Genomic DNA, 57467 nt, shown 5'->3' with positions numbered 1-57467 from the left:
GCGTTCGCCTCTCTCATCTCTCAGAAACATCGCAATGTTTCCGCAAGAATTAGCACCGTGCTTACGCCGGTTGCCGGGCTTCATCGGGCTAGTCCCTCCGCCTGCTCTTGATAAGAAAGTAGTTCTATTCAATTTATGGAATTGCTGCTTATAAGCATACTTTAATGGATTCGGGCAGGCGCGTCAACCCTGTGGACTGCATATACTATCTAAGGCTGATCTTTCGGCTTGATTTACGGTTTTTTCGCTTGAATGTAAAGCTGCTGCGGGAGTATACTAGACAAGGATTAAAACACTGTCCGAAGAAATCGGTGTTTTCTATCCAAAAATTCACATGATAAAGGAGTGCATACGGACATGGAAGGCGACCGACCGAGGCCTGAACAAAACCGAATATGGCGGCTGCCCAGCCACTGCGTATTGCGCCCTGTTTTTCTATAATTAACAGCGCTCTGTGCAAGCGGCAAAGGCGGCCTCCTGTCCATTTCAGAGAGGAGATGCACAGATGAAAATCCGTCTGGTCAACAATGGCATGTTTACACCTATTGAAGATATTGCTGATACGCTCATTCCATCGCCGGAGGGCTTTTATTGGATTGATGCCGATGTGGAGGATTTGGCTGTTTTGCAGCCCTTGTTCCACATGCATGACCTCGCGGTAGAGGATTGCCTCACCGAGGAGGAGCAGCGACCCAAGATCGAAATTTATGAAAGCCATTATTTTATCGTCATTAACAGCATTCGTTTTGATGATGAGGAAATATTCCTGCGTGCGCTGAACATTTTTCTTGGCCGCCATTATATTATTACGGTTACGAAGCAGAAAATTAATGAGCTGCGCTCCCTGAAGCCCATTTTGTGGGAGCAGGAAGTTAGCCGTCCCGATTATTTTTTATATAATCTCGTCGATATTGTCGTCGATAACTACTTCCTCGTCGCGGACCGAATTGATACGCGGATCGAAACACTCGAAGAAGATATATTAATGCATACGAAAAAATCGCATCTGAACGAAATTATCGGTTTGCGAGGTGAAATTTTGTGGCTCAAGAAGGTGCTTGGCCCGCAGAAAGACGTTATCGCTACGCTAAACAAACGCGATCTAAAGCTGATTGATGATCAGCTGCAAAAATATTTTAGCGATATTTATGAAAATGCCGTCAAAATCGCCGAGACATTTGATACGTTCCGCGAGCTGATGGGCAACTTGCGAGAAGCTTACCAGTCCAGTATATCGGCGCGAGCCAATGAAATTATGCGCGTGTTTACCGCAATGACGACGATATTCATGCCGCTGACCTTCATTACCGGCATTTACGGGATGAACTTCGACTTTATACCCGGCTTGCATATGCGCGGCGGTTCCTACATTTTGCTCGGCATTATGCTTGCGCTGGGCTTTGGGATGTTTTTTATTTTTCGCAAAAAGGATTGGTTGTGACGTTGGGCACAACCTCAAATGAGAATCATTAAGACCGTTTCGTAGAAGCCTGATGGAAAAGAATCATCGCTGCGTGAAAGGTTTGGATTCCAGCCGCTATTGCCTCTGAATTTTCTTGAATTATACCGCGCTGCGGTAAAAATTCAGAGGCAAAGGCGTACGCTGCGCTCCTCCATCTCAAACCTTTCACTCCGCTCGCCTTTTCCATCAGGCTTCTACTTTTTTACAGCTTAAAAGCCTTCATTTGCTTTTGTGCCGGTTATTTATGGAGTACATTCGCTTTTTTTACATAAGCTCATGGACATCCTCAATTACCTTCCGCTAGAATTTCTTTCTTTCCATCAGAATGTTCTTTCACTAAGTTTCCCATCTTGTCTTTGTAGACCACATAAGTTCCATTTGCCTTCGCCTCCAGCTTAGCACGCTCTCCCGTTAACTTAATGAGCTTCATTAAATCATTGTAGGCTTCCACACTTGAACCCCCTTTTCTTTCAGAATACTATTAATAATCGATATTGGCCTCTAAAACCCCTCGATGCTGGTGCCTGCATTAGAGATTGTAGCAAATGCAACTGCATCTGTTTCTGTAAAAGAGGTTACCCCTGTAAAAGACGATACTTCTGGGGAAAGCCAATAGAAAATGCCCCACACCAAAGCAAATAATAGCACAGGATTAAGCAAAAGGGTTCTTATCCCTTTTTTCTTAGAAGCTTTCCGCCATAACAGCCTGTCGATGCAGCCATATGCCAAAGCAGCGATTATGCCGTATAAGCCCAGTTCCATATAGGGGAAAACGAAACAAAGCGGAAGCCCAAATAACCCATGCAATAACACATAAAGCCAGCCACGCGATTTAAACCATTTTTTGTGCATCCATTCAAGGCCAAGCGATGCAGCAGTTCTAACTTTTATAGTCCCTTTGAAAATAAAGCGCAAAGCCCGGCTGCCTATTCCTTGTCATTGGAATGGCGCCGGGCTTCGTATGTTCATGCTTTAGCTGCCCCATCATCCCCAGCCAACGCCTCTTCTCGGCCCTTCGTCAAATTGACGAACATGAGCAGCACGATGCCGATGACGAATAACCCAATAAGCGAGAGGATGGCGATACGGGTAGAGCCTGTAACCGTCGCTACCACCGAGAACAGCAGCGGTCCTACAACGGAGGAAAACTTGCTGGACAGCGAGAGGAAGCCGAAAAATTCGCCCGACCTGGACGGCGGCACCATCCCCGAATAAATCGAGCGGGAAATCGCCTGGCTGCCTCCCTGAACGACGCCAACCATAATCGCGAGCAAATAAAAATGCAGCGATGTCGTCATAAAATAACCTAATATAACAATAACAACGTAGAACCATAACGACACATACAGCAGCTTTTTCGAGCCAAAACGCGCTGCCAGTCTGCCGAATACAATCGTACAAGGGAAACCGACGAACTGCGTAATTAATAGCGCCTTAATCATATCATCCGTATTAATGCCGATTCCCTGACCATATATGGTCGCCATCACGACAACCGTATTAATGCCATCGTTGAAAAATAAAAACGAAGCCATATATTTAAGCAGCTCCGGATATCGCTTAAGCGTTCGCATCGTGCCGCGCAATCGCGTGAAACCTTTGCCAAGGGCGGTGCCAAAGCCAACTTTGACATTTTTCACAGGCTCCTTCACCGAACGCAGCAGCGGCAGCGAGAATAGAAACCACCATATGCCTACCGTAATAAACACCATTTGAGTCGCAAAGGTTTTGGTAGGAAAACCGAACAGCTCGAAATTTTGAATCATCAAAATATTGACGAGCAGCAGCAATCCCCCGCCCATATAGCCATAAGCGTAGCCCTGCGCGCTCACGACATCCCTGCGCTCAATCGGCACGCCGTCCGCCAGCAGCGCATCATAGAAGGTGTTTCCTCCTGCAAAACCCATCGTTCCTATAATGAGCAAAATAGAGGCCAGCAGCCAGTCCCCTTCGCCAACAAACGCCATCGCGGCACAGGATGCGGCGCCCATAAGCATAAACATCGTCAGAAATTTGATTTTGGAGCCCATGTAATCGGCTACCGCGCCCAAAATTGGCGACAGCACCGCTACGAACAGCATCGAAATGCTTTGGGTATATCCCCAATAGGCTTCTGCCTTCGTCCCTGACAAATTAGACGCTGCTACACCCGAATAAAATATTGGCATGACGGTCGCCATCATCGTCGTCGCAAACGCCGAATTGGCCCAATCGTACATGAGCCAGCCTCTTATTGCTTTCCTGTCCAGTCATAACGCCTCCCCAAATAAGTACCTTCGTTCAACACACTTCGACAAGGTCACCTCATATCCTCTTTAAATAATACGTAAAGCTTTTCCTACTTTTTGCCGTTGTGCCGGATTTGCTTTATAATAGTAAGCAACGCTATCACGATGAAAGACGTCTACGCCTGCAAGCCTATTTCAATAAGCGTGTACTCGCTTCATTTAACCTGGAGGGGGATTGTAGTGAATATTAGCCAACTTGAAACACTCCTCACCATTTCCAAAACGATGAGCTTCCGCAAGGCGGGTGAGCTGCTTAATTTGACCCAGCCTGCAGTATCCGCACAAATCAAAACGCTTGAAGAGGAATTCAAGACGGTACTGATTGATCGCAATCAGCCTGTCACCCTCACCGACCATGGACAAGTTTTTCTGGAGCATGCCGAGAAAATTTTGCTTATTGTCGAAGAACTTAAGGCTAAGCTTTCAGACCTCAACACGACGCCTCAAGGCCATATTTTGCTCGGGACGACTTCTTCCATCGCGATTCAGATATTGCCGCGGGTGTTATCCTACTTTCAAGACCAGTTTCCGCTGATCAAAACGACGATCCATACGATGCCATCATCACAGGTGACCGCCAGCGTGGAAAATGGCACAATCGACATTGGTATTTCTTATTTATTTGAGAAAAATCCAAACCTGCACTCGTCCACTCTTTATTACGATACATTTGAGTTTGTTGTATCTCCGGAGCATCCGCTGAGCGATTTGAAGCATACTACCGTAGAGGCACTCAAGGATATTCCCATGATCATGCTTGCACCCGACACGCTGGGACGACGCTTCGTAGACAAGATTTTTCGCCAGTACAATATTCAGCCGAACATTATGATGGAGCTTTCCAGCAGCGAAGAAGTTAAGCGCATGGTTGAAATCAATCTTGGCGCCGCCGTCGTCTCCAAGCTGTCCATTGCCGAGGAGCTGCGGCGGGGCTCGCTCAAGATGATCAAAGTGAACGAGCTCGAAATCAGCCATCCGGTCGGCGTCGTCTACAAATCCGGCAGATATTTAAACACGGCGATGCAGCAGTTTCTAAGCGATCTCAAGGGCATGCCGGAGCATCAATTCATTAGCAGCGAATAAGCTGCCAGCGCATTTTCAACTCAAGGAGGAAACAGCTATGAAATTTGATCTGCACACCCATCACGAACGTTGCGGCCATGCCGACGGAACGATTGAAGACTACATTATTGCCGCTTTGGACGCAGGTTTGCAGGCCATCGGCATTTCTGATCATTCGCCTTATTTTGGTCATAAGGACGATCGCCCTTTTCCCGGCATCGCCATGGCTCAATCTGAATTTGATAACTACATAAAGGAAGTACTTGAGCTTAAAGCCAAATATGAGGGCCGCATTGAAGTGCTGCTCGGTATGGAATCAGACTTTTTCCCTGAACGTCTCCCCGCTTATCGTGATGCCTACGAAGGCGTACCGTTCGACTACATTATCGGCTCAGTACATCAGGTAAGTGGAGTGAGCATTTTTAATCGCAATCGCTGGGAAGGTTTGACCGAGAAGCAGCAATTCGAGGATAAGCGCCGTTATTATGACCTGATTAGCCAATCGGCGCGCAGCGGCATGTTTGATGTATTGGGGCATATCGATGCAATGAAAGGCTATTACCCTGCTTTCTCGGACATTAAAGCCGATGCCGAAATCGATGATACGCTCCGCATCATTGCGGAAAACGACGTTTCGATTGAAATTAATACTTCCGGCAGCACAAAATATGTAGGCGGCTGGTATCCATCCGATGAAATTTTGGAGCGTGCCCACCATTTTGGGGTTAATGTGACCTTCGGCTCCGATGCCCACGTTCCGAGCAGGGTTGGCGATGAATGGGATCTCGTTAGCAAACGCCTCAAGGAAATTGGCTTTAAAAAATGGGTCTTCTACCGCCAGCGCAAGCAGATCATCGTACCGCTTTAAGCCGTCTGCTTATTGAATCCCGTAAAATCATGCTGCTTTGCTGATCTTCAGCAGAGCGGCCTCTTTTTTTGTGTGGAGAGCGTAAGCAGCAAGCCACCCTCGAACATCTAGACAAAAAAAGTGGACCTGCACCGAGCGCAGGTCCGAATTCGATATATTAAAAGGGGGTCTTGTTTATTATAATAACCGAGTATTGTAATAGGGGTATAACAGAATCATTTCATTTGTGTAACAAATGCAACAATACCGTAAACAATCAGGGAGCTGAACCTCATGTGGCTAACCGTTGCCATCTCTAGCGCCATTTTATTCGGATTAGCCGGCTGGTGGATGAAAAGAAGCCAGATGAGCGGCGGCACGACCTCGGCGCTGCTGCTCGGGCTTTACGCCTCAGGCACATTCGGATTTGGCGTTCATGCCGCGTTTGAAGGATCGCTCGCTTCGTTAGCCGATTACCGGATCTGGGTTGCTGGAGCGATCATTGGAGCAGGCTCGGCCATCGGCAACGCGGTCTTTATGAAGGCGCTGGATTATGGCCCCGCCAGCCTGACCTCTCCACTGACAAATATGAACATCATGCTTGTCGTTGCATTAGGCACGCTTGTATATAAGGAACCGCTGCATCTCACGCAAGCTTGCGGCATTTTGCTGCTGCTGCTCTCCGTTGTGCTCATTTCTTATAAAAAACAGATACAAGCCGTCCCTGCCCAAAGACAATGGTTTTTATATGTTGGCGCCGCGGTCATCTTCTTTACATTCCGCAATGGCGGACTGAAGGTGACGGAAGGATGGGGATTTGCAAGCGCGCCGATTTTATTCGTGGGCTATTTGCTGTCCTTTCTATGGTTCGCCTTGCAAAGTAAAGAAAAAAACGGCAGCACCCGCAAATCTGCCTATCGGACGGGCTTGCTTTACGGGCTGCTCGCTGGCCTCTTCTCCTACGCCGGCCTTCAGCTTTATGCAACCGCGCTGGCGACAGGGCCCGCTAATCTAGCTGCGCCGATCTTCGCGACAAACAGCCTCGTGGTCGCGGCAGGCGCTATTCTGATTTACAAGGAAAAACTAAATGCCGCCCAGTGGGCGGCATTCGCATGCATGATGATCGGGCTTGTTGTCATCCGCTTATAGCGGCTGGCAGCAGGCTTTTTTTCTATACGGAACCACTTCTTCCCTTATTTAAGCAAGGCGTCGATGGACAACTCTCCTGCACCGGTCAAAGCAACACCGACAAATACAGCGATAAGCACCAGGTTATATTCATAGCCGTTCTGCGTCGACCATAGGCCGTTAGCGCCATGCACCTTGGCAATCGCTATGATCATTGGGATGATTAGCAGTACCGCGCCAAGCCATGTCCACAAGCCTGCAGCAAACAGCAAGCCGCCTACCGCTTCGCTTAGCCCTGCTGCCAGTGCCATCAGTACACCAGGTTTAACCCCAATCGAATCAAGCCAGCCCCCAGTTCCTTTCAAGCCGTATCCTCCAAACCAGCCAAACAGCTTCTGTGCTCCATGACCAACCATTAACAAACCCAATACTACCCGAATAATCAATAATCCTGTGTCCAACATTTTAACCTCACCCTTCGTCTTTTGTTTGGTTTCGCAGCTGCAACGCTTGCTCGCTGCGTTTCATGAACTAATCTTAATATATAAACTAACTTTTGTAAAGTATATATTTAAAATAAAGTTAAATGGCGATTTGGTGTTTATATGCACTTACTTTTCCAAAGTATATATGTTATAATTGGTTAAGAAGAAACGGGGTGATCAGGTTGGATTATTCAACAATGTGCCCAAAGTATGAAGCAGCGGCCGAAATTTTAGGCAAGAAATGGACCGGTCTCATCATTCGGGTGCTACTAGCTGGACCAAAGAGGTTTAAGGAAATCAAGGAGCAAATTCCGGAGATGAGCGACAAGATGCTTACCGACCGGATGAAGGAACTTGAGCAGCATTCTATTATTAAACGAACGGTATATCCAGAGATGCCTGTTCGCATTGAATACGAATTAAGTGACAAAGGCCATCATTTACAGCCTGTCATTGAATCGATTCAAAAGTGGGGCGAAGAGTGGCTGTAACAAGCCAGGTTAAGGTCTATTAGTAGGAAATGCATAAACGCAGCAAAAAAGAACCGTGCGAGCGGTTCTTTTTTGCTGCGTTTATGTCGTATTCGCGGCTGATCATTGACAAGCGCCATAATCTCTTTTATTATTGATACTGATTATCATTATTATAAAATAAAAAAAGCCTTCCACCACTCAGGTGGAAGACCGTATATTTAAAATCCAAGCCATTTTTTGAACAGATGTTTCGTCGTATCTTTGTTGATTGCCGCAATCGATGTCGTAAGCGGAATGCCTTTCGGACAAGAGCGAACACAGTTTTGCGAGTTGCCGCAGCCCTCGATGCCGCCATCCTCCATCAATGCTTCCAGACGCTCTTCCTTGTTCATTTCTCCCGTAGGGTGAACGTTGAACAAACGAACCTGAGAAATGGCCGCTGGGCCAACAAAGCTGTTGCGATCGTTGACGTTCGGGCAAGCTTCCAGACATACGCCGCACGTCATGCACTTGGACAGCTCGTAAGCCCATTGACGCTTCGATTCAGCAAGGCGCGGGCCAGGACCGAGATCATAAGTGCCATCGATCGGAATCCATGCCTTAACGCGTTTGAGAGCGTTGAACATGCGCTCGCGATTGATAACAAGATCACGAACGACCGGGAAAGTGCGCATCGGCTCCAGGCGTACCGGCTGCTCCAATTGATCGATCAGTGCGCTGCACGCTTGGCGCGGCTTGCCGTTAATGACCATGGAGCAGGCGCCGCAAACTTCTTCCAGACAGTTGGATTCCCAGCATACTGGAGCTGTATTGCCGCCATCCGCCATCGTCGGATTACGCTGAATTTCCATAAGGCCGCTGATGACGTTCATGTTCGGGCGATACGGAATTTCAAATTCCTCTTTGTAAGGAGCAGACTCCGGTCCATCCTGACGGGTAATGATGAACTTAACGGTTTTTGTAGCAGTAGTCGTATCACCCATCGTTATTCTCCTTTCTTCTTGTTCGCTGTATAGTCACGTTTACGCGGTGTAATGAGGGAAACATCGATGTCCTCGTACGAAATTTGCGGACCTTCCTTCGTCCAAGTCGCAATCGTTGACTTCATGAACTTCTCGTCATTGCGTTCTGTGAAATCAGGCTTGTAATGCGCGCCGCGGCTTTCATCACGGAGCAGGGCACCCAAGGTCATAGCCTCGGACAGCTCGAGCATGTTCCACAGCTGACGAGTGAAGGCAACGCTTGAGTTGTTCCATTTCATCGAGTCATTGATGTTGATATTGCTATAACGCTGCTTGAGTTCCTTGATTTTGTTGATCGTTGCTTCAAGCTTGTCATTGAAACGAACAACCGTCATATTGTTGGTCATCCATTCGCCAAGCTCCTTGTGCAGAACATAAGCATTTTCTGTACCGTTCATGCCGAGAATGCTCTCATATTTATCCGTTTGGCGTTTTTGCTCACGGTCGAAGACGGAGGAAGCCACGTCAGCGGAAGCTTTCTTCATGCCTTTAATGTACTCCACTGCTTTCGGCCCTGCGACCATACCGCCGTAAATCGCCGACAGCAACGAGTTCGCACCGAGACGGTTAGCACCATGGTATTGATACTCGCATTCGCCTGCTGCGAACAAACCAGGGATGTTCGTCATTTGGTTGTAATCCACCCACATGCCGCCCATCGAATAGTGAACCGCAGGGAAAATTTTCATCGGCAGCTTCCGTGGATCATCGCCCATGAACTTCTCATAAATTTCAATGATGCCGCCGAGCTTCACATCAAGCTCCTTCGGATCTTTATGGGAAAGATCAAGGTAAACCATGTTTTCGCCATTGATGCCGAGCTTCTGATCGACACAGACGCTGAATATTTCACGAGTCGCAATATCACGCGGCACAAGGTTGCCGTATGCTGGATATTTTTCCTCAAGGAAGTACCAAGGCTTGCCGTCTTTGTAAGTCCATACGCGTCCGCCTTCACCGCGAGCCGATTCGGACATCAAGCGCAGCTTGTCATCGCCCGGAATAGCGGTTGGGTGAATTTGAATAAATTCGCCGTTCGCATAATTAACGCCTTGCTGATACACCGCACTTGCTGCTGTACCTGTATTAATAACCGAGTTCGTCGTTTTGCCGAAAATAATGCCAGGACCGCCCGATGCCAATATAACCGCATCACCTACGAACGTTTTCACTTCCATCGAACGCAGATCCTGTGCGGATACCCCGCGGCAGATACCTTCGTCATCCAGAACGGCGCCAAGGAATTCCCAATGCTCGTATTTCGTTACGAGGCCGGCTGCTTCCCAGCGGCGAACTTGCTCGTCCAAAGCGTATAGCAATTGCTGTCCAGTTGTTGCGCCAGCGAATGCTGTACGGTGATACTGTGTACCCCCGAAACGACGGAAATCCAGCAAGCCTTCCGGCGTACGGCTGAACATAACGCCCATACGGTCCATTAAGTGGATAATGCCTGGTGCTGCTTCACACATCGCTTTAACAGGAGGCTGGTTAGCGAGGAAGTCTCCCCCGTATACCGTATCGTCAAAATGCTCCCAAGGCGAGTCGCCTTCACCTTTCGTATTTACCGCTCCGTTAATGCCGCCCTGCGCGCAGACGGAATGGGAACGTTTCACTGGCACGATCGAGAACAGATCAACGTGCATGCCAGCTTCTGCTGCTTTTATCGTAGCCATAAGACCGGCAAGGCCGCCGCCTACGACGATTATTTTATTGTTAGCCATCACGCTTCACTCCTTGTCTTCAAACTATCCGATAGTATTCCAAGCCAATGCGAGATCGGCTGCTTCCTTGAATTCGTCGCCGCGGAATGCAACAAGCGAAAGAATAAACAATGCCGCTACTACTACAAATACACCCATGCATACAATGGATGAAATCCGTTGTGCACGAGGCCCTACTGTAATGCCCCAGCTGATCAAAAATGCCCAAAGGCCATTGGCAAAGTGGAACGTAGCTGCCAGCACCCCAACAACATAAAATACAAAGTAAAGCGGGTTCGTGGCAATATTGTGCATCGTGGAGCCTAGCTCCTCATGTGTGATGTAGCCCAAGTACACCTGAAAACGGGTTTGGTATACGTGCCAGAACACGAAGATAAACGTGATAACGCCCGTTATACGCTGCGCCGTAAACGCCCAGTTGCGGCCGTACTTGAAGCGCCCCAGGTTGCTGTCCGATTGATAGGCTACATATAAGCCGTACACGCCATGGAAAAGCAGCGGGAGATAAATACCGAAAATTTCAAAAATCGGCAGCAATGGCAGGCTGTTAATGAGCTTTACGCCGCTGCTGAACCCCTCTGCCCCCCTCTCGAACGATTGATAGTTCGTAAGCGCGTGCACAACGATAAACATTCCGAGCGGAATGATACCAAGCAGCGAATGAAGCTTACGGGAAAAATACGAATTTCCTTTCATGCCTTTGTGTCTCCTTTCCAGACTGTGGTTACGCTTTCCTCAAAATGCTTGTCTACAAATCATTCTACATTTTACTCTTCGGTTCTTTCTCCGTCAACAAAAGTTGACACAGTTTAGTCACACTTCCCATCGTACTCCTTTTCAGCTTATAATGGAATTGCTTATTTTTTATAATTTGTTATAACAATTTAACATAAGCAGACTGGAGCTGGCTATTTTGATCGAAGAAATGCATATGTTTGCCGCCATCGTCGAGCAGTCCAGCATGAATAAGGCTGCGGCGCTGCTGAACTTGTCCCAGCCTGCCCTCTCCCGTAAAGTAGCCAAGCTTGAGCAGGATATTGGCTCGCAGTTGTTCCGGCGCATCGGCAAGCGGCTGGAGCTGACGCCTATCGGCCAGATGACCTATGAATACGCACTGGAGCTTCGCCAGTTGCACCGGCGGTACCTGCAGAAGGTTGCTGACTATGAGTCGGCAGGCCGGACCTCCATTACGATTGGAGCGAGCCTGACGACGCTGCAAACAACGCTGCCCGATTTTATTAAAGCGCTGAATGGAAGCCATCCTGAATTTGATATTAAGGCGGTCACGGGCAAAACCCATGAGATCGTTACTTATGTAAGGGAAGGAAAAGCGGATATCGGCATTGTCGCCTCGCGGATTGAAGACGCCCAGCTGCACTGCGTCCCGCTGTTCGAGGATCATCTGCTGCTCGTCCTGCCGAAAAGTATGGTTGTGACCGATAAAGGCATGCTCGGTATCCAAGACCTCAACGGCTTGCCGATTCTCCTCTTCTCCAAAGGAACCTGGTACCGCATGCTAACCGACGAGTTGTTTGCCAAATACAATCTCCAGCCGGATGTGCGTATGGAAATCGACTCCTTCGAGGCGATCGTCCGGCTTCAGCACACTTGCCGGGCAGCGACACTGCTGCCCCAATCGTATGTGCGTGAGCAGCTGCTGGCTGACAACGACCTCACCGTCATTCCGATCAGGGAGCTGGCGGAGACGAAGCGCACTACCTCGCTCATTCATGCCGATCCAGCCCAACTGCATCCAGCCGTACGTCTGTGGATTGAGGAGCTTGCCGCCCGCTCGAAGTCTTGAGCAGTCGAATAACAAGAAGACAGCAGCGCCGATGCGAATAGCCGCAAGCGCTGCTGTCTTTATTGTCACCTTGTTGCTGCCTCTTCAAACTGCTCAATCTGCTCATTCGTCCCGATAACGACCATGACATCACGCTCGTGCAGCACATCGGTTGCCGTTGGGGCAATAATAATGCCATTTGGCTTATTAATCGCTACAATGCTGCACCCGAAGCGAGCGCGCAGGTCGAGATCGCTGAGCGTCTTGCCATGCATTTTGCCCGTGACGACAAGCTCGGCAATCGTATAATCCTTGGATAGCTCGATATAATCGAGCAGATTCGGCGATACCAGCTGATGCGCGACTCGAATGCCCATATCCCGCTCTGGATAAATAACGCGATCCACGCCGATTTTTTCCAGCACCCGCCCGTGAAGCTCGTCCAGCGCTTTCGCCACTACTGTCTTAACGCCCAAATCCTTGAGCAAAATTGTTGTCAAAATGCTCGCCTGAATATCATCGCCAATCGCTACAACGCCAACGTCAAAATTTCGCACGCCAATCGAGCGCAGCGTCTCCTCGTCCGTACAGTCGGCCGATACCGTATAAGTGAGCACATCGCTCATCTCCTGCACGACTTCCTCATCCTTATCAACGCCTAGCACCTCGTAGCCTAGCTGAATCAACTCTCGGCCAAGGCTTGAGCCAAAGCGCCCAAGCCCCACGATGACGAACTGGTTCTTTTTCATATGAATCTGTGTTTCCCCTATCCAATTGTAATTTTGCCTTCGGGATACCGATAAAGCTCCTTGCTCGCTTTCGGATTAAGTGCGTAAGCAAGCGTCAGCGGGCCAAGCCGTCCAGCGAACATCGTAATGGAAATGATGATTTTCCCGAAATCGCTCAGCTCTGGCGTAATGCCCATCGACAAGCCTACCGTTCCAAAGGCGGATGTTGCTTCGAATAAAATTTTAATAAACTGCTGATCCTCCGTTGCGGATAATAGCATCGTTACGACTACGACCAGCGCCAGCGACAGCATCGTAATCGTAAGCGCTTTGAGCACCCGCTCCTTGCCGAGGCGAAAGCGGAACAGTACGATGTCCTCTTTCCCCCGAAACATCGCTACAACCGCCCCAATGAGCGTCATAAACGTCGTCGTCTTGATCCCGCCCCCAGTCGAGCCGGGAGATGCGCCAATAAACATTAATATAATGGTGAAAAATAAAGTCGCCTGCCGTAAATCGGCAATGTTCAGCGTATTAGCCCCCGCCGTCCTCGGCGAGACGGACTGGAAGAAGGACGAAAGGATTTTTCCGCCCCAGTCCAGCGAGCCAAGCGTCAACGCATTCGAAAACTCAAATAGGAAAATAACGATCGCTCCGACTGCGATGAGCGAGCCGGTCATAACCAGCACCACTTTGCTGTGCAGCGACAGCCCCTTGCGGCGGCGGAATTCCAGCAAATCCGAAATGACGATAAAACCAAGGCCGCCAGATATAATAAGCAGCATCGCCGTCAGGTTCACGATCGGATCATCCACATACAGCGTCAGGCTGCGGTAATCGCCAAAAATATCAAAGCCTGCATTGTTAAATAGCGATACAGCATGAAACACGCCGAAATACAGCGCCTTGCCAAACGGCATGTCGTAGGCGAAGCGCAGCGTGAACAGCAGCGTGCCGACGAGCTCAAATGATAAGGAATACACAATCACCTTGCGAATGAGCCGAATAATGCCTTCCATGCTGCCTTGGTTCATTGCTTCTTGCAAAATGAGCCGCTCCCGCAGTGATATGCGTTTTTTCAGCACAAGCGCGAACAGCGTGCCCATCGTCATAAAGCCGAGCCCGCCGATCTGAATCAGCAGCATAATAATAACCTGTCCGGCGACCGAGAAATAAGTACCGGAATCCACGACTACAAGCCCCGTCACGCTAGTTGCCGAGGTAGCTGTAAACAAAGCATCCAGAAAACGCAGTCCGCTGCCGTCGGCCGAGGCAAATGGCAGGGATAGCATCAGAGCTCCCAGCATAATAATAATCGCAAAGCCAACAACCAATATGCGCGGAGGGGACCATTTGAGTAAGGAAAAAAACGAAATGTTCATTGTATCCACCTTAAAATTGTCTATTATTCTGTTCACATGCTGCAACTGTAATTAGATTTTTCAATTACACATGACTTAACGATTATAAGCTTAAAGCGAGCTGCATATAAAACAGCTTTTTGCAATGAAAACAGCTGATTTCATTCAAAAACAGCCCTGCGAGGAAGTCAGCCGCCCGTTAGCTCGCCGGATATCGTTATTTCTCTGTTTTATGAACGCGGACAACGCCGACAAGCCGCCTAAAGGGTGACCAAGCTGTTAGATTGGCTATGATATGGTTTAATATGGTATGTTAAGAGTACTATGCTTTATTTTTTGATTAAACTGAAATTGAGGTGAGTTATGATTGAATTTATTGCTCCACGCGAGTGGAAGAAATTTGTATGGGCCGCTGTTATTGGCGCTGTCGTTTTTATACTTTTGCAAATCATACCGATGCTTAGCGGTCCAGATTCAGGCATATCGGAATCACAGGGCAACGTAATCGGCAATGAGGCAGCCCTGCAAAAAGCAACGGAATTTGCCGCCAAGCAGTTCGGCGTTAATGTTACGGACGCTCATACGATTTATCAGACCGATAGCGATGAAACCGGCTATTTGATAAAGGAAAAGCTGTACGAGGATTATGCGTCCAAATATATGCAGCAGTTTCCGCTCGACACCTATCAAACGCAAGTAACGCTTAACAATGGCAGCACCGCATTCGTCTATCTCCACATGCAAAGCGGCAGCGTTGTCGCTTGGAATCTCATTGGAGCAGGCTCGGACTTGCATTCCATTATAGACCAGAAGCAGCTTCTAGATGCGGCGTCCAGCTTTGCGACTACGCAAGGCTTTCAAGCCAAAGATTTGAACGATGCTACCGTTAACTCCCTTGGTCAGGTTGTCATTCATCCTACAGGGTATGCAGCAGGCAGTTCTCAGCTTGAGCTGCGTTTTGGCTTTAGTCAGAACGGCGAAAATACCATCATTTCGACTTATAAGCCAGCCTTTGTTCCGCCCTCAGACTATGTAGCCATTGTTGAGCAGCAAAAAAATACGGCCGACGTATTATCGTTGATTAGCCTCACCTACATGACTTTCATCACGCTGGTGCTTGCTATTATCTATGCGATATTATACCGCCGTCATACGACATTCAAACGCGGCATTGTCATTAGCCTTATTTTCACCGTTTTTTATATTATTAACAATCTTGGCATTATGGACGGCGTCATTGCCCAGCAAGGCGAACAAGTGATGAGCGATGCTGAGGTGTCCTTCATGGCATGGTTTACTGCGTTTCTGCTGATCCCGGTTGGCTCAGCCGTCTATTTCTCCTTCGTAGCCGGAGACGGCATGTGGCGCTCGTGGAAACGTCCGGTCTGGCCAGGCTTCCGGGAAAAAAATTACGGCGAGCATGTATGGCGCAGCATGGGACTCGGTTATTTGATTGCCCTTATTTTGCTAGGCGTACAATCGGTCATATTTCTGGTGCTCGAATCGGCAATCGGCAGTTGGAGCACAAGCGATGCGACCCAGTCTCCCTACAACATCAAATGGCTGTGGCTCATGCCGATGCTGGCTTGGTGCGCTGCGATTTCCGAGGAAGCCATTTACCGGTTTTTCGGCATTGCCTTGTTCCGCAGATGGTTCAAAAATATTTATGTAGCTGCCTTGATCCCGACCATATTATGGGCGCTTGGACATGTCGCCTATCCGATCTTCCCGTACTACACCAGGCTGATTGAGCTAATTATTATTGGGATGATCTTCAGCTACATTTTCCTGCGCTACAGCCTCATTACCGCCATATTCGTTCACGCGATATTTGATTCGCTGTTAATGGGCTTCTCGCTCATTTCTGTAGGTGGCGCTTTAAATATCGGGGCAGCGATTTTCTACGCTGTTCTGCCCGTTCCAATTGCCTATATCATTCGGGTATGGCATCGAAAAAAAGGAGGAAGGCCGCCGCAGCTTACGGCGACGCCTCCTCCCCAAGTGCCGCAATAATTTGTGCAGCAAGCTTATCTCCTATTGAAAGAGGCCGGAAATCTTCCACCGTGGCCTCTTTTATTTTTTTGATGGAGCCAAAATGCTTAAGCAGCAGCTTGCGCCGCTTCTCGCCAATGCCCGGAATGGCGTCGAGCTGTGAGACGACCATCGACTTGCCGCGCTGCTCGCGGTGGAACGTAATCGCGAAGCGGTGAACCTCGTCTTGTATGCGCTGCAGCAAATAAAATTCCTGGCTGTCGCGCGGCAGCGGAATAATTTCGGCGGGATCGCCGGTCATGAGCTGCGCCGTCCGGTGCTTGGCATCCTTGACGAGGCCGCATACCGGGATAAACAGGTTCAGCTCATTTTGCAGCACATCAATCGCTGCGGAAATTTGCCCCTTGCCGCCATCGACGACGATCAGATCCGGCGCAGCCAGCTGATCCTTCAGCACCCGCTCATAGCGTCTGCGAATGACCTCGCGCATCGTCTCATAATCATCAGGCCCAACGACCGTCTTGACCTTGTATTTGCGATATTCCTTGCGGTCCGGCTTGCCGTCCGTGAATACGACCATTGCCGATACCGGGTTCGTACCTTGAATGTTGGAGTTGTCAAACGCCTCGATCCGGCTCGCCTGCGGCAAACCGAGCCATTCGGCAAGCCCCGCAGCCGCCTTGACGCTGCGCTCCTCATCCCGCTCAATGAGCCGGAACTTGTCGGCAAGCGTAACCTTGGCATTCTCCGTCGCCATCGAGACGACCTCGCTCTTGCGTCCGCGCTGCGGCAGCAGCACCTTGACTTTCAGCCAGTGGTGCAGCGCAGCAGCGGCCTCCTCAGCAACGGACAGCTCTTTGTCCTTAGTTTGCTGAGCTTCTCCTTGCGCCTCTTCGTCAACCACTACTACTAAGCTCGCTGCATCAACCGTTTCCCCTGCTGCTTCAACCGCACTTAACGCTGCTTCCTGTTCAAGGTGGGCTGCTGCCGCACCCTGCTCCCCACCAGCTGTCTTGCCAGCTGTCTGTGCGCTCTCCGCTTGTTCTGGCGGCAATGGCAGCAAAATCTGCTTCGGCAGCGCAGGATTTTCACTGTAATATTGGGTTACGAAGGTCATAAAATCATCGTACTCTTCGCCATAATAAGGGAAGGTCGTACCATGGCGCTCGATAAGCTTGCCTTGGCGCATATAAAGGATTTGGACGCACATCCAGCCCTTCTCCACAGCATAGCCGAAAATATCGCGGTCTAAGGCGTCTGACATCGTAATTTTCTGCTTCTCCATCACCGCATCAATGGCAATAATCTGATCGCGGTATTCCTTCGCCCGCTCGAACTCCAGCTGCTCGGCGGAAGCCTCCATCTTGCGCTGCAAATCCGCCCGCACCACATCATGGCCGCCATTCAGGAAACGGGTAATTTCCTGTACCATCGCCTCATAGGTGCCGGGTTCAATCTCATATTCACAAGGTGCAATACATTGCCCCATGTGATAATACAAGCACACCTTGTCGGGCAGCGTCTTGCATTTGCGCAGCGGATACAGGCGATCCAGCAGCTTCTTCGTCTGCTGGGCTGCATAAGCATTCGGATAAGGGCCGAAGTATTTCCCCTTATCCTTGGCCATCCTGCGGGTTACCTCGAGTTTTGGATGCTGCTCATGCGTAATTTTTATATAAGGAAAGGATTTGTCATCCTTCAGCAAGACGTTATAGCGCGGATGATATTGCTTAATGAGATTGCACTCGAGAATGAGCGCCTCCATGTTGCTTTTCGTCAATATAAAATCAAAATCGCGGATTTCCGCAACGAGACGCTGCGTCTTGCCATTATGAGAGCCGTTGAAATACGAGCGGACGCGATTTTTTAAAATTTTGGCTTTGCCGACATAAATGATCGTGCCTTCGCCGTTTTTCATTAAATAGCAGCCAGGCTGGTCCGGAAGCAGTGCCAGCTTATGACGAATGAGCTCCGCCGCTTCAGCCGGGCTGACCGCCTGTTTCTCCTCATGCTGATTCATTTCCAAACCTCCCTTACGGACATCTGTTCCCATGCCTTATTGTAACATAGATTAGGGTCAGCAGCAGAGTCCTTCCGTTTACAATAGTTGCCGTGTTTTGCTTTACAATTATTCAGATAGTTGGGTATACTATTGATAGCTAAATCGTTTTCAAGGGAGGACGCTTGTTATGGAGAACGTTAGAGACCCGCGCGAGCATTACAATGAAGAACCGCGCCACGACTTGATGGATGTAGTGTTCGGCTTTGGCGGCATGCTTGGTCTGATGACTGTCATGTTTGCTGCAGCTGTAATCGTGAAATTTATCATATCGTAAACAAATAGCAAGCCCTGCAACCAAGGTGAAACGGCTGTCGCCGTCCTTTGGCGGTGCAGCACGTTTCATTCCGAGAAATATAGGTCATTTATAAGGGAGAAACTTATAAATGGCCTATATTTAAAAGAAAGAACCTTCGATTCCGCTTTAGGCGGATGATTCGAAGGTTCTTTTTCATGCATAATTACGCGGTTTGGTGTTTATTGCCGGTTTGCTGCTTGACGCTTTGGGATTCCTGCTGCTTACTGGAGGGCTGATCGTAGCGCGTCCGCTCTGTCCGGTCAATCTGGACGATTCTGCCATCATGCACCGTAATATTCACACTTCCATATTGCAGCCCGCCCACCTGATCCGCAATCCGCTTAAGCCACTGCTGATCGATTTCCAAAGGTTTTGCCATTGTCTTCTCCTCCTTTTTTTTAATACTAAAAATACAGCCGTTTCACCGTATCCCAATGTCAGACGATTTGGGCAGAAGCCCGTTTGTTCATTTGCCATTCCATCAGCGACTTGACGATAAGCGTTACGAACGCCAGCATGACGAGCAGCGATGCAACGGCGAATGAAGCTGAAAATTGGTATTCGTTATACAAAATCTCAATATGCAGTGGCAGCGTATTTGTCTGCCCGCGAATGTGGCCTGATACGACCGAGACAGCTCCAAACTCGCCCATTGCTCGGGCATTACATAAAATAATGCCGTACAGCAGGCCCCACTTAATGTTCGGATAGGTGACCCGCCAGAAAATTTGCCAGCCCTTCGCTCCGAGGCTTGCCGCCGCTTCCTCTTCTGCAACTCCCTGCGCCTGCATGAGCGGAATGAGCTCACGGGCAATGAAAGGCACCGTTACGAATACAGTTGCCAGCACAATGCCCGGCAGGGCGAATACGAGCTGAATGCCATGGGAATCGAGCCATGGGCCGAAAAAGCCCTGCGCGCCAAACATCAGAATATAGATAAGGCCGGATATGACCGGAGATACGGCAAACGGCAAATCAATGAGCGTAATTAAAAACTGCTTGCCGCGAAAACGAAACTTGCTGATCGCCCATGCGGCGGAAATACCGAACAGCGTATTCAGCGGCACGGCGATCACGGCTACGAGCAGAGTCAGCCTAAGTGCCGATAAAGCATCCGGATCGGTGATCGCAGCACGGTAAACGTCAAAGCCCTTCTTAAACGCTTCAACAAATACAGAAACGAGCGGCAGCAGAACGACCAGCGCAAGGAAAATGAGAGCGATCGTTATGAGCACAATACGCACCAGTGCCGGTTCCGTAATATGCTTAGGCCGCTTGGAGGCCTCGCTCGATAAATGCGTTGTAATTGCTCCAGCCATCCGGCTTAGCCTCCTTCTACGACGCGGCGGTTAATCCGCCACTGCATGAAATTAATGAACAGCAGCAGCAGGAACGAGACAACGAGCATAACGAGTGCGATCGCGGTAGCCCCTGCGTAATCAAACTGCTCCAGCTTCGTCATAATGAGAAGCGGGGCGATTTCGGTTTTCATCGGCATATTGCCGGAGATGAATACGACGGAGCCGTATTCGCCAATGCCGCGAGCAAACGCTAGAGCAAACCCCGTAAGCAGTGCCGGCATCAGCTCAGGCAAAATCACTTTCCAAAAGGTGCGCATCCGGTAGGCGCCAAGCATGACTGCGGCCTCTTCTATTTCTTTATTGAGGTCCTGCAGCACAGGCTGTACCGTACGAACGACGAAGGGAATACCGATAAAGATAAGGGCTATCGTAATGCCAAGCGGCGTATAGGCCACCTTGAGCCCGAGCGGCTGCAGCAGCTTGCCCATCCAGCCATTCGGCGCATAAATCGCCGTCAGTGCAATTCCCGCCACCGCTGTCGGCAGCGCGAATGGAAGGTCGACGAGACTGTCGATAAATTTTTTGCCTGGAAAACGGTAGCGTACCAGCACCCACGCAATGAGCAGGCCGAATACCATATTGACGGCTGCGGCGCTGAAAGCAGTGAAGAAGCTGATTCGGTAAGAAGCCAGAACCCTTGGATTCGTTACCGTGCCCCAAAATTCTGCAAAGCTGAGTCCTGTCGTCTTAATGAATACGCTGGCCAGCGGGATTAGAACGATCAGGCTCAAATACACAATTGCAAATCCCATTGATAGGCCGAAGCCGGGCAAAACGTTTCGCGCTTTGCCGCCTCGACTTCTGCCTTTGCTCCTACTGGAACCTTTCATGTGAAGTCAGCTCCATTCCACATTTTGCTGTGCCGAACGATCATTACGAGCCTGGCGTGTAAATTTTTTCGAATATGCCGCCCGCATTAAAATGCTTCTCCTGAGCCGCTTTCCAGCCGCCAAAATCTCCGTCGATCGTCAGCAGATCCAGCTTTTTGAACGTATCTGCATATTTCGCAGCAATCGTCTCATTAATAGGACGGTAGTAGTTTTTAGCTGCAATCTCTTGGCCTTCATCCGAGTACAAATACTCCAGATAAGCTTTAGCTACTTCCGTGCTTTTATTAGCCTCGGCATTTTTATCAACGACCGCTACAGGCGGCTCCGCCAAAATGCTGACCGATGGATAGACGATTTCGAATTGATCGGGTCCAAGCTCCTTAATGGACAAGAACGCTTCATTTTCCCAAGCCAGCAGCACATCGCCAATTCCTTTTTCTACAAAGGTCGTTGTCGCTCCACGCGCGCCTGTGTCGAGCACTGGCACATGCTTGAACAGCTGCGTGATGAACTCCTGCGCTTTCGCCTCGTCATTGTTGTTCTGCTTGAGCGCATAGCCCCATGCCGCCAAATAGTTCCAACGCGCTCCACCCGACGTTTGCGGGTTTGGCGTAATGACCTCTACGCCGTCTTTAATCAGATCATTCCAAACTTTAATTCCCTTCGGGTTGCCTTTGCGTACAAGGAACACGATTGTTGACGTATACGGCGAGCTGTTATGCTCGAATTTGGATTGCCAGTCTGCACTCAGCAGGCCCGGCTCTACCAATGAATCAATATCGTAGCCTAGCGCCAGTGTGACGACGTCTGCTTTCAGGCCGTCAATGACTGCGCGGGCTTGCTTGCCTGATCCGCCATGGGACTGGCTAATCGTCACGTCCTGGCCGGTTTTATTTTTCCAATACGTTGAAAAAGCCTTATTATACTCCTCGTACAGCTCACGAGTCGGGTCATACGATACATTTAGCAGCTTGACTGGTTCTGCTGGCTTCTCTCCTGCGGCACTCGCTTCTGTTGATGCAGCTGGCGACTCTCCTGCTCCTGCTCCAGTTCCCTGGTTGCCTCCGTTTGCTCCGCATGCGGACAAGATAAGCACCAATACGAGCAATAATGAAATCGACCATTTCCCCTTTAACATAAATCCTCACACCCCTGATTTTTTTCTTTTCGCTCCTGCAGTCCTGGATAAATGAGTAATGTTTTGCCGCCGGTGGTCCGGTAGATAAAATATTATTCCTACCCGCTTAGTTGGTTATGGATGGATTCTACCAGCGCGATTTTGTTTAGTCAATAGGGTTTTCGAAATTAGGTTTATTCCTTTATGTTAAAACCATTTTGGTAAAAAGCTCACTTTTTAGCTGCTGTTGCCGCATCTTCCCCACCGGAGAAAACGGTATGAAACCGGAGGCTTCCACGCAAAAAAGGACTGCCCTCCAACCAGCGCAGCCGTAAGGCTTTACTGATTTGGAACAGTCCTTTCTACTAGAGCTGCAAGCTGTATTCATGCAAGCTTTAAGCTTAATGGCTTAAACCCATTTTAATGAGAAGCTTGCAGCTGCTCCAACTCGCGTTTCGAGCAATAAACAAAATGCCCAGGCTTCACTTCACGAATTTCCGGAAGGTCCTCTGGTGTATATTGATGCACATTTGGATCATAAGGCGTCCGTTTGCGCACACGCTCCGTCTCCGGATCGGGAATCGGAATGGCCGACAGCAGCGACTTCGTATATGGATGCATCGGATTGTTGTACAGCTCATCCGCAGAAGCAAGCTCTACTAGCTTGCCGAAATACATCACGCCAATACGGTCGCTAATATACTTAACCATAGACAAATCATGGGCAATAAACAAATAAGTCAGGTTTTTCTCACGCTGCAGCTTCTTCATCAGGTTGATGATTTGTGCTTGAATCGATACGTCAAGCGCGGAAATCGCCTCATCGGCAATAATAAAGTCAGGATCGACCGCAAGCGCGCGGGCAATACCGATCCGCTGACGCTGTCCGCCGGACGCTTCATGCGGGTAACGGCTCGCATAGTCCTTGTGCAGGCCTACCGTCTCCAGCAGCTCATGCACTCTCGCCATACGCTCCTTACTATTTTTCGCAAGCCCATGCAGGTCAATGCCCTCGGCAATAATATCGCCAACCGTCATCCTCGGATTGAGCGAGGCATACGGGTCCTGGAAAATCATTTGCATTTTGCGGTTCAGACGCTTCAGTTCGCTCCTAGACTTGCGTCCATGAACATTCTCACCATTGAACAGCACTTGTCCGTCCGTCGCGTCATACAGCCGTAGAATCGTTCTGCCGGTCGTTGATTTGCCGCAGCCCGACTCGCCAACGAGTCCAAGCGTCTCGCCTTCATAAATATCGAAGCTGACATCGTCGACAGCTTTCACCATATTCGGACGGCCTTCATTGAAATATTGCTTTAGGTTTTTGATTTCTAGCAGCTTTTTCGCCATTTAAGCCTCTCCTTCCGCAAGCACCGGCTTATCGAAAGACGCTGCCAATTTACGAACTCTCCGTTTAACCTGCTCCGGTAGCTCCACCTTGGGCGCATCCGGATGCAGCAGCCACGTTTTGGCATAATGTGTTTCGGATACTTGGAACATCGGCGGCTCTTCCTCGAAATCAATCGCCAGCGCGTAGCGGTTGCGTGGTGCAAACGCATCGCCCTTAGGCGGATTCGTCAGGTCAGGAGGCGTGCCCGGAATGTCCAGCAGCTCGGCTTTGTCCGTCATATCAAGGCTCGGCATAGACGCAAGCAGTCCCCATGTGTAAGGATGGCGCGGATCGTAGAAAATTTCATCGACCGTTCCAACCTCGACAATTTGGCCCGCATACATAACGGCCACACGGTCAGCCACGTTTGCAACGACGCCCAAATCATGCGTGATGAAGATGACGGACATGCCGATTTTTTGCTGTAAATCTTTAATAAGCTCCAAAATTTGCGATTGGATCGTTACATCAAGCGCCGTCGTTGGCTCATCAGCAATGAGCAGTCTTGGATTGGCAGCAAGCGCAATCGCAATCATCGCCCGCTGGCGCATACCGCCGGAAAACTCATGGGCATATTGGTTAATCCGTTTCTCCGGCATCGGAATGCCGACGAGACGAAGCAATTCAATCGTACGTTCTTTTGCAACGGAGCCGGAAAGCTTTTGGTGCTTTTTCAGCACCTCCATAATTTGCGGTCCGATTTTCATCGTTGGATTAAGCGAGGTCATCGGATCTTGGAAAATCATACTAATATCCTTGCCCCGTACCTTCTCCATTTGCTTATCGGTTTTTTTCACCAAATCATCGCCATCAAACAAAATTTCGCCATTCGTAATTTTGCCTGGCGGCATCGGAATGAGCTTCATAATCGTTTGTGAAGCAACACTTTTACCAGAACCCGATTCCCCTACGATGGCAAGCGTCTCGCCTTTGTACAGGTCAAAGCTAATGCCTCTGACCGCCTGTACCTCGCCGCCGTGCGTACCGAAGGAAACGCACAAATCTTTTACTTCGAGCAGCTTTTCCATTTATGCTTCCCTCCTATTATTTGCGCATTTTCGGATCGAGAGCGTCACGCAATCCGTCGCCAATTACGTTAAATGAGAAAATCGTTACACAGATCATAATGGCCGGGAAGAACAAACGCCATGGATAATATTTAAGCGCAGGCAATCCGTCGGATGCCATTGTACCCCAGCTCGCGATTGGGGGAGTCAAACCGAGTCCCAAATAGCTTAGGAACGATTCCGTAAAAATCGCCGATGGAATCGTCAGCGTCATCGTAATCAGAATAGGACCCATCGCATTCGGAATCAAATGCTTTCTCATAATCCAAGGCATCGTTGCGCCCAGCGTACGAGCGGCTAATACATACTCGCGATTTTTCAGCGACAAAACTTGTCCCCGAACGATACGCGCCATATTAATCCAGCCCGTTATAGTCATAGCTACAATCATCGTTCCCAAGCTTTGCCCGAATACGACCATCAAAATAATCGCAAGCAGCAAGTAAGGGATACCGTAAAGAACGTCGGCAAAACGCATCATGCCTTCGTCCACACGTCCGCCCTTGTAAGCGGCAATTCCGCCCCAAAGGACGCCAATAAACAAGTCTATAAGTGCGGCTGCAAGACCGATAAACAGGGAAATTCGTGCACCTTCCCAAACACGGGCAAACATGTCGCGCCCAAGGTCATCCGTGCCAAACCAGTGCTCAGCGGATGGTGCCTGATTTTTGTTGCCAAGATCGTTGGAACGGTAATCAAATTCGGTCATAAGTGGGCCAAAAGCAGCCATAAAGACCAAAATAACAAGCAAAACAACCCCGACCATTGCCAGTTTGTTTTTAGCGAAGCGCCGAACGACATCCTGCCAGAAAGTAAGGCTTGCCTTCGCCACATTATCTGTTCCTTGCTGCTGCAAGCCTACCAGCTTAAAGCGATCTTTAGATATTGGTTCCATCGTCAAGCCCCTTTCTTCCCGCGCCCAAGTTTAATACGGGGATCAATTAATCCATATAAAATGTCAACCAAGAGTACGCTAAAGAGAAGGATAATACTATAGAACACCGTAACACCCATAATAACGGTGTAGTCACGGTTACCAATACTCACAACGAAGTGTGAGCCAAGTCCCGGTATGCCGAATATACGCTCAATAACGAAGCTTCCTGTAATAACGCCAGCCGACAGCGGGCCCATATAAGAAACGACAGGCAGCAGCGCATTGCGAAGCGTATGTTTAATCGTAATCATAAATTCGCTTAGACCCTTGGCCTTCGCAGTCTTAATATAATCATTGCTAAGTACTTCAAGCATGCTGGAGCGCGTCAGTCGAGCGATAAATGCAGTTGGTGTGGAAGCCAAGGCAATCGCCGGCAAAACCGTATGCATGAACGTTCCCCATCTCGCCACAGGAAAAATGCCAAATTTAATCGCAAGCACATATTGCAGCACGGTTGCCATAATGAAGGAAGGCACCGAAATTCCTGCCACCGCAATAATCATCGCGGTATAATCCTGCCAGCGATTATGTTTAAGTGCAGCAATAACACCAAGAATGACACCGACTGCAAGCGCTAGGAAGATCGCTTCCAGGCCAAGCACGAGCGAAACAGGAAAACCGGTATTGATCAAATCGTTAACGGTCTGGCTTTTATACTTGAATGAAGGACCAAAATCCCATTGCAGCACTTTCAGCAAATAATCGCCATATTGCGCATACCACGGCTGATCCAGACCATAGTGAGCCAGCAGATTGGCTTTAATTTCCGGCGGCAGCTGCTTCTCCGACGTAAACGGGTTACCCGGAGCAAGACGCATCAAGAAAAAGGTAGCTGTAATAATCAGCCACAACGACAAAAGGATATACAGCAAACGTCTGCCAATATATTTCACCATAATAGTCTGGCACCTCCTATTAGTTTCGAGCTTTATTTACATATAAGGGGAGTATCGCCCCGCATTTTCATAACAAAGGAACACCCCGAACCACTTGAAAATGTGATTCGGGATGTTCCGCCCACCATACCGCTGCTTCGGGTTATGGTCGACTATTCTTTTGTAAATCATTCCAGCATTAAGCCTCGATGTAGGCCCATTTGTAAGTCAAATCGCCCAGACCGCTAACTACAACACCTTTAAGTTTTTCGTTTTGAACCCAGTTCATCGTATAGAAATAAATTGGCATAACTGGCATGTCATCAATGAAGATAGCCTCAGCTTGTTTCAACATTTCCGTACGTTTTGCAGCATCAGCTTCAGATGCTGAATCGTTAAGCAGTTTTTTAAAGTCTGCATTTTCCCAGCCTGTATCGTTGTTGCCGCCATTAGCATCACGGTACAGCTCAAGGAAGTTAATTGGATCATTGAAATCTCCCAACCAGCCCATACGGCCTACTTGGTAGTCGCCAGCATGCAGTTTTTCAATATATACAGCCCACTCAGCGTTATCAAGCGTTACTTCTACGCCAAGGTTTTTGGACCACATGTCTTGAATCGCTTGTGCGATTTTTTGGTGCGCTTCATTCGTGTTGTAAGAAATTGTGACTGGAGGCAGTTCAGATACATCCTTCAAGCCCATTTCCTCAAGACCTTTTGCTAAAAACTCTTTAGCTTTTTCTTGATCATTATCGGCAAAGAAGCCTTTTTCGTTCTCAGCGAACATCGTTGGCGGAATAAGAGCCATCGCTGGCAGTTGCTCGCCTTGTGTAATGTTGTCGATCAATTCTTGACGGTTAATCGCGTAAGTGAAAGCTTTACGGATATTTTTGTTGTCGAAAGGAGCAACTTTCGTGTTGAACTTGTAGTTGTAGACACCTGCAATTGGTTGTGTATGCAAAGTACCTTGGTCTTTCAAAGCTTGCATGGCATCAACTGGCAATTGACCGTTAGGCTGTCCAGCCCAGTCCAGCTCGCCATTGTCAAACATCGAAAGCTCGGTATTGAAGTCATTGATCATCGAGAAGTTGATTTTAGTCAATTTCACGTTGTCTTTATCCCAATACGTGTCGCTTTTCTCAATAATAAGGTTGTCGCTGTGTTTCCATTCCGTCATGTGGAAAGGACCGTTCGTTGTGTATTGGTCGCCTGCATCGTTAGCCCAATCTTTGTTGGCTGCAGCAATTTTGCTGTTTACTGGCAGGTATGTGTAGAATGCTGTCAATTCAAGGAAGAAAGAAGTCGGGTTAGCAAGCGTAACTTCGAGCGTAGTGTCGTTGACCGCTTTAATGCCTACATCTTCAACTTTTCCTTTGCCGAGGTTAGCAGCCTCTGCTCCTTTAATATAATAAAGCTGGTAAGCGTAATCTGCTGCGTTAGCTGGGTCAAGAACCCATTTCCATGCATATTCAAAGTCTCCGGCAATTACTGGATCGCCATTGGACCATTTAGCGCCGTCGCGAATTGTGAATGTGTATACTGTTTGGTCAGGAGAAACTTCAACTTTCGAAGCTACTGCATTTTCAGGGTGACCGTCTTGTCCAATACGTGTCAAACCTTCGAACGTTTGGCGCAAAATCGTACCGGATGTGGAGTCGCTTGCTTTACCAGGGTTAAGTGTCGGTGGTTCAGATGCAATGTTTACGCTAATCTCTTGCTTGTCAGCCAATTTCACTTCCGAAGCGGTAGCTTCTGGGCTAGCCTCTCCCGGATTATTAGTGCCTGTGTTTTTGCCTGCGTTGCCACAAGCGCTGATGATCAAAGTCATGACAAGCAAAGTGCTGAGTAAAAACGAATACTTCTTTTTCATGCGTTTATTTCCTCCCAATTAATATTTCAATATGAATCCCTCTTATTCTTCCTTTGTTCCTTATACAGTGAACATACGTTCATGTTTGTGCAGAACCGAAATAAAAAAATATTATCCACTGAATGTAAGGATGAATATATATTTGGCATAAGGAATAATTATGAATAGTTTGAGATTCTCTATTTGATGCTAGAGATTATAGCATAAAATCAGACTTAATCAACTACCCTTTTCGGCAAAACTGAGCAATATCACATACTACGGCTGTTTTGCGTAAGGTATTATGTCCGAAAATACGGCGTTTGAGTTAAAATGACACAAAAAATTAATATAAAATTTTTTTGATGAAAACGCAAACATTTTTACTTTAAGTTACGCATAAATTAACAATTACTACCAAAAATGCGTTTACATATTTAGTCCGAAAAATCGCTTCATACACTTTTATTCATCTGTCATGAACCGTTGTATCCCAGTCTTTTGGATACAACTTCCGCTATTACGGCATCATTGTTAATTCGTTATAAAAGTAAAACATTTATAAATGTTTACAGATGCAAAAAAACCTGTTGAAAAGTTCTCAACAGGTTTAATAGAATATCCTAAGAGCTAAAACTTTAAACAAATTTTTTATTTTAATCCTCGTTTATTGTCGCCTGTGACCATGATCACATCGACATATGGCCGAATACGGTCCATCAATCGCTGCCCTTTATACACTTCATCGCCATCTTTGCTTGTGAAGCTAAAATGCCGCTCCAGCCCATCCAGCTCATAATTGGACGTATACAGCGTCGGCTTGCGATTCATCCGGTAATTCAATATGGAGCCAAGCACATGATCCCTCGCCCAAGGATTCAAGTTTTCCGCGCCGATATCATCAAAGATAAGCAGGTCGGTTTCCTTCATCATCTCCACCGTTTCCCGCAGCTTCGCCGGCTCGTGCATCATCGATTTCAAATCCTCGACAAAATCAGGCATATAGACGATGACGCCGGAATAATCAGCTTTCGCCAGCTCATGCAGCAGGTAGCACATGAGAAATGTCTTCCCTGTGCCAAACTTTCCGGCTAAATACAAGCCATTGGGCTGAAGGCCCTGTTCCTTCGTCCGGTCAATGTATTCAATGACGCGGTAAGCTGCTTCGGCACGGGTAGGGTCCTTGTCCAAAATTTCAAGCGCCGAATAGCCGCTCTTGAGCGCTCGGTCATCCACATAGAAGCTGCGAATCCGTTTCTTGATTCGCTCCTCGTTGCGGCGGGCAATCATTTTCTTGCATGCCACCTTGCGGTCATGCAGCTGTACGCGCTCCTGCACCGTATCGCATGAAAGCAGCGTATAATGGCCCTCAAAGTCATTCGGGCATTGATCGAGCCCCGGACAGTTTGTGCAATTCCGATATTCCGTTACATATTGGTAGACCCGGTTCAAATTAAGACGAACCGCCTGCTCATCCAGCTCGGGATGCTTCTCCCTCAGCCGATGCACAAGCGGATCGGCAAGCAGCTCTTCCAGCTTGCGGTCCGCCTGATCCGTTAATGACTTGCCCGCAGGCCATGCTTTCAGAAGCTCACCCAGCGATTCCATTCTTAATCACCCCGCAATCTTATTTTCCATCCAGCTTCCTTGCCAGCTGGCGCATTTCTTCAAGCTTCTCTGGCGAAACCTGACTTGCAGCTTCCGTATCCTGCACAATCGGGATGCTTGGCTTACGGGAAGCACCGCCTCTTGCTCCAGCGCGGGAGCCTCCGCGACCAGAAGTGCCCACAGAACGCGCATTTTCTTGCCGCTGCTCCTTGTCTGCTTCAACCTTCCCTTGTTCGCGCACATAGCCAACAGCCTTCTCAAACGTATCTACCTGCTTGACTAGCATATTGGATACGACCGCTTCAACGAATGTTTTCGTCATCCGATGGGCGTCGTTCATGCCTATAACATAATGAATGAGTACATTAATAACAGGAGCAGGCAGCCGGTAATTGAGATCAATGCGCTCGAAGGAGCGTTCAATCCAATCCGGTACAGCCCCAGGGAAAAAGCGCTGCAAGAAACGCGTATGCGGCTCATTGCGCATGAGCATATTGTACTGATGAATATCGCATCTGCCATCCAGCAAGCTGGGCACGCTCAAATAATATTCTTCCTGCACGCCAAACTCTTCAATGTTGTCTTCCATCACTTCTGCCTGAGACTGCTGCACGCGGGCAATCGTTCGCTGACGGTCCCCTTCGCGCTTTTTGTCCTGACGATACATTTGATTGGCACGCATTTGCAGCTCGTCAATGAGCAGCAGTCCATCAGGCGCAAAAACGCCATCCTCATCCAGCAGACGGCAAAGATCACTCGCATTCAAGCTGTATTTATAAGCGACGTAATTCAACTGCCCAAGCTGCTCGCCATCGCCGCGCAGCCGCTCAACATAGCTGCGGTTGGCGGAATTACGCGGAAACCGCAAAATAATTTCTCCATAAGGAATGCCTGCCGTCTCCTGTTTAAGCCTAGGCGCTGCTTGCCGAGAAGGCGCCACCTCACTTAGTGCCTGCTCCAGCTCCGGGTCCACGGATTGGGGATTGAGCTGAAACAGCTCATAAAACGGTACGGAAATGTTCTCCTTGCTCAACTGTACGCTGGCCAGCTCGTCAGGCTCCTGCGCTCCAAAAGATTCCCTTAACGCAATTAGCGCGTATTTTCCAACCTTGTCACGAAGCAGCATGACCAAATGCTGGGTTTGAAAAAACTCTCCCGGCGTGAGCGGCTTAGCCAGCTCATATTCATAAATCAGGTCGCTTTGCTCGGGCAGCGCCAGCCGCGACGTTTGCAGCAGGCCAACCGCCTCCAGGCGCGACGCCTGCTCGACAAGATGCTTGCGCCCGCGCTCATTCATCTCAAGGCCAAGGCCGAGAAACAGCTTACGCTGCGGCTCCAGCGATGAATAGCCGGAAGCGCCATCCGATATGCCATGGTACAGCTGCTGATACAGCGCAACCGCAAAAGCGCCAATCATAGGCTGATAGATGAGTGATAATATTTTATAATCCAAACTGCTTAATGAAAAATCACGAAAAATATAATAGCGGTGATGCTCCGTAAACTGCAATATGTTACCGATGCGCATGGCATCTACTCCATCCTGTCCATACTTTCTATCAGTTTAACACAAGGTGAAACGGCTGTCGCCATCCTTTGGCGGCGCGGCGCGTTTCATTCCGAGAAATATAGAGAAAGGATAGCGTTAGGATATCCTTTCCTATATTTCAAGCGTAAACGGCTGAAGCCGTCCTCTGGCGGAAAAGCTACCGTTTCGAGGGTGTAATATAAGCCAATTATAAGTGTGCAACTTATAAATTCTTATATTTTAAAACGGACCGCAAAGCCATGTTCTAAAATAGAAAAAATCCCCCAAGTGAGGGATTTGCTTATACGCTTAAAACATCTTATAGCCGCCCTTGCGCAGCGCCTGAATCGTCCATCCGCTTAAATACGCGCCAATTAATGCGCCAAATACAGGCACTAAATCAATGAAAGTAAAGCTCGTAAAGTTCTCGGAAGTAGAGAGCGTCTTATCCCATGTGCTCCAGACGTAGAACGGCACAAGAACAATAATAAACATATAAATGGGAAACCATGTTGTTTTCAATAGCATATTCAGAATAAATCCGATGCCGAACATCATGACCAAAAACAGCACCGTCGCAATAATCAGTTGAAGCATGTACGATTCCCCTCTCAGACTCTCGATAACATTTTAATGAAACCGCTTAAGGAAGTCAATTCCGATCTACCAATTGTCACAAGTCCGACATTTGCCCTTACGCCCTAAACTACGTTACAATGTTCACAGCAAAATATGCCAAAGATAGGGGTTATCGCTGATATGAGTGAAGTAGCTATTACACTAGAGGGCTGGTACTGCCTTCATGATTTCCGCAGCGTTAATTGGGCTGCCTGGAGACTGAGCACCACCGAAGAGCAAAACCGCATGCTGGATGAGCTGAATACGTTTCTGAAGCAATGGTCGGATATCGAGGAAAGCAAGCAAGGCAGCACAGCTGTCTACTCCATCGTTGGACAAAAAGCTGATTTTGTTTTCATGCACCTGCGCGAAACGCTGGAGGAGCTGAACGAAATTGAGACAGCTTTCAATAAAACAGCGTTCGCTTCCTTTACAACGCAGGCCTATTCCTATGTAAGCGTTGTGGAGCTGAGCAACTATGTGAACCAGCCGGGCACCGATCCGATGGAAAATCCGGAAATTCTTGCCCGCCTCAAGCCGATTTTGCCAAAAGCGCGCCACATCTGCTTCTATCCGATGAATAAGCGCCGCGACGGCAACGACAACTGGTACATGCTCGGCATGGACGAGCGCCGCACGATGATGCGCAGCCATGGCATGATCGGCCGCAAATATGCCGGCAAAGTGAAGCAAATTATTAGCGGCTCCGTCGGCTTCGACAATTGGGAGTGGGGCGTAACGCTGTTTGCAGAGGATGCGCTGCAATTCAAGAAGCTGATCTACGAAATGCGCTTTGATGAAGTTAGCGCCCGCTATGGCGACTTTGGCGACTTCTACGTCGGCAATTTGCTTGATGCAGCGAAATTCACCGCTCTGCTGAAAGTTTAGACCTTTTTTCTTTCTTTTGAAAATAATGCACAACCGCCCCGGCACGATGACGAATGTTCGTCACTGTGCCGGGGCGGTTCTTTTTTTATTAGCTTCGCCTAATCTTCTTCCTCGTCATCCTCTTCATCCTGGCCCAGGCGCTTCGCTTCCAAATACTCCTGCGTTGCGCGGTCGCGCTCGCGGCCTTTATCCTTCAACCGTTCAATCGCCGGCTGGATGAGCAGGTCTACTTCCTTTTGAACCGGATAAGCCAAATCATAGCGATTTTGCGACTCCAAATACGAGCCGACTTCCATTAGAGCGTTATAGCGATCCAGCTCATCCCGCGTCAGCAACCCCCGAACCTGCACGCTGCAATGACGCATTAGAAAAACTTCCCTTTGCGCAGGACGAGCGGAATGCCGCCGATAATGAACAGATAGCGCAGGTCGATCATTTTCTTCAGCCATGCCGCTACCCGGCCTTTATATTTTTTGCCAAATGCAAGACCGATCGCTTCACCTTTGCCAAGGGACGCTACCGTTCCTTTGTTGCTGAACGCGAACGCTTTAAGCGGCTGGTTGCGAATCGATGCAACCAAATTGTGGGCGCACACGACACCTTGCTGCATAGCAATTTGCGCGGTTGGCGGATATGGACGGCCTTCCGGATTAAACATGAGCGAGTTGTCGCCCAAAATGTAAATATTCTCATGGCCTGGCGCGCGCAGCTGGTCGTCGATTTTCACACGTCCGCGCATCGTTTCAAAGCCTGCATCCTCAATCAAGCGATTGCCGCGGATGCCGCCCGTCCAGATGACCGTTGCCGACTTGATCTCTTCGCCTTCACCAACAACGACACCTTCTGCCGTACACTCTTTAATCGCTGTGCCAATTCGGAACGTGACGTTCTTCTTCGTCAGCACGTCCATCGCATATTCCACAAGCTCAGGATCAAAGCCTGGCAGCGCCGTCGGAGCCGCTTCAATATTGTAGATTTTCACAAGCGCCGGGTCTACATCGAACTGCTTGCACAGCTCAGGAATGCGGTCTGAGAGCTCGCCGACGAACTCAATGCCGGTAAAGCCTGCTCCGCCTACAATAAATGTCAAATAATCGGTGCGATGCGGCTCGCGCTTAAAGCGGGCAAATTGATAGTCAATATGCTCGCGAATAAGGCGGACCGAGTTAATGCTGCGAATGTTCATCGCATGCTCGCCAAGGCCCGGAATACCGAACGTTTCCGGCTCTCCGCCAAGTCCCACAACCAAATAATCGTAAGACAGCGTACCGTCTTCCAAAATAACCTTTTTGTCCTGCGGGCGAATTTGTACAACCGTCGATTTTACAAAATCAATTTTAAATTCGTCAATCAGCTTCGAGATGCTGACACGGGCATTTTCAGGATTATCGGTTCCTGCCGCTGGCATATGCAAATGTGTGGTAATGTAATGATAGTCATGCTTGTTTACCAATGTAACATCTGCTTCGTTGTAGTTAAGCTCCTTCTGCAAACGCAACGCCGTCAGCACTCCGCCGTATCCCGCACCCAGAATAACAATCTTAGGTATGTTGCTCATCGTATGATCCCTTCCATTCCTATGCGTTTAATTATATTGTGAAAAATTACACAAACCTCTTTCTACATTTATGATCTACGAGGATTAAATGTGCAACTTAGTCTCCCTATATTTGGCCAATTTCCAGCTGTGCCAACCTTAACATACAACAGACATACTACAGAGTTTTAAACAAAAGTTCAATGGCATTTTATACGAAAAACTTTAGAAGGGCATACAAATTAGTTATTTCCTTCTTTGTGCCCATATGTTTATAATAATAAGGATAGATACAAATATGTGGAGGTGCCAACGTTGTCTCAAACTGAACTACCTGAAAACATTGTCGATATCGCAATTATTGGCGGCGGTCCTGCTGGCCTGTTCGCTGCTTTTTACGGCGGCATGCGCCAAGCATCCGTTAAGCTAATTGAAAGCATGCCCCAACTTGGTGGACAACTGGCTGCACTTTATCCAGAGAAATATATTTATGACGTTGCAGGCTTCCCGAAAGTAACGGCTCAAGAGCTTGTTGACCGCCTTGTAGAGCAGCTTAACCACTTCAAGCCGCAAATTTGCCTGGAGCAAAAGGTTAAGCAGGTCATCAAAAAGGATGAGCGCCTGTTCGAAATTACGACTGATACAGAAACCCACTACGCGAAGGCCGTTATTATTACAGCTGGCGTAGGCGCGTTTGAGCCGCGTCGTCTGGAGCTTCCAGAAGCTGCCGCTTACGAGAAGAAAAATCTGCATTATTTTGTCGGCGACCTGCAGCGCTTTAAAGACCAGAACGTTCTGATCAGCGGTGGCGGCGACTCCGCGGTTGACTGGTCGCTTATGCTGGAGCCGATTGCGAAGAGCGTCACGCTCATTCACCGCAGAGACAAGTTCCGTGCGCATGAGCACAGTGTAGAAAACCTGATGAATTCCAAGGTCAATGTGCTGACTCCGATGGAAATTACCGCGCTGCATGGCGAGGACCAAATCGAGAAAGTAACGCTTGCCCATGTGAAAACGAAAGAAACGACAGAGCTCGATGTCGACGCCGTTATTGTCAACTTTGGCTTTGTGTCCTCCCTCGGCCCAATTGCCGAATGGGGCATTGAAATTCAAGGCGGCTCCATCGTCGTGGATACGCGCATGGAAACGAATATTCCTGGACTGTTCGCAGCAGGCGATATTACGACTTACCCAGGCAAGCTCAAGCTGATTGCTGTCGGGTTTGGCGAAGCGCCAACAGCGATTAACAATGCGAAAGTATATGTAGATCCGGAAGCGAAGCTTTCTCCTGGCCACAGCAGCAATATGAAGCTGTAAGCCGGAAACGCTCGCAGCCTTCCATACAAGCAATAAGTAAATACACACAAATAAGGGTATTCTACCTTGAAGCGATGCATGGCGTTAAGCGGTGCAAGCCAAGGAGGATACCCTTATGTTTTGTCCAGTCTGCAACGGCATCAAGAGAGTGGAAGTAAATTGTGACAAGTGCAATGAAGCGATGAATGATTGCGGGCGTACGCTGGAATGGAGTGATCCTTATGCTCCATACGAGCCTGTATCCATCTCCGGTTCCGCTCGCAATCAGATAGGCGATGCAAATTGTTTACATACGGCACTGTGCCCAAGCTGCGCGCATACGATAGAAGTGTGCATAAGTGAATGGCAGGAATAACGTCTCAGGCTGTATTGCGCACATCCTCGTCTGTCAATTGCCTTCGCTTCATTTCAAAAAGCAGCATTTGAATAAATTCCTGATCTAGCTTAGACTGGACCGCCGCATAGTAGGTGTCCTTAAGAAAAGCGTCGGACATAAGCTCCATAATCGGCACTTCCTTTCTTGGCTTTTGCTAATGCTTCACCATATTATCACGGAGATAAACGATAGAACAACCGTTCTGGTTATACACAGCTGCTTGTGGACAGGGTGTGCATGGCGTGTGAATAAACGTCGAATATTGAGGATTCGCGCTGTGTACATTGTGGATACGGTTATGCACAGTCTGAATTTTTACCATTTCCATAAAAAACTTTAATTACAATCTCTTAATCTATCAATCTTATCGTTTAATGACATTAGTTATTTTTTCCTCTTATGGAAATTTAGTAGAGGGTCAAAAAAATAAACCCTTTCGGGTTTATTGCGGCCTCGTATTCACTTCGAAAATCCATATTTTCCCGCTCTTGTCGATGCCATAATCGAAGCCCAGCTGTCCAATGCCCGGAAACCGGCTTTCCAGCAGCTGCGTCGCCAGCACCGTCAATTCTCTCATCTTCGATTTTTTTGCCTGAACGGCTGCACCGGAAATCGAGCTCCTGATGCCTTCCGCCGCGCTAACCATCGTTCCGCCTCGACAGAGGTTCGTTACGAATAAGCCCTCTCTAGCAATTCTTCCTACCATGGCGCGATAAACCCAGCCCGTATCGGTCTTTACATATTTCACGCGGTAATCGATCGGCCTACTGCCGACGGTGGCTAGACGGATGCCTTTTTGTATAATATAAGCCCGTCCCTTGCGTTGTTGATCAAGCGCGCTCTTCAGAGCGTTAAAGCTGCTGAATTGCTTTTTCTGTGCATAGTAGGTGTAGGAATAGCTTGCGCTTCCATCCTGCGTCACCTTAATAACCCCGTGCCCGCCTGCTCCGCAAACCGGCTTGATTACAACCATTTGATGCGTTCGCAGCATGCTCCTCAAGTTTTCCCCAGTATACCGTCTGGTAGGGGGAATATGCGGGGCAATACCCGCGTGTGACAATAATACGGCCGTCTTCGCCCACTTGCTTGCCAACTGCCTGCCCTGATGCTCGCTCAAAAGCTACCAGCTCCTTTCCTGCTTCCTCCTCCATAGCATATGTCAGCAAGACGTCTGTCTCTTGGATGATTGACGCAGGTAAGTCGCCCCTCTTGTTAAGGCTGCGAAAGCCAGCCAGGCATTCATTTAGTTCGGCTTAATTGAAAAATAAACCGCATACGCCTCGTCCTTAACCTCGAACAGCGGGATAAACCGGAAACCGCGGTCGATGCCTGCCGACCGGTAATAGCCGCTATTCCACCAGCTGTGATTGCGTTCACGGTCAGGCATCAGCAGCGTTGCCGGATTTGCTGGATCACCAGCAAGCATACGCTCCTCCTCCGTCAAGCCTGCAAGCACGACAGGGCCGTCCAGAAAAGCAACTTTTCCATGGTCGCCTGGAAGCGGCTCAGCCTTCAGCGCCTTCGGCAGCTCCACCGAGATGGTATCTCCATCCTCCCACTGACGGATAAGCTCCGCAAAGGAGGAAGGTGCATATTCGGCTGCTTCAGCTTTTTCTCCGTTAATGGAAATGCTCGCTTGCCCGCTCAGCCACCATGGCATACGCAGCTTAAGCGCGAAGGTGATCGGCTGCTCCGTGCGAATAGTCAGCTTATACTGCATGCTATTCGGACGATGGACGGGCAGCGGCGGGGTATTTACCTTCGTGATGGCCCCCATCCCCGTGACTGACCAATTATTCAGCGGATAGTCCCCATATTGGCCGTCTTGCTCGAGCTGAAGGCGAATAGCACAGCCCTCCCATTCATGGACTAGCTCCGATGAAAGCCACTGGCATACTGCAATTCCCGTCTGGTCTGCAAGAAAAATTTGCGATTCGTAGCCGGCATTCGCCTGCACTAGCGTCCCGTGGCAGCACCAGAAATGCTGGGTCGGTGATCCCCATGCCTTGTGGCTGCCTGCTCCCATCCCAAGAAAATAGGAAACCATGCCGGTATCGCCATGCTGTTGCGCCAGGACGCCATTTATAAATCGCCGTTCCCAATAATCCGCATACACCGCTTCACCAGTCCAGCGCAGAAGCGTCTGTGCCAGCCGCATCATATTGTAATTGCAGCAATGCTCTTGACCGACGCCAAGCCTTGCTCCCATGTCTCCGGCAGGCATCCACAGCTCGCCATCATCACCCGCCCCAGTTGCTACATATCCTCTGTCCGTCACCGCATTTTTCCAGAAGGCTTCGACTACTTTGCGAAATCTTGTCTCGCCCGTCACCTCCCAAGCCCGCGCAGCACCCAATATTTCAGGAATTTGCGTGTTGGCATGCTTGTTCGTCAGCACATCCTGCCCTTCAAGCAGCGCATCGAAAAATCGCCGCCTGTCATATTTTTCAATGAGTGCCAGATGCTTGGGATCACTGGTAATGCCATAAAGATCAGCCCATGCTTCCAGCATGCCTCCCGTCTCCATATCAAGCAGCTCGTCCATTTCCTGCTGGGAAAAGCCTGCCGTCCACAAATAGAACCATGACGCCATACCATTCATAATGGTCAATGCCTTCTGATTGCCTGTCAACACATACATCTCATGCAAGCCCATAAGCAGCTTGTGTACGGTATAATGCGGCGCCCACACAAATCTTCCTTGTGCCATGCGATTCATGTACGTCTCGGGAAAAGCGGCCAGCCACTGTCCGCCACTTGCCTGCTGGCATCTTTCAAGCTCCGCTACAATAAAATCTGCCTTCGCTCTCACCTGCGCATCTCCCGTCTGCGAGCAGATCCGGGCAGCAGCGGACAGCCAGTGCCCCATCATATGGCCGCGCAGCTCGCAGGTTGGCGATTCCCAGCCCCAGTGCCAATGCTCGGGACCATCGCTGCTCGTCGTAGTCGCGCTCGTTGTGCCTCCATTCCCGCTGTAGCTCCACAGCCCGGCTTCCAAATAAAAATTGCGGAGCAGATTGTCCTCCGTAAGGCTCATGACATATTTCTTATTCAGCTCAAAGCGGGCTTTAAGCGGCCCTGCGGATAGCTTTACTTTGCCAGCGGCAAATTCGCTCAGCGCATGTTTGGCAAATAGGTTCCTTATATTCATCCTTTGCACCCTTCCAGCACAATATTTGTTTTTCCTCCTTAGTCTAAAACGATATAATAAAAGGCGTACATGCACATGGATTAGCAAAACCTATCCTTTTTTTGTGTCTATTTAATAAATTGAACATATGGAGGTCTCTATGGATGCCCACCTTACCTTAACGGCTGACCGTTTTCCATTAGTACGGGACATTGGCTGGAACCAGACAGAGGAGCTTTATACACATCCCGATCGCACGCTGGATTATGATGTTTTTTTGTACGTGGCAAGCGGCAGCATGCAGGTGGTGGAGGAAGGAGTCCCCTTCATAATCCACGCCAAGCAATATTTATTTTTGAAAAAAGGGCTTCATCACTGGGGACGGCATGAAACAGCGGCGGGTACGCAGTGGTATTGGGTTCATTTCAACATGGCGGATAGTGGCAATACCCTCTATAAAGAAAAAGCCCCGCTGCAAGAGCTGGCCCTTTATTATCCCGATCATTATCTATATAGACTCATTCTGCCCAAACAGGGCGCTGCCTTTCCAGGCATGGAAAACCGTTTGAACGCGCTGATGAAGGGGCTCGAGGAGGGACGGTCCCATCAGATGACGAGGACTAGCCTCAGCGTGTACGAGCTGTTTCTGGATCTTCACCAAGCGTCTGTCGAGGAAAGAAAAAGCACATCGGCTGAGGAAATTTCAGAACAGATTATTGCGTTTCTCAGCTCGCATAGCTGCGAGCCTTTTTCAGCCAGCCATTTGGCAGCTGCCTTGAACTTAAACTACAGCTATCTTTCCGCAACATTCAAGCGCGTGACCGGACAATCCATCATTGAGACGCATACCCGACTAAGGCTCCAGCACGCCGTAGCGCTAATGCGCAGCAGCTCTTTAAACATTTCTGATATTAGCGATCGGCTCGGGTATCAAAATCCGTTTTATTTCAGCAGAGTGTTCAAAAAAATTTACGGCGAATCGCCCTCCGCTTACTTGCGGCAATTTTACCGTTCACATTGAGGGCAATAGCGATGGAAATCTACTCCATTGAAAGCGTTTGGCGCAGCCAATTATAAGAAACCCGGCCGCTGATTTCGTGGACACCTGGGAAAATATCGCATTGCAGCTGCCCAGACGCGCCTTCGCGTTCATAAATCGCTTGCAGCTCTGCTGCCGCTTTTTTAAAGCCCTCAACCGGGAAAATCGGGTCATTTTGCCCGGATTCCAGAAACAGCGGGCGCGGCGCAATTAGCCCGATCAGCTCGGGAAGCTCGGCATGGGCCAGCAGGCCTGGCGTATAATTGTCGATGCAGTGATGGACGGCAAATATGCTTTCCTTAAACGTATTTGTAAAGCCAGTCAGGACGACTGCCTTTATCCGTTCATCCAGTGCTGCGGCTACATACGAAATAAGTGCTCCGCCGGAAAAGCCCATAGCCCCTATGCGGGCTGCATCTACCTCTGGTCTGTCCGCCAAATAGTTAAGCGCTTCCAATACTTCGGCCGTTCGTAGGCCCGTCAGCGTTTTGCCCAGCATCATGAGCTGTGTGGACAATCTGTAGCAGGAGCTTGGAGCATCGGGATTTTCCTGCAAATCCGCATCCAGCCTCCGTTCACCGAAGCCGACGACATCCGGCGCAATGACGACCATGCCGCGCTTCACCAGCTGGACAGCAAAATGCTGATGAATGTTAGGCTTCCCATGGTCTTCCGTGCCGTCCGGGAGCAAACCGACGATTTCCCTGCTGCCATAGCCATGTCCATGCACCGCCAGTACACCTGGAAGCTGCTGGCTCTTTGCGCCTTCTGGTATAAGAACGTATGCTGCGAATGACAGCCCAGATGTAGCGGACAGCTCAACTCGTTCCCTCATATATCCATCGCATTGGACCCGTTCAAGCACGACAGGCTCATACCCAAGGCTTGGTTCAAAAGAGCCAACCGCCGATGCAAGCGCGCTCTTTAATTGCTGCCTTCTGCCTTCCCTGCTCTCTGCTTCCGCCGCTGCACGATGCGCTTCAACCGCTTCCTCATAAAGCCGATTTAATAGTTGATCTGCTTTCCACATGAACGTTCCTCCTGCCAATGCCAAAATAGTTGCTTCTCATCATCGTTTCTTTTCATAGAAAACGCTTACTAAATCTATCATTCTCTCTATGCCCCTATAACGCTAAAGCCGAAGGCCGCAGTAGTCAAGCGTATTTATTTTAAAAAAAAGCTTCAAGCCTGCTTTTTCAATGGCAGGCCGAAGCTTTTTGGGGGCATTCACTTGCTTATTTGCTCACTAACTTGCTTGAATGCTTACTTGTCGTCCTCCTGCTTGCTCATAGCTGCCTTGAGGGCATCCGCCAAGCTGCTCGAGAGCGACACATTATCGCTGAATTGATTGATCAGCTTCTTCTCCTGATGCTTATTGATCCGTCCACCCTGTTTATCGCCCAGCATTTCAATGACGTTGCATGGACGGCACTGTGCGTATTTTCCGGCCTTGCCGTCATGAATTTCCATCTTCTTGCGGCATTGCGGGCAGCGCTTGTTCGACAGCGCCGGCTCAGCCGAGCGGCGATAGCCGCATTCCCGATCCGGACATACGAGCGACTTGCCGCGCTTGCCTTTCACTTCCATCAAATGCTTGCTGCATTCCGGGCAGCGCGAATGCGTCAGATTATGAGGCTTGTATTCCTTTGTCTCATTTTTCACCTCTGCCACCCATTTGCTCGCCTGCTCGCGAATGCCCGCCATAAACTTCGCTGGATTGCCCTTGCCGAGCGCAATACGCTCAAGCTCCCGCTCCCACTGCGCAGTCAGCTCCGGCCGGCGCAGCTCCTCGACGACAATTTCGATAAGCTGTCGGCCTTTTCCTGTAGGCGACAGCTGGTTGCCCCGACGCTCAATCGTGTCGGTTCCCAGCAGCTTCTCAATAATATCCGCTCGCGTTGCTGGCGTACCCAAGCTATGCTTCTCCATTCGGCCCAGCAGCGATGCTTCCGTATATCTTGCAGGCGGCAGCGTCCGCAATTCCTTGAAGCGGGCTTGCTTAATCGGCAGCGTCTGCCCCATGCTCATGGCGGGCAGCAGCTGCTCCGGCTGGCGATCCGCTTCGCTGCGGGCTTTATCGTCGTCTTCATCGTCATCATCTCCGAAGCCTCCACTGCCGATTCCGCCCCCGCTGTATAGCTCCTTCCAGCCGCTTTCCTTCTGCACCCGGCCTTTGGCGTACAGCTTATCGCTGCCAACCGCCAGCGTTACGCTCGTCTCATCATAGCGGTAAGCCGGCGAGAACAGGGCTAGAAAACGGCGGACAATCAGATCGTACAGCTTGCGCTCCTCCGAGCTTAGCGCGGACAAGTTAACGTATTGCTCCGTTGGAATAATCGCATGGTGATCGCTGACCTTGCTGTCATCAACGAATCGCTTCGTCACGGTTAGCGGGCCGCGCAGCAGCTTGCGGGCAAAAGGCGCATAAGGCCCGACCGCCACGCTTTCCAGCCTGCTTTTGAACGTCGGCACGATGTCGCTCGATAGAAAGCGCGAGTCGGTACGCGGATAAGTGACGATTTTATGCTGCTCATACAGCTTCTGCAGCACACCCGACGTCTGCTTCGCCGAGAAGCCCAGCCGCTTGTTCGCATCACGCTGCAGCTCCGTCAAGTCATAGGCCCCCGGATGCAGCTCCGACTTTTCAACTGTGCGCAGCTTGTCTACCTTCGCTCCTTTTCCCTGCAAACGGGCGACGACTGCACCTGCTTCATCGCGGCCCCATACACGTCCATCATGGCCATCCTGCTCGCGCCATACCGCCTGAAAAGTGCCCATATCCGCAGATACCGTCCAAAACGGCTGGGACTGGAACTGCTCAATTTCCTTCTCGCGGTCCATCAAAGCGGCAAGCGTCGGCGTCTGCACGCGTCCTGCCGCCAGCTGTGCATTGTATTTGGTCGTCAAAGCGCGGGTGACATTAAGTCCGATGAGCCAATCCGCCTCGGCGCGGCATACAGCGGATGCATACAAATGGTTGTATTCCGCTCCCGGCTTCAGCTTGCTAAAGCCATCCTTGATCGCCTTATCCGTCTGCGACGAAATCCAAAGCCGTTTAAACGGCTTGCGCCAATGAACCAGCTCCATAATCCAGCGGGCAACCAGTTCGCCTTCTCGACCGGCATCAGTCGCAATAATCAGCTCGCCAATATCGGAACGCTTGCACAGCTGTGCTACTGCCTTGAACTGATGCGACGTTTCCTTCATCACCTTCAAGTTCATTTTAGGGGGCAGCAGCGGCAAATCCTCCAAATTCCAGGTGCGGTATTTCGGATCATATTCCTCCGGCTCTGCGAGAGTAACCAGATGGCCGAGCGCCCACGTTACAACATATTTAGGGCCTTCTATGTAGCTTTTATTTTTGTTTGTACAGCCGAGTACACGGGCAATTTCCTTTGCCACGCTTGGCTTTTCCGCGAGCACTAATGATTTCATCTCTTCCATTCGCTCCATTCGTCCAGCTTGTAAAGCTATATTATCCTTACAAATGCTAATGTTGTCAAAAATAGACCAAGCATGACACCTGAGCAAGGGTGTGTGTGCAAACCAGAGTCGGCTGCGCCTTGCTTAGCGCTTTTTCGAGGCCAAACTCATCTGACGATTCAAGGCTGGGGATCCGCAGCATGCGATTGTAGCTGAGACCACGCAGCTCGGGACGCTCCCTCCTTTTTTCAAGGACTGAGGTTCCGCTATTCTGGCTTTTGATCCGATTTCGGGCTGTAAGCGGACAGGAAATCCGTTATCGCCCTCATCCTCCTGTCAAAATGGCTTTTGGCAGCGCATTAGCGGCTCCTGAGTCCGCAGCCTGTGCCATAACCCGTGATTCTGTTGAAATAGCGGCTGCTGTGTCCACCAAGTTTATCTTTGTGCAGGGAGCAACCCCCTGAAACGAAGAACATGAAGCTGCCTTTCGGTACGATAGGTTCTCATTCATGAAGGGGTGACATTCCCGCTAGGAGAGGGAATACGAATGACGCTACGTTTGACGCTAAATTCGATCAGGATCTGGCTCGCTTACGTTTGCATACACGTACTAGCTAGCCCCGCGGCGCCCATAAAATAATCGATACGCCGACCAGACATACGGCAGCGCCAATCCAATCGTAAAGATCAGGCGTACGCTTGTCTACCAGCCAGCCCCAAAGCACCGCCATTGCGACGAACACGCCGCCATATGCCGCATACACTCTGCCAAAGGTTGGAAACGATTGCAGCGTAGGCAAAATGCCGTACAGCACCAAGACCGCGCTGCCTATTATACCGTACCAATAAGGCTTTCCTTCGCGCAGCCAAAGCCATACCAAATAGCCGCCGCCAATTTCTGCGAGCCCCGCAGCAATAAACAGTAAAATTTGCATGATTAAAGGCAACGCTAAAGCACTCCTTCTCCCCTTTAGTCTCTGACTCTATTTTACCTGACAATTGCCGTTATGCTATAGTATTCTCACCATGAATGATAATAGATTAGGCAACTTATTCTCATGCACAAAGATAATGACTGGGGAGTGCGAATGTTGAAACCGCGTTTGATCGGTATAATCGCTTTAGTATTATTTATTTTTGTTTCTATTAATTTTTATATTGGCTGGAATGGATGGCTGTATTTATCGGCCTTACTTCCCCTGGAAAACCCGCTCCCTTATGCCTTCATTGTCGCTATTGTCTCTTTCTCTTATATTATTGGAAGACTGCTTCAACCTGTAACACCACTGCGCAAAATAGGGCGTGTGTTCAAGCTTATTGGCTCCTACTGGTTCGCGGTTATGGAATATGCGGTACTGCTGCTTCCTCCCGCCAATCTGATATATTGGCTGCTGACGAGGCTGGATATTCCCTCCTATACGGCCGTACTTTCAGTAGGAAGTGTAGTCGTCGTTATAATGTTAACCATTCTGCTTCGTGGGAGCTGGAATGCCTGGTCCCCGATCGTCCGCACCTATTCCATTACGATTGCCAAGTCAGCGGGACCGCGCAAATCGCTGCGCATCGGCATGGCGTCGGATATTCACCTCGGCACTATCGTCGGCAAACGCCATTTGGCGCGGCTTGCGGATGCTATGGAACGCATGAAGCCAGATTTGATTTTGCTGCCGGGCGACGTTATTGATGATGACATTGGCCCTTATATCGATGATTATATGTCCGAGGTTATGAAGCGCCTGAAAGCGCCGCTTGGCGTCTATGCCGTTCTTGGCAATCATGAATATATTGGCGGTCACATTGCCCGCTTCATTGCGGAAATGGATGCTGTCGGCATACGCGTCCTGCTGGACGAGAGCGTGAAGATTGATGACGGTTTTTACGTCATTGGCCGCAAAGACTTGAGCGCAAAAAGAGCCGATCCAGCGGGCCGTCAATCCGTGAAGGAGCTCGTCGCAGCGCTTGACGCTTCCCTGCCACTCATTATGATGGATCATCAGCCTTCCGATCTGGAGCAGGCTTCGCTTCAAGGCATTGATCTTTCGTTGTCCGGTCATACCCATCGCGGTCAAATGATGCCAAACCACTTTTTTACAAGACGGCTGTTCGAGCTGGACTGGGGCTTTTTGCAAAAAGGGCAGCTTCATGCCATCGTCTCCTCCGGCTTCGGCACGTGGGGACCGCCGCTTCGCATAGGCAGCCGCGCAGAAATCATTCAGCTAAACGTCGAATTCCGGCCGTAAGCTGAGCTTGCTTGCCGCTTTGCTTGCCTACTCGCTTGCCGCTGACTTTATACGAAAAAACAAAAAAACTGGCGATGATCGTACCGGGTGTACTTGATGCACAACCCGATGCGTCGCCAGTCTTTTTTTATATATCATCCGATTTCCATTATAGCATACGTACGCCGCTCATATTTTCCTTTATTGCAGCCATTTGCTGTATAGCACATCCGCATCGCCATTTTCCTGAAGCCTGTGTATGACCTGATTGACGACCTGAAGCAATTCGGTCTGCCCTTTGACAACAGCTATTCCAAAACCTTCTTGCGTAAATGCGCCGCCTACCAGCTCCAGCTGTGCCTCGGGATAATGCTGATTGTAGCTGACCTGTTTTAAATAATCGTTAAATACGATATCTACCTCGCCGGAGCGCAGTGCTTCCAAACATTCCGTCACCGAAGCATACGAACGTATTTTAATCTTTTTGCCCTGCGCCATAAGCGCTTCTGCTTCCCGCTCGCTGGTCGCTTGCGTTTTTACACCAATGGTTTTGCCATCCAAATCACCAAGGGAGCGTACCGATTGATCTCCCATCCGCCTGACGATCGCCATGCCGGTATCCAAATATTTATCCGACATCTCGACAATCCGTTCCCGCTCCTCCGTAATATACATACTGGCTATAACCATGTCGGCTTCACCCAACTGCAAGGCATTAAGCAGCTCAGCAAAGGGCATTTTTTTCCATTCAATCTCTACGCCAATTTCGTCTGCAATCGCTTGCGCCAAATCAACATCGTATCCTATAAACTTGCCAGTCTCTTCATCCGTATATTCAAACGGGTAATTTTCGGTTGTGGCGATAACCAGCTTGCCCGACTGTTTAATGATCGGCAGCCATTGCAGCATGGCAGGATTGCTTCTTTCTGGCATTGGCGCATCCTTCGTACAGCCAGCCAGCATAAGGCTAAACAGCGCAAGCAGCGCAATAGCCGACTTGACGGAAGCTTTCTCAAACATTCAAACAACCTCCCACCATAACGCCCCCCATCTCGCTTTATTTCGCACGCCTTCCTTGGTCAACCTGCTGCTCGCTCCATTCCCACAGCCGCTTGGCAGCTTGCTCATCCTTTGCTTTTGAAGACACTTCCTCCCTTTTTTGCTTATAAAAATAGTGCCCGCTTAACGCTCCGCCTTCCTCCGAGCTCGCCAAATACAGCGCCGTCTGCGCGCCCTGCAGCGAAGTCAAGAAAAAAGGCCGCAGCAGCGCATGCATGCTTTTGCCAAATCCCGTCTGGCGGTTAACGCCGAGCGACGTTCCTACTGCTCCTGGATGCAGACAATTAACCGTCACCCTCGTATGCGCGAGCCGCCTAGCCAGTTCCTTGGTGAACAATATGTTTGCCAGCTTCGATTGGGCATAACCCTTTACTACACTAAAGCCCCGAGACAGATTGATATCTTCAAAATGGATTTTTCCCGCTTTATATGCACCCGAGGATACATTGACCACTCTGCCCTGAGGCGATCGCTCCAGCAGCTCCAACAACGATGTCGTCAGTAAAAAATGGCCTAGATGATTGACGCCGATCATGCTTTCATAACCATCTTTGGTTAGCTCGCGTTTCAGCGATACAACGCCTGCATTGTTTAGCAGCACATCCAGCCGGTCGTACCGCTGCTTGAAAGCTTCGCAAAAGGCTAGTATGCTCGCAAAATCTCCTAAATCGCATGCCATCAATTCAATATGAGAGGCTCCGCTTGCAGCAAGCGCCTGCTGCCTCGCGGCTTCTCCGCGCTCCAAGCTGCGGCAAGCCATAATGACGTCCGCGCCAGCCTTCGCCAGCTCCGTAGCTGATGCCAATCCCATACCCGCATTTGCTCCGGTAACAAGTACGATTTTCCCTCGCATTTGCATCATGCTTCTCAGCTCCGCTTCTCTATCTATATAGTATAAAAGGTCTCCGGATTTTCCCGGAGACCCTGTACCTGCTGCTGCAGCAAACGCCCAAGCCAATAGCAGCAGGCCAGCAGGCCCTTAGGAGCAATCGTTAGAATGAACGGTTTATTCGCTCCTACGCCCTGCTGCTGCACTCATGCTGTTCGCTATTGAAGCTATTGTTATTGTACGTCTGCTTCTTCCGTAAAGCCGCGTTTTTTAAGCCAGTTGCCGCAGCATAAAGTCCAAGTATGGGCTTCAGGATGATCATAGGCAAGACCAATGCCATGTCCGCCGCTCTCATAGATGTGTATTTCGTACGGCACGCCCTTGTTCGCAAGCGCCGCAGCAAACATTAAGCTGTTCTGAACCGGAACGGCGCCGTCATCGGCCGCATGCCAGAGGAAGGTCGGCGGTGTCTGCTCCGTTACTTGCAGCTCGCTCGACAGCTCCCTGCGAAGCTCCTCAGGCGCATCCTCTCCAAGCAAATTGACAAGTGAGCCATGGTGACGGAACTCTCCTAGCGAAATAACCGGATAACACAGTACCATCGCATCCGGACGGCTGCTTGCGCGTTCGATCGGATCGGAACTGCTGCTGTCTCCGGCATCAAAATGCGTGCCTGCTGTGGAGGCCAGATGACCGCCAGCCGAGAAGCCCAGTATGCCGATACGTGCGGGATCAATGCCGAATTCAGCTGCCCGGCTTCTGACGATCCGCATCGCGCGCTTCGCGTCACCGAGCGGAATAGGATGCTTATGCGGAGCTACACGGTAATGAAGAACAAACGCATGCAAGCCCAAATCATTCAGCCACTTTGCAATCGGCTCGCCTTCATGGTCGGCGCGATAGCCGTATCCGCCGCCTGGAAGCACGATAACTGCTGCTAAAGGCTTGTCCGACCGGATGAGATGAGGCACTAAATACGGGCGCTCACCTTCCACATTTTCATAAGCTGAATCTGGCCATAAAGCCACTTCCGTCATATACGATACCTCCGAATAACTATTTATGCTAATGATAGCCATTGCTTCAAAGCCATTATACATGAATTCCACTTGGAAGGCGTTAATTCCTTCATCACGTGCGACAACAAAATCGAAATTTATTCAGCCAAAATTGTAACTATTTGTAGTGTGGCTGCGTCTTTAATTTTAGACTAAGCTTAGAAGGCATGGCAATAACAGCAACCTTAACAGGAGGAATAAGGATGAAACGTTTTCGCACCGCTTTTACGATCATTCCGGCAATCAGTCTCGCTGCTTCGTTAATAGGAGCGCCTCTTGCATCAGCAGCGCTTCCAGCTAACAGCAGTGATTACATAACAGCGGCAGCGGCTACGACAGCCGCCAAGAAAATAACGCTTAAGGTCAACGGCAATTCGCATTTGACCGAATCAGCCCCTTTTATATCGCAAAATTCGGTGTATATGCCGCTTCGTGAGGTTGGCGAGCTGCTCGGAGCTATGGTGTCATGGAACGCAGCGGCCAAAACCGTCACCATGAGCTATCCGGGACATCTGATTACGTTAAAGGTCGGCTCTACAGAGGCGATCAATAACGGCAAAAAGATCAAGCTGCTTACCCCTCTTCAAGTGATTAAAGGCCATGTGTACGTGCCGCTGCGTTTTTTCTCCGAATCCATTGGAGCAAGCGTGACGTGGAAGCAAGCCGAGAATACGGTCGGCATTAACCAGAAGGTCATTTATCAAACGGGCGGCAGCATGCAGTCAGGCGCAGTATGGATCGATCCGGCAACCGGCAATCTTTATACGGCGCTGGGCAAATCTGATATTCCCAAGCCTGCAGGCAAGCTTAACATAGATCCGGAGCTTTCCGGCTACTGGGGCATTTCGACCAAAGTGATCGGAACAAATGGCCTCATGGTAACCGTTCTCTTCAACTATGGGGAGCCCGGCATTCAATATCGCTCCCACGCCGCCTATATTAAAGATAATAAGCTCGTCAAGCAGGCGACGGCGCAGTATTACCAGCGCTATGAGCCTAACATTGTTGCTATGAACAATAATCCTTTGCTGACGGATGGCAAAACGTTATCGCTGCTGGACAGCAGCGGAGCTACGCTGGAGGAATATGACCTGCCCAAGCTGGGTGGCAAAGATGAAGTGTATGCCGTACTTGGCATGGGCCAAGGCTACCTTATTATTCGTCCTAACAAAACAGGGCTGCTCACTTTAGTCGATTTGAAGACGGGCACCGCTACGCTTCTGTATAAACAGTTCCTGTCCACTGCCGAGCAGGAGTACGCCGAAATGAACGACATCCCTTATCATGGCGATGAGCTGGCTTTCACAGGTGAAACGTCCAAAGGCGTGCTCAGCTTCTCTTACCGCAGCGCCCTCGATGGCAAAAGCTACACTTACAGCTATTCGCTGAATAAAGCGTAAACGGCTTTGCCGTCCTTTCGAGGCATTACGATTTAAATAAAAAAATCAAGCCCTAGCAGTGATCACTCACAACTGCCAGGGCTTGATTTTTTTTAGCTGCTCAAGCCTACTCGATTATGAGACTTAGTTAGACAGACCTTTAGAAAAAGGCAGCCATCGTTTTCGCCAGCTTTTCATAGTTCGCATAAATTTCTTTGTAGCGCTTGCTCGTCTCCGGGTTCGGAACAACAGGCTTGTCCATTGGAATATGCTGCTTAATTTCCTCATAGGAGTTTGCATGCCCTGCGGCTACCAGAGCGGTCCAAGCGGCGCCCCATGCGGCGCTGTGATGGTTTTCCGAGACGTATATTTCCGCATCGAAAATATCAGCCATCATTTGCAGCCAGAGCGGCGAGCGGGACAGCCCGCCGTTCACATACATTTTCTGCGGCGCGCCCGCCAGCTTCTCCAGCGCCTTGCCGATTTGATACAGGTTGAACGTAACCCCCTCCAGCACCGCGCGAATCCAGTGCGCCCGCTCATGGGTCATCGTTAAGCCGTAGAAATTGCCCTTCGCCCGCTGGTTCCACAACGGCGCCCGTTCGCCGTTAAGATAAGGCAGGAAGAGCAGGCCGTCCGCGCCGGGAGCAATCTTCTCAGCCTCAGCCAGAAAAGCCTCGTAGCCGCCTTCATAATTCAGCGTATCCTTCAGCCATTGCAGCGCAATGCCGCCATTATTCGTCGGGCCGCCCACGATATACGTATCCTTCGTAAAAGAGTAGCAGAACGTCTCGCGGCTATCGCTCACCTTCGCCTGATGCGTAAGCTGGCGGATTGCTCCGCTCGTCCCTACAGATACGGCAACCTCGCCGGGAAGAATCGCGCCGATGCCGAGGTTCGACAGCTGCCCATCCGCAGATCCAATCGCAAAGGGCAGGTTCGCTGGGACACCCATTTGCGCAGCAATATCCGCTTTCAGCCCAGAGAGGATTTCCGTTGGCGGCACGATTTCGGACAGCTGCTCTGCCGTAATGCCTGTTAACGCCAGCAGCTCCGGCTCCCAGTCCAGCTTCGCCGGATTGAACAAGCCGGTTGCCGAGGCCATCGCATAATCGATTTTACGTTTGCCAAACCAGCAGTAAAGCAAATATTCCTTAATCGACATGAAATAGCTCGCTTGCTCATAAGGCTCGTAGTTATTTTCTTTCATCCACAGCAGCTTCATCAGCGGCGTCATCGGGTGAATCGGCGTTCCCGTCGCCTTATACACCTGCTCCCCATTTGCTTCCAGCATCGCTTCCGCCTGGCCTGCGCTTCTTCCATCCGCCCAAATAATCGCCGGAGAAGTCGGCCTCCCGTCAGCGTCCAGCGTCAGAATCGCATGCATCGCCGCCGAAAAACCGAGCGCCAGCAGCTCGCCTTCCTGTACCTCCGCCTTCTCAATCGCTTCTCTGACCGCGAGCACGGCCGAGCGCTCGATGTCCGCCGGGTTCTGCTCCACCCAGCCCTGCTGCGGATAGTGGAAGGTGTTCATTTTCTCAACATCTGCAACCAAATGGCCATTTCGATCAAAAATACAAGCTTTCACGCTGGTTGTCCCCAGATCAAGCCCGATTACCAGCTCTCTTCCCATCTCTCATCGTCCTTTTCGTCTCCAGCTCCGAAGGGCCGTATATTCCGCGTTGCTATCGTTTTATTATAACTGATTTGCGGGACGAATGAGCAGTATGGGCTATTTTTTCACATTATCCCCGGTAGTTATCCTGCCATTTCAGCAGTCTGCGCTCCAGCAATCGTACAGCTGAATCAGCCAGCTTGCCGACAGCGGCGAACACGAAAATGCCAACGAACACAGCGCCTGTCCGCACATATGATCGGGCATCCTGAATCAGATAGCCGACGCCGCTGTCGGCTCCCATTAATTCAGCTACAACGAGGCACAGCCATGCGATGCTGAGCGACAGACGAAGGCCCAGCAGGACGTTGGGCAAGGCGGCAGGGAGCATCAGCTTCGTCACCTGCTTGTAACGGCTGAACTCAAGGACGCGCGCTACGTCGAACAGCTTTTTATCGACACCCCTGACACCGAGAAAGGTGTTCACATACAGCGGAAAAAACGCTCCCATTGCAATCAACAGCACCTTGGACAGCTCGCCAAAGCCAAACCACAAAATGAACAAAGGGGTAATCGAGAGCAAAGGCACGGTCCGCAGCATCTGTACGGTTGGATCAACCAATTCCTCGACTTTTACATACATGCCAACCAATAAGCCAATAAGCAGCCCCAAGCTCCCTCCCAATAAAAAGCCGAGCGCGGCGCGCACGACGCTAATGCGGATATGATAGAACAATTCCCCTGACAGGAGCATCGTGTACAGATCCCCAAAGATTGAGCTTGGAGCTGGAAAAAGCTTAGGATCTGCCGCTCCCGACCAAGATGCCCACTGCCATAGAAGCAGCACGCTGACCGGGATTACAGCCCCTTTCCACCATTTTCCTAATTGTTTCATAATATCTCCTTCATGTTGGTATCACGATGCCTATAGCTTTATATGACCCAGTTTTCCTCTGGCTCCTCCTGCTTCTCCAGCGCTCGCATGACCTGGGAACGCAGCTCCTGAAAGCCCGGACTATGCCTCGTGCGCGGATAGGGCAGATCATTGCGAACAATCTGCTTGATTCGGCCTGGACGAGCATCCATCACGACGATTCTTTCGGATAAAAACACCGCTTCGTCGATATCATGAGTGACGAGCAGCATCGTCGCCCGATTATTGCGCCAAATGTCCAGCAGCGCTTCCTGCATATGCGTGCGGGTGAAGGCGTCGAGCGCGCCGAAGGGCTCATCGAGCAGAAGCACCTGCGGGCTTTGCATAAGTGCCCTGGCAATAGCGACCCGCTGGGACATCCCGCCAGACAGCTCCTTCGGATACGCCTTCTCAAAACCTTCTAAACGCACCAGCTTAATCATCGCATCCACCTGCCCGCGAACCTCTTTATTTCTTAGCGATTGATTAGCGGCAATATTCCGCTCCACCGTAAGCCATGGGAAAAGGCGATGCTCTTGAAAAATAAACCCTTTATCACGGCTGGGCTTGCCCGCATCCACACCACCCAGCAGCACGGCCCCCTCGTAATCGGCATCGAGTCCGGCGATAATTTTGAGCAGCGTGCTTTTGCCGCAGCCGCTCGGCCCGATGATGGTAACAAATTCGCCGGGACTCAGACTCAAATGAATGTCAGCGAGCACATGATTCTGCTTTTCCGCCCTGAAGCTTTTGTCCACCGCAATCAATTCCAGCTTGCCGCTACCGCTCATACGTCCACGCCGCTTTCTTGCCGGGCATAGCGGCTGGCAGGACGACGCAGTCCCAAGTTTTCGCGCAAGGTGCCGCCTTCATATTCCGTGCGGAACAAGCCGCGCTGCTGGAGCACCGGGATAACCTTCTCCACAAAAATATCCAGACCGCCAGGCATGTAAGGCGGCATAATGTTAAAACCGTCAGCAGCCCCTTCACGCAGCCAGAGTTCCATCTGGTCGGCAATTTGCTCGGGCGTTCCAATCACGGTAAGATGGCCCCTTGCCGAAGCAAACCGCAAATAGACTTCCCTCACCGTCAAGCCTTCTCTTCTAGCCGTCTCCATCACCAGCTGAAAACGGCTGCGAGTGCCGCCAGCCTCCTGCAGCTCAGGAAACGGTTCGTCGTCGGCATAGCCCGAAAGATCAATATTATCTAATACGCCGCCTAGCAAGGCGGTGCCGATTTTGCGGTCCACCAGCTGTTGAAGCTGCTGGTAGTTCGCTTCGGCTTCCTCTTGTGTGTCCCCGATAATGGGGAACAAGCCGGGCAATATTTTAATGTCATCGCGGGAGCGACCATGTGTTTCCGCGAGTTCTTTTACTTGCTGGTAAAACTTCTTTGCGCTGTCCAAATGATTTTGCACCGTGAATACGACATCGGCATTTTTCGCTGCGAACTGCTGCCCGGTTCCGGATGATCCCGCCTGAATAATGACCGGACGACCTTGTACGGGGCGAGCTACATTCAGCGGCCCCTGTACGGAGAAAAATGTCCCTTGATGGTTCAGCACATGCACTTTATCCAAGTCAAAATACTCGCCGCTTTCCTTATCCGCCTGCACCGCATCCTCATCCCAGCTATCCCATAAACCGGACGCCACCTGGAAAAATTCATCCGCCCGCTCATAACGAAGCTCATGATCGAGAATTTCATCCTGGCCAAAATTGTGGGCTTCGTCATTCAGCGCCGACGTTACGACGTTCCAGGCCGCCCTGCCATCGCTAATATGATCAAGGGATGCGAATTTGCGCGCAGCATGATAGGGCTCGTTAAAGGTAGTCGAAAAGGTAGCCGCCAGACCGATATGCTCCGTAACGGCAGCCAGGTTCGACAGCAGCGTCAGCGGCTCCAGCTTGCCGTAGCGATCGGTTAATGCCGATTTGTAGGGCAGCGGAACGGCAAGATCATCGGCCAGAAACAGCAGATCAAACTTCCCTCGCTCTGCCGTCTTGGCGAGCTGTTGATAATAGTGAACGTTGTGGCTTTGGAGCGTAGCTGTCTCAGGATGCCTCCATGCAGCGGCGTGATGCCCCGTGCTTTGAATAAATAAGCCCAGCTTTAATTGTTTTGGCGTATCGCTCATTTTCAGCTATCCCTCCTTCGCCGTCTCGACGCTTGCTGCGAATTGGCTGATTGGACGGCTGAGCCCCAGATGGTCCCGCAGCGTATTTCCCGAGTATTCCGTGCGGAACAAGCCTCTGCGCTGCAGGACGGGAACAACCTGATCGACAAATTCTCCCATGCCTCCCGGCAGCAGCGGCGGCATAATGTTGAAGCCGTCGCAGGCAGCGCTGCGGAACCAATCCTCCATGACATCGGCAATTTGCTCCGGCGTGCCTCGCACCTTCATATGTCCACGGGCTACGGCAAAATGCAAGCCAAGCTCGCGGATCGTCTGCTTCGTTCTCCGCGCCGTCTCCATGATGATTTTCGCCCGGCTAGTATTGCCCTCAAGCGGGATATCCGGCAGCTGCTCATCAATGGAATAGCCCGATAAATCCACATTCAGCATTCGCGATAAATACGTGACACCGGCTGATGGCAATATCAGCTCGTAAAACTCCTCTTCCTTCGCCTTTGCCTCCGCTTCGGTCGCACCTACAAAATACATCAGGCCGGGCAATATTTTCACCTCGCCAACCTCTCTCCCGAATTCGGGCAGCAGCCCCTTCACATGCTTATAAAAGCGGATCGCTTCGTCTTTATCCTCGCATGCTGTAAAGATAACATCCGCCCCGCTTGCTGCGAATCGTGATCCGGCAGGAGAGGTCCCTGCCTGAATAATGACCGGACGACCTTGGGGGGACCTTGGAATATTAAGCGGTCCAAGCACCGAGAAGGACTCGCCGCGGTGCTCAAGCAAATGCACCTTCTCCTTGTCAGCAAACAAGCCTGCTTTCTTGTCCCATAGAAGGGCGTCATCCTCCCAGCTGTCCCATAGCGCATTTGTAACATCTAGAAATTCGCGCGCTCTTTCATACCTGCTGCCGTGCTCCGGCAGCTTCTCCATGCTGTAATTCAGCGCGTCGCCCTCCTTGGTCGAGGTGACCACATTCCAAGCAGCGCGCCCTTTGCTGAGATGATCCAGCGTCGAAAACCGACGTGCAACATTGTAAGGATCATTGAATGTCGTCGATACAGTTGCCGCGATGCCAATTTTATCCGTGATCGCAGCGAGCGCGCCAAGCACGGCAGTCGCTTCCGGGTAGACGAAGCGGGCGCTCGATTCCGCATCGCTCAGCGGGATTGATCCGGAATCCGCCAGAAACAGCATATCCAGCTTGCCCCGTTCCGCGCTTGCTGCTAATTCCTTGTAAAAATCCATACTGATGATTTCGTTCGTATCCGTACCCGGATGGCGCCATGCCGCAAAATGATGGCCGAAAGTAAACACAAAGGCGCCCAGGTTCATTTGTTCGTTCAACTGCTTCATGTCTTTGTCACTTCCATCCTGCATTATTTATTTGTGTCTGCCTTTATATCTGCCAATGTTTTCGTAATGAAGGTGTTATCAATGACTTTGGATACATCTACCTTCGTCTTAATTTCTCCCAGCTCGAACATGAGGTCAGCGGTTTCCTGCTGGAATTTAGTCGCTTCTTCCGAAATCGGAAGATTAGTCGGCTCAGAGCTTGGGTTCGCCATGGATGCCCGAATCGTATCCTCGCTCACATTTTTGATTTTGGCATTCAGGGCGACCGCCTCGTCCAAATTCGCTTTTTGCCAGTCGATTGATTTTTGGTAGGCTTTGAGAAACGCCTCTACAAGCTCAGGATATTGGTCGGCGAATTCTGTTCGGGAAATTACATAGCCCGGGGTAAACAAACCGATTGTGGACGACTCGGCTACGATTCGGGATGAGCCGCTGCTCGTTTCCTGACTGCGATAAGGTTCAAAAATAACCCAAGCGTCAACCTGTCCACCTTGGTACGCCGCCTGTGCATCAGCAGGCTGAAGGTTAACCAGCTTGACATCGTCTGGCGAAATGCCTTCTTTCTTGAGCGCATGCTGGAGCAGGCCCCATGAGCTGCTGCCTTTTGCAACGGCAATCGTTTTGCCCTTCAAATCTTTAATCGATTGAATGCCGCTTGCCTGCGGAACAAGAATGGCATCAGGCGCTCCGCTGCTGCCTTCAGCAAGAGACTTGAAGGCAATGTCGGCTGCTTGAGCGGTAATCGTACCAATATAGCCTGTACGAACAATATCCAGCCGGCCTGCCGCCAATGCCTCATTGTATTGGGACGCGCTTGCCAGCGTCTGGAATTCGACGGTTGCACCGTATTTGCCAAGCTCCTCCGCGAACCAGCCTTTTTCCTTGCCAATAATCATAGGGCCGACCTGGCTGCCCTCAAGGTGGACGACAACGCCTTTGTATTTATCCGCATCCGGCTCCGTCGCCGCAGATGATGAAGCTGGCTCCGCACTTGCAGGCGCTGCCGATACCTCTGCGGATGCCGCCGTATTCGTCGCTGCCGCTTCCTGCTGCTGGCTGCCGCATGCCGCAAGCAGCAGCACCATAGCTGCAAATATTAAATAGTTCATTCTAGCTGTCCATTTTGCTCTCATTTATAATTCCTCCTGATTTTGTGGCTATATCGCCATCTTTAGATGTAGTCGTCTCTGTGTCATTTATGGCTTTAGCTTCATATGCTTCTCAAACTTCTCGAGCGGCTTGGGCGGCTTGATAATCCTGATACGCTTCGGCTAACCGGACAATGCCAAGCTCAAGCGCCTCCGCCTCG

Annotated in this window: 54 protein-coding genes and 1 riboswitch (1 of these 55 only partly in view); of the genes, 14 read left to right on the top strand and 40 right to left on the bottom strand. The window is 50.0% G+C overall.

Going from position 1 to position 57467, the window contains the following annotated elements; all coding sequences use genetic code 11:
• Positions 1 to 10 precede the first annotated feature (10 nt).
• Positions 11 to 117, bottom strand: a riboswitch (SAM riboswitch).
• A gap of 388 nt (positions 118 to 505) precedes the next feature.
• Positions 506 to 1441 carry a magnesium/cobalt transporter CorA gene (gene corA, locus WH37_RS00805; RefSeq protein WP_046228657.1) on the top strand — a complete coding sequence of 312 codons (936 nt, stop codon included), beginning with the start codon at positions 506 to 508 and terminating at the stop codon, positions 1439 to 1441.
• 307 nt (positions 1442 to 1748) lie between these two features.
• On the opposite strand, the gene WH37_RS35240 is transcribed toward corA, so the two are convergent.
• Genes WH37_RS35240 through WH37_RS00790 form a run of 3 tightly spaced genes read right to left on the bottom strand, consistent with a single transcriptional unit; the run spans position 1749 to position 3681 of the window.
• Entirely contained in the window at positions 1749 to 1913 is a 165-nt protein-coding gene (locus tag WH37_RS35240; protein ID WP_156182199.1) for a hypothetical protein, read from the bottom strand.
• 50 nt (positions 1914 to 1963) lie between these two features.
• A complete protein-coding gene (locus WH37_RS00795) occupies positions 1964 to 2377 on the bottom strand; it encodes a hypothetical protein (RefSeq protein WP_046228655.1) in 414 nt (137 codons plus the stop codon).
• 50 nt (positions 2378 to 2427) lie between these two features.
• Positions 2428 to 3681: an MFS transporter gene (locus tag WH37_RS00790; RefSeq protein WP_082110602.1), complete on the bottom strand. Its 1254-nt coding sequence runs from the start codon at positions 3679 to 3681 to the stop codon at positions 2428 to 2430.
• A gap of 249 nt (positions 3682 to 3930) precedes the next feature.
• On the opposite strand from WH37_RS00790, the gene WH37_RS00785 reads away from it, so the two are divergent.
• The 3 genes from WH37_RS00785 (at position 3931) to WH37_RS00775 (ending at position 6808) form a co-directional block, all read left to right on the top strand.
• Positions 3931 to 4833 carry a LysR family transcriptional regulator gene (locus WH37_RS00785; protein ID WP_046228653.1) on the top strand — a complete coding sequence of 301 codons (903 nt, stop codon included), beginning with the start codon at positions 3931 to 3933 and terminating at the stop codon, positions 4831 to 4833.
• Positions 4834 to 4870: 37 nt separating this feature from the next.
• The gene (locus WH37_RS00780) at positions 4871 to 5680 is read left to right on the top strand and encodes a histidinol-phosphatase (protein ID WP_046228652.1); all 810 of its coding nucleotides are present in this window, start codon (positions 4871 to 4873) and stop codon (positions 5678 to 5680) included.
• 273 nt (positions 5681 to 5953) lie between these two features.
• Positions 5954 to 6808, top strand: a complete 855-nt coding sequence (locus WH37_RS00775) for an EamA family transporter (protein ID WP_046228651.1) — start codon at positions 5954 to 5956, stop codon at positions 6806 to 6808.
• 44 nt (positions 6809 to 6852) lie between these two features.
• Here WH37_RS00775 and WH37_RS00770 read toward each other — a convergent pair whose 3' ends face one another.
• The gene (locus WH37_RS00770; RefSeq protein WP_046228650.1) at positions 6853 to 7251 is read right to left on the bottom strand and encodes a DoxX family protein; all 399 of its coding nucleotides are present in this window, start codon (positions 7249 to 7251) and stop codon (positions 6853 to 6855) included.
• Positions 7252 to 7454: 203 nt separating this feature from the next.
• Here WH37_RS00770 and WH37_RS00765 point away from each other — a divergent pair, with 203 nt between their 5' ends.
• On the top strand, positions 7455 to 7763 hold the full coding sequence (locus WH37_RS00765) for a winged helix-turn-helix transcriptional regulator (protein ID WP_046228787.1): 309 nt from the start codon (positions 7455 to 7457) through the stop codon (positions 7761 to 7763).
• A 200-nt stretch (positions 7764 to 7963) separates the two neighbouring features.
• Here WH37_RS00765 and sdhB read toward each other — a convergent pair whose 3' ends face one another.
• Genes sdhB through WH37_RS00750 form a run of 3 tightly spaced genes read right to left on the bottom strand, consistent with a single transcriptional unit; the run spans position 7964 to position 11184 of the window.
• Positions 7964 to 8728 carry a succinate dehydrogenase iron-sulfur subunit gene (gene sdhB, locus WH37_RS00760; RefSeq protein WP_046228649.1) on the bottom strand — a complete coding sequence of 255 codons (765 nt, stop codon included), beginning with the start codon at positions 8726 to 8728 and terminating at the stop codon, positions 7964 to 7966.
• A gap of 2 nt (positions 8729 to 8730) precedes the next feature.
• The gene (sdhA, locus tag WH37_RS00755) at positions 8731 to 10488 is read right to left on the bottom strand and encodes a succinate dehydrogenase flavoprotein subunit (protein WP_046228648.1); all 1758 of its coding nucleotides are present in this window, start codon (positions 10486 to 10488) and stop codon (positions 8731 to 8733) included.
• Positions 10489 to 10512: 24 nt separating this feature from the next.
• Complete coding sequence (locus tag WH37_RS00750; protein WP_046228647.1) at positions 10513 to 11184, bottom strand: succinate dehydrogenase cytochrome b558 subunit; 672 nt, start codon at positions 11182 to 11184, stop codon at positions 10513 to 10515.
• Positions 11185 to 11401: 217 nt separating this feature from the next.
• Between WH37_RS00750 and WH37_RS00745 the strand changes: the two genes are divergently transcribed.
• A complete protein-coding gene (locus tag WH37_RS00745; RefSeq protein WP_046228646.1) occupies positions 11402 to 12292 on the top strand; it encodes a LysR family transcriptional regulator in 891 nt (296 codons plus the stop codon).
• Positions 12293 to 12357: 65 nt separating this feature from the next.
• On the opposite strand, the gene WH37_RS00740 is transcribed toward WH37_RS00745, so the two are convergent.
• Positions 12358 to 13020: a potassium channel family protein gene (locus WH37_RS00740; protein ID WP_046228645.1), complete on the bottom strand. Its 663-nt coding sequence runs from the start codon at positions 13018 to 13020 to the stop codon at positions 12358 to 12360.
• 17 nt (positions 13021 to 13037) lie between these two features.
• Positions 13038 to 14381, bottom strand: a complete 1344-nt coding sequence (locus tag WH37_RS00735; protein WP_046228644.1) for a TrkH family potassium uptake protein — start codon at positions 14379 to 14381, stop codon at positions 13038 to 13040.
• A gap of 342 nt (positions 14382 to 14723) precedes the next feature.
• Between WH37_RS00735 and WH37_RS00730 the strand changes: the two genes are divergently transcribed.
• Entirely contained in the window at positions 14724 to 16373 is a 1650-nt protein-coding gene (locus WH37_RS00730) for a CPBP family intramembrane glutamic endopeptidase (RefSeq protein ID WP_046228643.1), read from the top strand.
• Here the strand turns inward: WH37_RS00730 and uvrC are convergent.
• Entirely contained in the window at positions 16339 to 18372 is a 2034-nt protein-coding gene (uvrC, locus tag WH37_RS00725) for an excinuclease ABC subunit UvrC (protein WP_046228642.1), read from the bottom strand. The genes WH37_RS00730 and uvrC overlap by 35 nt on opposite strands.
• Positions 18373 to 18541: 169 nt before the next feature.
• Between uvrC and WH37_RS35235 the strand changes: the two genes are divergently transcribed.
• A complete protein-coding gene (locus WH37_RS35235) occupies positions 18542 to 18688 on the top strand; it encodes a YqzM family protein (protein ID WP_099516602.1) in 147 nt (48 codons plus the stop codon).
• A gap of 184 nt (positions 18689 to 18872) precedes the next feature.
• Here the strand turns inward: WH37_RS35235 and WH37_RS00720 are convergent, their stop codons facing one another.
• The 12 genes from WH37_RS00720 to WH37_RS00665 form a co-directional block, all read right to left on the bottom strand.
• Positions 18873 to 19088 (bottom strand): YezD family protein, encoded by a 216-nt coding sequence (locus tag WH37_RS00720; RefSeq protein ID WP_046228641.1) that lies wholly within the window; start codon positions 19086 to 19088, stop codon positions 18873 to 18875.
• Between the two features lie 58 nt (positions 19089 to 19146).
• Positions 19147 to 20028, bottom strand: coding sequence for a sulfate ABC transporter permease subunit CysW (gene cysW / locus WH37_RS00715; protein WP_046228640.1), 882 nt, complete (start codon positions 20026 to 20028; stop codon positions 19147 to 19149).
• 5 nt (positions 20029 to 20033) lie between these two features.
• Complete coding sequence (gene cysT, locus WH37_RS00710; RefSeq protein WP_046228639.1) at positions 20034 to 20900, bottom strand: sulfate ABC transporter permease subunit CysT; 867 nt, start codon at positions 20898 to 20900, stop codon at positions 20034 to 20036.
• 43 nt (positions 20901 to 20943) lie between these two features.
• Positions 20944 to 22038, bottom strand: coding sequence for a sulfate ABC transporter substrate-binding protein (locus WH37_RS00705; protein WP_046228638.1), 1095 nt, complete (start codon positions 22036 to 22038; stop codon positions 20944 to 20946).
• Positions 22039 to 22437: 399 nt separating this feature from the next.
• On the bottom strand, positions 22438 to 23367 hold the full coding sequence (locus WH37_RS00700) for an ABC transporter ATP-binding protein (RefSeq protein WP_046228637.1): 930 nt from the start codon (positions 23365 to 23367) through the stop codon (positions 22438 to 22440).
• A complete protein-coding gene (locus WH37_RS00695) occupies positions 23368 to 24435 on the bottom strand; it encodes an ABC transporter ATP-binding protein (protein ID WP_046228636.1) in 1068 nt (355 codons plus the stop codon).
• A gap of 16 nt (positions 24436 to 24451) precedes the next feature.
• Complete coding sequence (locus WH37_RS00690) at positions 24452 to 25369, bottom strand: ABC transporter permease (protein WP_046228635.1); 918 nt, start codon at positions 25367 to 25369, stop codon at positions 24452 to 24454.
• A gap of 2 nt (positions 25370 to 25371) precedes the next feature.
• Positions 25372 to 26307 (bottom strand): ABC transporter permease, encoded by a 936-nt coding sequence (locus WH37_RS00685; protein WP_046228634.1) that lies wholly within the window; start codon positions 26305 to 26307, stop codon positions 25372 to 25374.
• 178 nt (positions 26308 to 26485) lie between these two features.
• The gene (locus tag WH37_RS00680) at positions 26486 to 28156 is read right to left on the bottom strand and encodes a peptide ABC transporter substrate-binding protein (protein ID WP_046228633.1); all 1671 of its coding nucleotides are present in this window, start codon (positions 28154 to 28156) and stop codon (positions 26486 to 26488) included.
• Positions 28157 to 28786: 630 nt separating this feature from the next.
• A complete protein-coding gene (gene dnaI, locus WH37_RS00675; RefSeq protein WP_046228632.1) occupies positions 28787 to 29743 on the bottom strand; it encodes a primosomal protein DnaI in 957 nt (318 codons plus the stop codon).
• A gap of 19 nt (positions 29744 to 29762) precedes the next feature.
• On the bottom strand, positions 29763 to 31271 hold the full coding sequence (locus WH37_RS00670; protein WP_046228631.1) for a replication initiation and membrane attachment family protein: 1509 nt from the start codon (positions 31269 to 31271) through the stop codon (positions 29763 to 29765).
• A 309-nt stretch (positions 31272 to 31580) separates the two neighbouring features.
• On the bottom strand, positions 31581 to 31868 hold the full coding sequence (locus tag WH37_RS00665; protein WP_046228630.1) for a YuiB family protein: 288 nt from the start codon (positions 31866 to 31868) through the stop codon (positions 31581 to 31583).
• A gap of 162 nt (positions 31869 to 32030) precedes the next feature.
• Here WH37_RS00665 and hemQ point away from each other — a divergent pair, with 162 nt between their 5' ends.
• Entirely contained in the window at positions 32031 to 32777 is a 747-nt protein-coding gene (gene hemQ / locus WH37_RS00660; protein ID WP_046228629.1) for a hydrogen peroxide-dependent heme synthase, read from the top strand.
• Positions 32778 to 32875: 98 nt separating this feature from the next.
• On the opposite strand, the gene WH37_RS00655 is transcribed toward hemQ, so the two are convergent.
• Together WH37_RS00655 and WH37_RS00650 are read right to left on the bottom strand one after the other, a co-directional pair.
• Positions 32876 to 33142: a hypothetical protein gene (locus WH37_RS00655; RefSeq protein WP_046228628.1), complete on the bottom strand. Its 267-nt coding sequence runs from the start codon at positions 33140 to 33142 to the stop codon at positions 32876 to 32878.
• Positions 33142 to 34335, bottom strand: a complete 1194-nt coding sequence (locus WH37_RS00650; RefSeq protein ID WP_046228627.1) for an NAD(P)/FAD-dependent oxidoreductase — start codon at positions 34333 to 34335, stop codon at positions 33142 to 33144. Before WH37_RS00650 ends, WH37_RS00655 begins: the two co-directional genes overlap by 1 nt.
• Positions 34336 to 34629: 294 nt before the next feature.
• Between WH37_RS00650 and WH37_RS00645 the strand changes: the two genes are divergently transcribed.
• On the top strand, positions 34630 to 35631 hold the full coding sequence (locus tag WH37_RS00645) for an NAD(P)/FAD-dependent oxidoreductase (protein ID WP_046228626.1): 1002 nt from the start codon (positions 34630 to 34632) through the stop codon (positions 35629 to 35631).
• Positions 35632 to 35746: 115 nt separating this feature from the next.
• Positions 35747 to 35986: a hypothetical protein gene (locus tag WH37_RS35230; RefSeq protein ID WP_074904708.1), complete on the top strand. Its 240-nt coding sequence runs from the start codon at positions 35747 to 35749 to the stop codon at positions 35984 to 35986.
• Positions 35987 to 35990: 4 nt separating this feature from the next.
• Here the strand turns inward: WH37_RS35230 and sda are convergent, their stop codons facing one another.
• From sda to WH37_RS00630, 3 genes are all read right to left on the bottom strand, one after another.
• Complete coding sequence (gene sda, locus WH37_RS00640) at positions 35991 to 36134, bottom strand: sporulation histidine kinase inhibitor Sda (RefSeq protein ID WP_046228625.1); 144 nt, start codon at positions 36132 to 36134, stop codon at positions 35991 to 35993.
• A 315-nt stretch (positions 36135 to 36449) separates the two neighbouring features.
• Complete coding sequence (locus tag WH37_RS00635) at positions 36450 to 37124, bottom strand: YheC/YheD family protein (RefSeq protein ID WP_046228624.1); 675 nt, start codon at positions 37122 to 37124, stop codon at positions 36450 to 36452.
• A 126-nt stretch (positions 37125 to 37250) separates the two neighbouring features.
• Positions 37251 to 39158, bottom strand: coding sequence for a beta-L-arabinofuranosidase domain-containing protein (locus WH37_RS00630; RefSeq protein WP_231594073.1), 1908 nt, complete (start codon positions 39156 to 39158; stop codon positions 37251 to 37253).
• A gap of 139 nt (positions 39159 to 39297) precedes the next feature.
• Here WH37_RS00630 and WH37_RS00625 point away from each other — a divergent pair, with 139 nt between their 5' ends.
• Complete coding sequence (locus WH37_RS00625; RefSeq protein ID WP_046228623.1) at positions 39298 to 40158, top strand: helix-turn-helix domain-containing protein; 861 nt, start codon at positions 39298 to 39300, stop codon at positions 40156 to 40158.
• A 19-nt stretch (positions 40159 to 40177) separates the two neighbouring features.
• Here the strand turns inward: WH37_RS00625 and WH37_RS00620 are convergent, their stop codons facing one another.
• The 3 genes from WH37_RS00620 to WH37_RS00610 form a co-directional block, all read right to left on the bottom strand.
• Positions 40178 to 41206, bottom strand: coding sequence for a dienelactone hydrolase family protein (locus tag WH37_RS00620; RefSeq protein ID WP_046228622.1), 1029 nt, complete (start codon positions 41204 to 41206; stop codon positions 40178 to 40180).
• Between the two features lie 233 nt (positions 41207 to 41439).
• Positions 41440 to 43611 carry a DNA topoisomerase III gene (locus tag WH37_RS00615; protein ID WP_046228621.1) on the bottom strand — a complete coding sequence of 724 codons (2172 nt, stop codon included), beginning with the start codon at positions 43609 to 43611 and terminating at the stop codon, positions 41440 to 41442.
• 602 nt (positions 43612 to 44213) lie between these two features.
• Positions 44214 to 44534 (bottom strand): YnfA family protein, encoded by a 321-nt coding sequence (locus WH37_RS00610; RefSeq protein WP_046228785.1) that lies wholly within the window; start codon positions 44532 to 44534, stop codon positions 44214 to 44216.
• Positions 44535 to 44687: 153 nt separating this feature from the next.
• On the opposite strand from WH37_RS00610, the gene WH37_RS00605 reads away from it, so the two are divergent.
• Positions 44688 to 45839 (top strand): metallophosphoesterase, encoded by a 1152-nt coding sequence (locus WH37_RS00605; protein ID WP_046228620.1) that lies wholly within the window; start codon positions 44688 to 44690, stop codon positions 45837 to 45839.
• A 180-nt stretch (positions 45840 to 46019) separates the two neighbouring features.
• On the opposite strand, the gene WH37_RS00600 is transcribed toward WH37_RS00605, so the two are convergent.
• From WH37_RS00600 to WH37_RS00590, 3 genes are all read right to left on the bottom strand, one after another.
• Positions 46020 to 46838, bottom strand: a complete 819-nt coding sequence (locus WH37_RS00600; RefSeq protein WP_046228619.1) for a substrate-binding periplasmic protein — start codon at positions 46836 to 46838, stop codon at positions 46020 to 46022.
• A gap of 37 nt (positions 46839 to 46875) precedes the next feature.
• The gene (locus WH37_RS00595) at positions 46876 to 47739 is read right to left on the bottom strand and encodes an SDR family oxidoreductase (RefSeq protein WP_231594072.1); all 864 of its coding nucleotides are present in this window, start codon (positions 47737 to 47739) and stop codon (positions 46876 to 46878) included.
• Between the two features lie 200 nt (positions 47740 to 47939).
• Positions 47940 to 48743, bottom strand: coding sequence for an alpha/beta hydrolase (locus tag WH37_RS00590; protein WP_046228783.1), 804 nt, complete (start codon positions 48741 to 48743; stop codon positions 47940 to 47942).
• A 224-nt stretch (positions 48744 to 48967) separates the two neighbouring features.
• Between WH37_RS00590 and WH37_RS33210 the strand changes: the two genes are divergently transcribed.
• The gene (locus tag WH37_RS33210; protein ID WP_052736730.1) at positions 48968 to 50164 is read left to right on the top strand and encodes a copper amine oxidase N-terminal domain-containing protein; all 1197 of its coding nucleotides are present in this window, start codon (positions 48968 to 48970) and stop codon (positions 50162 to 50164) included.
• Between the two features lie 139 nt (positions 50165 to 50303).
• On the opposite strand, the gene WH37_RS00580 is transcribed toward WH37_RS33210, so the two are convergent.
• The 7 genes from WH37_RS00580 to WH37_RS00550 form a co-directional block, all read right to left on the bottom strand.
• Positions 50304 to 51776 (bottom strand): gluconokinase, encoded by a 1473-nt coding sequence (locus tag WH37_RS00580; RefSeq protein WP_046228618.1) that lies wholly within the window; start codon positions 51774 to 51776, stop codon positions 50304 to 50306.
• A gap of 112 nt (positions 51777 to 51888) precedes the next feature.
• Positions 51889 to 52653: an ABC transporter permease gene (locus tag WH37_RS00575; RefSeq protein WP_046228617.1), complete on the bottom strand. Its 765-nt coding sequence runs from the start codon at positions 52651 to 52653 to the stop codon at positions 51889 to 51891.
• A 38-nt stretch (positions 52654 to 52691) separates the two neighbouring features.
• Positions 52692 to 53462 (bottom strand): ABC transporter ATP-binding protein, encoded by a 771-nt coding sequence (locus tag WH37_RS00570; protein WP_046228616.1) that lies wholly within the window; start codon positions 53460 to 53462, stop codon positions 52692 to 52694.
• A complete protein-coding gene (locus WH37_RS00565) occupies positions 53459 to 54808 on the bottom strand; it encodes an LLM class flavin-dependent oxidoreductase (RefSeq protein ID WP_046228615.1) in 1350 nt (449 codons plus the stop codon). The genes WH37_RS00570 and WH37_RS00565 overlap by 4 nt, the downstream gene beginning before the upstream one ends.
• A gap of 6 nt (positions 54809 to 54814) precedes the next feature.
• Entirely contained in the window at positions 54815 to 56158 is a 1344-nt protein-coding gene (locus WH37_RS00560; RefSeq protein ID WP_046228781.1) for an LLM class flavin-dependent oxidoreductase, read from the bottom strand.
• Between the two features lie 23 nt (positions 56159 to 56181).
• The gene (locus tag WH37_RS00555; RefSeq protein WP_052736729.1) at positions 56182 to 57291 is read right to left on the bottom strand and encodes an aliphatic sulfonate ABC transporter substrate-binding protein; all 1110 of its coding nucleotides are present in this window, start codon (positions 57289 to 57291) and stop codon (positions 56182 to 56184) included.
• A gap of 88 nt (positions 57292 to 57379) precedes the next feature.
• A protein-coding gene (locus WH37_RS00550) for an aminotransferase-like domain-containing protein (protein ID WP_046228614.1) crosses the window boundary here: on the bottom strand, positions 57380 to 57467 show its final stretch. 1133 nt of this gene lie beyond the right edge of the window; the window shows 88 of its 1221 coding nt (coding positions 1134-1221); its start codon lies beyond the right edge, outside the window — the gene reads right to left on this strand; it ends in the stop codon at positions 57380 to 57382.

It is taken from the genome of Paenibacillus algorifonticola (genome assembly GCF_000971975.1).
GTDB lineage: Bacteria > Bacillota > Bacilli > Paenibacillales > Paenibacillaceae > Pristimantibacillus > Pristimantibacillus algorifonticola.
Note: the sequence above shows the minus strand (reverse complement) of the source record. Positions and strands in the feature narration are given on the sequence as shown.

What these genes read in the sequence shown, in the direction of transcription:
- WH37_RS00720 (WP_046228641.1), bottom strand. Translation starts at nt 19,088, where the DNA reads ATGGCAAAACCTTTGGAAATCGATCAGCAGTGGCTTAAGCGGATTGCG.
- WH37_RS00575 (WP_046228617.1), bottom strand. Translation starts at nt 52,653, where the DNA reads ATGAAACAATTAGGAAAATGGTGGAAAGGGGCTGTAATCCCGGTCAGC.
- WH37_RS00600 (WP_046228619.1), bottom strand. Translation starts at nt 46,838, where the DNA reads ATGTTTGAGAAAGCTTCCGTCAAGTCGGCTATTGCGCTGCTTGCGCTG.
- WH37_RS00560 (WP_046228781.1), bottom strand. Translation starts at nt 56,158, where the DNA reads ATGAAGCAGTTGAACGAACAAATGAACCTGGGCGCCTTTGTGTTTACT.
- WH37_RS00620 (WP_046228622.1), bottom strand. Translation starts at nt 41,206, where the DNA reads ATGTGGAAAGCAGATCAACTATTAAATCGGCTTTATGAGGAAGCGGTT.
- WH37_RS00655 (WP_046228628.1), bottom strand. Translation starts at nt 33,142, where the DNA reads ATGCGTCATTGCAGCGTGCAGGTTCGGGGGTTGCTGACGCGGGATGAG.
- WH37_RS00615 (WP_046228621.1), bottom strand. Translation starts at nt 43,611, where the DNA reads ATGAAATCATTAGTGCTCGCGGAAAAGCCAAGCGTGGCAAAGGAAATT.
- WH37_RS00670 (WP_046228631.1), bottom strand. Translation starts at nt 31,271, where the DNA reads ATGCGCATCGGTAACATATTGCAGTTTACGGAGCATCACCGCTATTAT.
- WH37_RS00580 (WP_046228618.1), bottom strand. Translation starts at nt 51,776, where the DNA reads ATGGGAAGAGAGCTGGTAATCGGGCTTGATCTGGGGACAACCAGCGTG.
- WH37_RS35230 (WP_074904708.1), top strand. Translation starts at nt 35,747, where the DNA reads ATGTTTTGTCCAGTCTGCAACGGCATCAAGAGAGTGGAAGTAAATTGT.
- WH37_RS00775 (WP_046228651.1), top strand. Translation starts at nt 5,954, where the DNA reads ATGTGGCTAACCGTTGCCATCTCTAGCGCCATTTTATTCGGATTAGCC.
- sdhB (WP_046228649.1), bottom strand. Translation starts at nt 8,728, where the DNA reads ATGGGTGATACGACTACTGCTACAAAAACCGTTAAGTTCATCATTACC.
- hemQ (WP_046228629.1), top strand. Translation starts at nt 32,031, where the DNA reads ATGAGTGAAGTAGCTATTACACTAGAGGGCTGGTACTGCCTTCATGAT.
- dnaI (WP_046228632.1), bottom strand. Translation starts at nt 29,743, where the DNA reads ATGGAATCGCTGGGTGAGCTTCTGAAAGCATGGCCTGCGGGCAAGTCA.
- WH37_RS00630 (WP_231594073.1), bottom strand. Translation starts at nt 39,158, where the DNA reads ATGAATATAAGGAACCTATTTGCCAAACATGCGCTGAGCGAATTTGCC.
- corA (WP_046228657.1), top strand. Translation starts at nt 506, where the DNA reads ATGAAAATCCGTCTGGTCAACAATGGCATGTTTACACCTATTGAAGAT.
- WH37_RS00555 (WP_052736729.1), bottom strand. Translation starts at nt 57,291, where the DNA reads ATGAGAGCAAAATGGACAGCTAGAATGAACTATTTAATATTTGCAGCT.
- cysW (WP_046228640.1), bottom strand. Translation starts at nt 20,028, where the DNA reads ATGGCTGGAGCAATTACAACGCATTTATCGAGCGAGGCCTCCAAGCGG.
- WH37_RS00665 (WP_046228630.1), bottom strand. Translation starts at nt 31,868, where the DNA reads ATGCTTCAACTGATTATTGCGACGGTGCTGTTTTTGGTCATGATGTTC.
- cysT (WP_046228639.1), bottom strand. Translation starts at nt 20,900, where the DNA reads ATGAAAGGTTCCAGTAGGAGCAAAGGCAGAAGTCGAGGCGGCAAAGCG.
- WH37_RS00680 (WP_046228633.1), bottom strand. Translation starts at nt 28,156, where the DNA reads ATGAAAAAGAAGTATTCGTTTTTACTCAGCACTTTGCTTGTCATGACT.
- WH37_RS00740 (WP_046228645.1), bottom strand. Translation starts at nt 13,020, where the DNA reads ATGAAAAAGAACCAGTTCGTCATCGTGGGGCTTGGGCGCTTTGGCTCA.
- WH37_RS00570 (WP_046228616.1), bottom strand. Translation starts at nt 53,462, where the DNA reads ATGAGCGGTAGCGGCAAGCTGGAATTGATTGCGGTGGACAAAAGCTTC.
- WH37_RS00730 (WP_046228643.1), top strand. Translation starts at nt 14,724, where the DNA reads ATGATTGAATTTATTGCTCCACGCGAGTGGAAGAAATTTGTATGGGCC.
- WH37_RS00780 (WP_046228652.1), top strand. Translation starts at nt 4,871, where the DNA reads ATGAAATTTGATCTGCACACCCATCACGAACGTTGCGGCCATGCCGAC.
- WH37_RS00590 (WP_046228783.1), bottom strand. Translation starts at nt 48,743, where the DNA reads ATGACGGAAGTGGCTTTATGGCCAGATTCAGCTTATGAAAATGTGGAA.
- WH37_RS00650 (WP_046228627.1), bottom strand. Translation starts at nt 34,335, where the DNA reads ATGAGCAACATACCTAAGATTGTTATTCTGGGTGCGGGATACGGCGGA.
- WH37_RS00610 (WP_046228785.1), bottom strand. Translation starts at nt 44,534, where the DNA reads ATGCAAATTTTACTGTTTATTGCTGCGGGGCTCGCAGAAATTGGCGGC.
- WH37_RS00605 (WP_046228620.1), top strand. Translation starts at nt 44,688, where the DNA reads ATGTTGAAACCGCGTTTGATCGGTATAATCGCTTTAGTATTATTTATT.
- WH37_RS00705 (WP_046228638.1), bottom strand. Translation starts at nt 22,038, where the DNA reads ATGTTAAAGGGGAAATGGTCGATTTCATTATTGCTCGTATTGGTGCTT.
- WH37_RS00750 (WP_046228647.1), bottom strand. Translation starts at nt 11,184, where the DNA reads ATGAAAGGAAATTCGTATTTTTCCCGTAAGCTTCATTCGCTGCTTGGT.
- uvrC (WP_046228642.1), bottom strand. Translation starts at nt 18,372, where the DNA reads ATGAATCAGCATGAGGAGAAACAGGCGGTCAGCCCGGCTGAAGCGGCG.
- WH37_RS00625 (WP_046228623.1), top strand. Translation starts at nt 39,298, where the DNA reads ATGGATGCCCACCTTACCTTAACGGCTGACCGTTTTCCATTAGTACGG.
- WH37_RS00595 (WP_231594072.1), bottom strand. Translation starts at nt 47,739, where the DNA reads ATGATGCAAATGCGAGGGAAAATCGTACTTGTTACCGGAGCAAATGCG.
- WH37_RS35235 (WP_099516602.1), top strand. Translation starts at nt 18,542, where the DNA reads ATGGAGAACGTTAGAGACCCGCGCGAGCATTACAATGAAGAACCGCGC.
- WH37_RS00690 (WP_046228635.1), bottom strand. Translation starts at nt 25,369, where the DNA reads ATGGAACCAATATCTAAAGATCGCTTTAAGCTGGTAGGCTTGCAGCAG.
- sda (WP_046228625.1), bottom strand. Translation starts at nt 36,134, where the DNA reads ATGGAGCTTATGTCCGACGCTTTTCTTAAGGACACCTACTATGCGGCG.
- WH37_RS00685 (WP_046228634.1), bottom strand. Translation starts at nt 26,307, where the DNA reads ATGGTGAAATATATTGGCAGACGTTTGCTGTATATCCTTTTGTCGTTG.
- WH37_RS00700 (WP_046228637.1), bottom strand. Translation starts at nt 23,367, where the DNA reads ATGGCGAAAAAGCTGCTAGAAATCAAAAACCTAAAGCAATATTTCAAT.
- WH37_RS00735 (WP_046228644.1), bottom strand. Translation starts at nt 14,381, where the DNA reads ATGAACATTTCGTTTTTTTCCTTACTCAAATGGTCCCCTCCGCGCATA.
- WH37_RS00565 (WP_046228615.1), bottom strand. Translation starts at nt 54,808, where the DNA reads ATGAGCGATACGCCAAAACAATTAAAGCTGGGCTTATTTATTCAAAGC.
- WH37_RS00790 (WP_082110602.1), bottom strand. Translation starts at nt 3,681, where the DNA reads ATGTACGATTGGGCCAATTCGGCGTTTGCGACGACGATGATGGCGACC.
- WH37_RS00695 (WP_046228636.1), bottom strand. Translation starts at nt 24,435, where the DNA reads ATGGAAAAGCTGCTCGAAGTAAAAGATTTGTGCGTTTCCTTCGGTACG.
- WH37_RS33210 (WP_052736730.1), top strand. Translation starts at nt 48,968, where the DNA reads ATGAAACGTTTTCGCACCGCTTTTACGATCATTCCGGCAATCAGTCTC.
- WH37_RS00770 (WP_046228650.1), bottom strand. Translation starts at nt 7,251, where the DNA reads ATGTTGGACACAGGATTATTGATTATTCGGGTAGTATTGGGTTTGTTA.
- sdhA (WP_046228648.1), bottom strand. Translation starts at nt 10,488, where the DNA reads ATGGCTAACAATAAAATAATCGTCGTAGGCGGCGGCCTTGCCGGTCTT.